Below are 57055 nucleotides of genomic sequence, written 5' to 3'. Positions count from 1 at the left end.
ACGGTCAGCGGCATCCCACTTGAGGTTGGTCACGAGAATAGCGCGCTCCAGCGAACGGTTCCGGAGGCTCGGATCCGGATTGAGGGTGTCTTTCTTGAAGGTCTTGCCGTCAGCCTCGACCAGAAGCTTTCCGTAGAGGACGCGGGCCGCATAGGTTTCTCCGGCGTCGAACATCTCAAGTTTGAGGTTGCCGTCCTCGGACTGCCATACGCCGACAATCTGATCCGGCGAAGAGGCCTGTGCGAAAGCCTCTCCAACTGGGAGACCTGTCATTCCTGCCGAGAGCACTGCGGCCAGCAACAGGCCCATTAGTGATTTCACCATTCCATGCTTCCTTTTTACGGTTTGAGGCGGACATCGACAAGAGAGTCGTGGCGCGCCAGACGCTGTGGATGCCAATGATCCAGCGGCTCTCCTCAAAAAAGCGCGGTCGTGGAGCAGGCCGGACAACTGCGGGACATTGCGCCCTCGAAATACACGCTCGCGGCGCGGCGCCGAATGCCCAGAAGCTCAAATTTCCTGCCTGATCCTACAGTTGATTAGAGCGAGGATGGTTCATCCCAGCTCGCTCAGCAGTTCGTGAAGAGGCGAGGAAACCGGCCCTCGTTCGATCTGCCAATGCTGCCTCCTCGCCCTCCCGCCAGCGATCTGAGCAAAGCGGATCCCCCTTGACATTTGTTTAGTACCTCACATATTTGCTAGGTAGCTAGCAAAACTGGAGCACGCGTTGGTGGATCGGGAGCGGAAAGATACAGATCGCGACCTTATCGGAGCCTGGACAAAGCGATGCTACTTTGCCGGACGGGCGGTCATGGACTCTGCACTGCGTCCTTACGATCTCGGATCTGTGCAGTGGTACGTGCTCTACCAGCTCGCAACTGCCGGACCGACCATGCAACGTGATCTCGTACGGTTGCTTACGATCGAACGCGCCACAATGACCGGCATCGTCGCGACCCTCGTGCGCAAGGGTCTCGTCGAGCAAGAGCCCGACCGGGTTGATCAGCGCCAGAAGCTTCTACGCATTACCGCCACCGGCGCCAAGTTGTGGGGCGAGCTGCCCGATCTCTCTTTCATCCGCTCGGTCGCGTTCGACGGCATAGACGAGGCCGACATCGCGGTCGCGGTCCGCGTTCTTCAGACCGCAACGGAGCGTCTCGAAAACCTGCTACAGAAAGGAACCGCGTCATGACAGTCTTGGTAACCGGCGCAACAGGGCTCGTCGGAGCTCGCCTTCTTCCGCACCTTGTCGAAGCAGCGGTGAATTGCCGTGTCCTGATGCGCGGCGGGAAGCAGGCGCCCCCCTGCGTCAGCGCGGCAGAAGCGGACCTCCTCGATCCCGCGTCCCTCATGCGGGCGGTGGAGGGGGTTTCGGCGATCATCCATCTTGCTGCGGTTTTCCGCACCCCCGACACCGATCTTATCTGGAAGAGCAACCTCGAAGGCACGCGCAACCTCATCGCCGCGGCAAAGGCGCGTGCGCCCGAGGCACGTTTCATCATGGCAAGCACGTCCAATGTCTATGACCCGGACAGCCCGCGCCCTGGCCGTGAGGACGATGCGGTCAACCCGCAACAAGCCTATCCGGCCAGCAAGCTCGCCGCCGAGAACGCGCTACGTGAAAGCGGGCTAAACTGGGCGATCCAGCGGTTCGGCTTCGTTTATGGCGATAAGGACGGACATCTCGAAGAGTTGCCGCGATTGGTCACAAACTTCAAAATGCATCCTGCTCAGAGGATGAGCATCATACATCATCTCGACATCGCCACCGCCATCAACCTCGCCCTGACCGGCACGATGGATGGGCGCATCGTCAATATCGCTGATGAGGCGCCGACCTCGATCTACGAGCTCGTCGCCCTGGTCGGCGGAACAATGGAACCGTCCTCAGCGCCGCTCGCCAATCCCTGGCGCCTGCACATGGATGTCTCGCTCGCTCGCAGTCTAGGTTTTCGGCCAATCGTGAGGACCGTTTATCAGGCAATGCAGGAAAACCTGATGTGACGCCGCCGTTCGGCATCTGACGGCCCGAGGCATATCCGCGCCACTCACAGTGGCATTTCTTCGCAGCATATCAGGAAGGCCGCTCCGAACCGGGCCGGCAAGGAGCGACCTGCTGCAAACGGTGTCTAGGCTGTTCGCGCCTTGCGGCTGGCGTACTGGCTATACATGCGCTGGTGGTTCAGCGCGTCCTGCTTTGGGGCAACGCCGAACATCCGAGAATATTCGCGGCTGAACTGCGAAGCGCTTTCGTAGCCAACTTTGTAGGCGGCTTCCTCGACGCTTGCAGCGTCCGCGACCATCAGGCGTCGCGACTCAAGGAGGCGCAACTGCTTCTGGAACTGAAGCGGTGTCACCGAGGTGAGCTGCTTGAAATGCTGGTGAAACGATGACGGGCTCATGCGCGCGACCTCTGCCATTTGCTCGACACGCAGCGTCTGGGTGAAATTGGCGCGCAGAAAATAGATCGCCTTGGCCACTCGCATGAAATTCGATTCGGGCAGGGCCAGGCTGCAGAGTTCGGCGCCATGAGGGCCAGTCAGAAGCCAGTAGCAGATCTCCCGCATGACAGATGGGTAGAGGATCGGAATTGCCTTGGGCGTCTCGGACATCCGGATCAGGCGCAGCACGCATTCGGCCAAAGGTTCGTCCACCTTTCCAACGAACACGGATGGACCGGGCGTGGCAGACGAAATGGGCGGCGTCTCCAACTGTTCCAGCACCTCGCGCAGCATCGTCACGTCGAGATCGATGGTGACGCCCATGTAGGGCATATGTTCACTTGCCTCGACAACCCGCCCGTTGGCTGGCATTTCCATGCTGACGACCAGGCATTCCATGGCGCCATAACGAAGTGTCTCTTCGCCGAAGAGAATTTCTTTTGCGCCCTGAGCCACGACGCAGAGCGACGGGCGATAGATCTGCCGCATCGGCATCCGCTGCTGATAGGAACGGATGATGTTGACGCTCTCGATCTGCGTCGGAAACAGGCCTTCACCGCCGCCCTGGCTTTCGATGTATGCGGTGATCCCGCCCAGCAGCGATGACGACACCCGAACCTCTGATTGGTTTCGAGGCCAGCGCAGCACTCGCCCTTCAGCCGGCAACATATCGCCGCCTGCAGGAATAGGCAAGTTTATTGAGGTATTCGGCATTCTTGTCATGAGAGACTTCCTCTAGCTTGATGATGTCACTCACAGCTAGGGAAGCACCAAGCATGACAGAAACGGCCGCTTCGTCAATAGATAAGCAAGCTGGTCTACCCATCATATCTAATGCGAGCGGCGATGAATACGTCGAGGGTCGGCGCCTCACAATGCTGCTGATTACCCTATTTCTTGTCAGCGCCACTTCGCAGATCGACCGGATGCTTCCCTTCGTCCTGGCCGAGTCAATCAAGGAAGAGCTCCATCTGAGCGACACCGAGATAGGCTTGCTTACTGGCCTCGCCTTTGCGGTTTGCTACACGCTTTTGTCGATGCCCCTCGCCCGCGCCGCCGATCGAGGATCGCCCCGCTCCGTCCTCCTTTTATGTATCTTGCTCTGGAGCGCGATGACATTGCTCGGAGGCCTCGCCATGAGCTTCCTGTTCCTCGCCTTTACCCGCTTCGGAGTCGCTTTCGGCGAAGCCGGCGGAACGCCCTCCAGCCACGCGATCATCGCCCGGAAGATCCCGCCCTCGCGACGCGGGTTGGCGCTCGGCATTTTCTCGATGGGCATTCCACTCGGCACCATGGTGGGCTTCTCCGTTGGCGGTGCGATCGGGGATACGCTCGGCTGGCGTACAGCGCTGGTCGGGGCCGGCGCCATGGGCGGTCTTATCGGCCTGCTGTCGTTCGTTGTCGTCGGCCCGACCCCGGCGCTCAAGCGCACGGCGGCCAATAGCGAACCGTTCTTGAAGGCAAGTCTGCGGTTGCTTTCCTCCTCGGCATTTCATTGGCTGTTTATCGGCTCGATCGCACTCGGTTTCGCCGCAGCACCGTTTTACGCTTTCGCGGTTCCTTTCCTGATCCGCACTCACGACTTCAGCGCCAGCGAGGCTGGTTTGGCGTTCGGACTGCTGCAAGGCCTGATGGGGATTTGCGGAACACTGATAGGTGGGCGCCTGTTTGACCGCGCCGTGCGCTCCCGCACAGGTAGGGTCCTCGGGCCGCCCGCAATCCTGTTCATGATCGCGAGTCTGACGACGACCGCTGCGTTGCTCGCGCCGGTCGGGTGGCTTTCTATCCTCCTTTTCGTCCCCGGTATGTTGTCCTTCGCGTTTTTACTCCCCTGGTGCTTCGGCGCTGCCCACTTGGTGGCAGGCAAGGGCAAGGAGGCGATGGCGACGAGCCTTGCGATGATCGGCTCCGGTCTTCTGGGGCCTGCACTCGGCCCCCTTGTCGTCGGCATGATCAGCGATGCGGCGACAGCGGCGCAGGTTCCCAACGGTCTTGGGCTCGGTCTGCTCACCGTCCCAGTCGCAAGCATCCTGACCGGCATCGCCATGCTGATCGCAAACCAGCGTATTGCTGCCTCGCTCCGGCGGCCGTGACCGCCGAAGGGCCACGGTCGTAATCCCCAAGCTTTCACAATTTCTGCGAAAGAGAGGTTCTTTCAATGTCCGAACCGGTAACGCCCGTCGCACCGTCTTGGCGCTCGCCGCCCCAGCGTCACCAGGTCCGCGGCCATGTCCCCTTGTGGCCGCATCGGCGAACTGGAGGATGTAGTCATGGCCATCGCCGTCTTGTGCACGGGCGACGGCGAGTGGATCAACAGCCACCTCTTCGCCAACGGAGGCTTCTTCTGATCGGCCGGGGCTGGTTTCGCGCCGCCGTGTGGCGCCGCAACGAGACGGACGATCAGCAACGCAACGCGGGCAATAACCAGGAGAAACTGCATGGTTGAGTTGGTCGTCAATGGAAAGCCATTGAGCGTCGACGCAGAGGTCGACAAGCCCCTCCTCTGGGTGCTCCGTGAAGATCTCGGGCTGCTCGGCCCGAAATACGGATGCGGCATTGCCCAATGCGGGGCTTGCCGGGTCCTCATCGACGGAAAGTCCACTCCCTCCTGCATGACGCCAGTCGGTTCCATCGCGGGCGCTTCGGTGGTGACTGTTGAGGGGCTAACGCAACCGGGCGGCATGCTCTCCGTCGTGCAGCAGGCTTGGATCGACGAGCAGGTGCCACAATGCGGATTTTGCCAACCCGGCTTCATCGTCGCCACCACGGCGCTGTTGGAAGCGACCCCGCGACCGACCGACGCCGAGATCGATGAGGCGATCACCAATATCTGCCGCTGTGGGACCTACCCGCGCATCCGCCGCGCGATCCATCGCGCCGCCGACATGTTGGCCGAGCGCTAAGGAGACAGTCATGGCCCGTTTTCTCTCCCGTCGCGGCTTCCTGATCACCGGCGCGGCCCTTGGCGGCACCGCCCTTGTCGCCGCCGTCGGCGGCGTCGGCTATCTCGCCACCGTCGATGTCGACGGCCTTCATGGCCATCTCGACGGCGAGCGGGCCGCTCTCAATGCATTCCTCGTCATCCAGAGCGACGGCCGGGTGGTCGTCAATGTTCCGCGCACCGAGATGGGCCAGGGCATCCATACCGGCCTTGCCATGGTGGTGGCCGAAGAACTGGATATCCCTTTCGACGACCGCATTATTGTCGAATTCCCGACGGAGGCGCATCCAGCCTATTCCGTGTGGTTCAACATGCTGCAGATCCGCCCGGAAGAGGCGTCCGGACCGGTTGTTTGGGTAGGTCGGCGCGTGCTGGGGCAACTGGGCTTCATCGCCACCGGAGCGTCAGGCTCGACGATGGGTATGTGGCACCCGATGCGCGTGGCCGGCGCTTCGGCCCGCCACATGCTGCTGGCGGCGGCGGCGGCGCGGCTGGATGTGCCGGCCGCGGAGCTTGCCACCGCCGACGGATTTGTTCGCCATGTGTCGTCCGGCCAGAGGCTGTCCTACGGCGAGCTTGCCCGCGAGGCCGCCCTCCTGCCACCACCCGATCGCCCAGCGCTGAAACCCGCCTCTGAATGGCGGATCATCGGCCGCTCGCAGCCGCGGGTCGATCTGCCTGCCAAAGTGCGGGGTGAGCCGGTCTTCGGCATGGACATCGCTCTGCCTGACATGGTCCATGCCGCCATTCGGCATGCGCCGGTCTTCGGAGCCAAGGTGGGCCGCGTCGTTAATGAGGCCGAGGTTCGTGCTGCGCCCGGCGTGCGTGACGTCGCCGTCATCGAGGGGCAGAAGGTGGCTGTGGTCGCGGCTTCATGGTGGCACGCCGAGCAGGCCGCCTGGCTTCTCGATATCGAGTGGACCAAGACCGATGCGGACGGTGTCAGCAGCACCGAGATGTCAGCGCGACTTGGATCCGCGCTCGCAAGCACGACCCCGTACGAGCATGTCAACGAAGGCGACACCGGTTCCGTAATCACAAATGCTTCGACGGTGGTCGAGGCGGATTACACGGTGCCATTCCTTCCCCATGCCTGCATGGAGCCGATGAATGCGACTGTTTTCGTCCGCGACGACTTGACCGCAGAGGCCTGGGTCTCCTCGCAATCGCCGATGGCCGTCCGGCAGGGCGTTGCCCGTGGCGCGGGGTTGGCAGGAGTCGAGCCAACCTCGGTGACCTGCAACATCACCATGAACGGCGGCGCCTTCGGCCGGCGCAGCGATCAGGACGTAGTGGCCGAGGCAGCTTTCCTCGCGGCGCGGCACCGTGGGCGGCCGGTCAAACTGATCTGGTCGCGCGAGGAGGACATCGCACGCGGACTATTCCGCAGCCATGCAGCCGCCCGACTGCGCGCTGCCCTCGGGCCGGACGGCCTGCTGGTTGCCTATGACGCGCTAGTCGCGACGCAATCAGTCATCGAATCGGTCGCCAGCCGCAACCTCCCCGTCAACCCCGGCCCCGATGGGGATCGCATTTCGGTCGAGGGGTTGGACAAGCTGCACTACGCCGTCCCCAACCGGCGGATCCGCAGCCAGCATGTGCCGAGCCACATGCCGATCCACTTCTGGCGGTCGAACGGCTTCTCGTTCAACACCTTCTTCACAGAAAGCTTCATCGATGAGTGCGCCCTGGCTGCTAAGGCGGATCCTTTGGCCTATCGCAGGGCACTTCTTCGAGACAGCCCGCGCCACCTCGCCGTGCTCAACCGCGTGGCCGAGTTGGCCAAATGGGGCACCCCTATGGCGCGAGGTCGCGGGCGCGGCATCGCCATCGAGGAGTGCTATCGCAGCGTCGTGGCGCAGGTTGCCGAGGTGACGGTGGCCGCAGACGGTGAAGTCACAGTGGACCGCGTCTTCTGTGCAATCGATGCGGGGCTCGCAATCAACCCCGACGCTGTGATCTCCCAGATGGAGGGCGGCATCAGCTTCGGCGTGACGACCGCGCTGATGAGTGCCATTTCGCTCGATGCCGGCGCCGTCGCGGAATCGAACTTTCACGATTTCCCTATGCAGCGTCTGGCCAACGCGCCGGCGATTGAGGTCGCGATCGTCGATAGCGGCCTGCCGCCGGGCGGGGCGGGCGAGCCGGGGATCGTGCCGGTCGCCGGCGCGATCGCCAACGCCATCCACGCAGCCACGGGCCGGCGGATACGATCGTTACCGCTGGCCGTCACCGAGACCGTGGACGAACGCCGAACCCGGACGGTTTTGCCCCCCGTCCCGACGTGAGGCGTGTGTGCTCGCCTCGGATCAGGAAAGCTCATGCTCGACGAGCCGACCAGAATTGCCACTGATCCTGTCTATCTGCGGGCGGCTCCAGAGTCACCGGAGGCGGCTCACCTCCCTTCAGGTCGCGCGGTCCACATCCGGCGAAAGCTGCCCCAGTCATCGATCGAAGAGGAATGGAATTATGGATTTTGATCCGGTAGCAGCCATCATGGCGTGGATCGGCGCGTATGGGCTTCTTGGTCTTTTCGCCATCGCACTGGCCGAGCGCTTCGTGCCGGTCATCCCATCCTACGGGCTGCTGCTTGCAATCGGAATCGGCGCAGCGGACGATGCCTGGTCGCTGCCCGCTGCATTCCTTTCAACGGTCGCTGGCGGTATGTTCGGCTGCGCAGCCTTGTTCTACACCCTGCGTAGGTTGGGCACCACGCGGTCCGTGCGCCTCCTGAACAGAGCTGGGCGGATCTTCGGAATGTCAGTCGATCGCATTGAGCGCGGGACTTCGTCATTCCGCCGGAACCAGGCAACGCTTGCGTTCGCTCTCCAACTCGTCCCCACCGTCCGCCTGTTCGCTCCGGCCTTCGCCGCCATTCTGCGCGGAAGGTCACGAAGCGTGCTCGTGGCATCGGCCGCCGGCATTGCCGTCTGGAACGGGCTGTTCATCGGCATCGGCTTCTACGCCTCCCACACGATCGAGACGGGGAACATGACGGTCCTCGCTTTGGCAGCCCTGGGCTGCCTGCTCGTTGCGGAAGTAGCCCTATTCTGGCTCGCACGATGGGTTCGCGCCCGTAGCAGACGGGTGCGCGCGCTATGCCAAACCTGATGACATCTGGCGGGGGCGCGCAATCGACAATGCCACAAGCCCAAGAACATTCGGGGTGATATCCAATGAAACAGCAGCGTATGGCCGAGACGTTCGGCTTCTTACGAGCCTGGCTTAAGAATCCTCTACGCGTCGCCGCCGTCGCGCCGTCGGGACGGGCGCTGGCCAACCTCATCACCTGCGAAATCTCGCGCGACACCGGGCCGGTGATCGAGCTTGGCCCCGGCACGGGCGCATTCACACGCGCCTTGATCGCCCGTGGCGTCAGAGAGGAAGACCTAACGCTGATCGAGTTCGGGTCCGAGTTCGCCGCTGCGCTCCATTTCCATTATCCAAGAGCACGCACGCTTTGGATGGATGCCGCCCGCCTGCGTACGATCGACCTCTTCGACGGGATGCTAGCCGGCGCCGTGGTCAGCGGCCTGCCTGTGCTGTCGATGCCGCCCCGTAAGGTGATCGCGATCCTGACCGGCGCATTCCGCAAGATGAGGCCGGACGGCGCCTTCTATCAGTTTACCTACGGACCGCGTTGTCCGGTTCCGCTTCGATTAATGGACCACCTCGGGCTCCAGGCGGAACGGATCGGTGGCACGCTCGTCAACCTTCCTCCGGCGGCTGTTTACCGGATCAGACGCACGCCTTCCGATCATTTCCACCGTGATCGCGTCTCATTGAGGCAGCACGAGCCATTTGGACAACACTGGAAAGGCGCGAACGGAGCTCTGATTTGTCCGAGCTGGCGTCTTGGAGCGGGCAACTGCGCAACAACCTTCATGTCGCCGCGAGTGGCGTGTCCTGCCAACCTGTGAAGCACGCGGTTTTAGCCATTGAGCGGATCGGCCGCTTTCGCGACCGATTTACCGATAGGGACGGCACGGGCGGCGATGTCGAAATTCGCTAGGGTATTTCCGTCTCGATGAAGGAGGCAAGAGCTGCACCTTGCCTCCTCCTAAAATCTTACAGGTCCAGCTGTGATTTATGTCTTAGGCCGAATCCCCGCAGGCTCTGGGAAATTGAAGGTTCCCCCTCGAGCCGCTTTTCTGAACAGCAACATGCGACGCTCTCCATAAGGGACGCTCTTCGCCCTTGATCCGCGAGAGCGTCTACTAACCGAAGTTGAAATCTCATTGGCCCGTCCGAGCACGAGCTGTTGCTTGTGCCGCCCGGATCAACCCCTGGTACTGGGTATCCTTGCCGGGATACCAAGGCATTCGTGCAATATCGGCGAAACCTGGGAGCGTCTCCATATGCTGCACCATGCGCCCGCGCATCGCCTCGTCGGGTAGGGGACCGTACATGGCCTGGACATTGTCCTCGGCATGCTCCGGATTGGAAGTACCACATAGCACTGTCGTGACCGCTGGATGGCCCATGACCCATTTCAGGAAGAACTGCGCCCAGGTGGCGGCTTCGAATTCCCGCGCGAAGTCCGGTAGCGGGCGACCTTCGACCACCTTCATCAGACGCGCCTTTTCGAGCGGAAGGTTGATGAGGACCCCGACCCCGCGATCGGCGGCGGCCGGTAGCAGGCGGCGCTCGGCGCTGCGGTTGAAGATCGAATAGTTGGTCTGAACGAAATCAACACCGCCACGCTCCACGAGTTCGGTGAGCTGATCCTGGGGTCCGGATTCATGGTGAGTCACGCCGACGTAGCGAATGCGACCTTCCTTCTTCCAGGCGTGCATGAGGGGCAGGACCACCGGTGCGTTGACGATGCTATGGCATTGCATGAGGTCGATCGTGTCGCGCCAGATGCGCAGCCTCGACTGCTCGAAACTAGCCACAGCATGGCTCTCGTCGCCGAGATATTCGCCGGTCGACCAGATTTTATTGGCGACGAAGATCTCGAATGCCTCCGGAGTACCCGCAAGGAACGCGCCAACAGAAACTTCCGCCGATCCGTAGAGGGGCGACGTGTCGATGACCCGACCGCCGCCCGCGACGTAGCGCCGAAAGACCTCGCCGAGGCCGCTGCGGTCGTCACCCGGGCGGGCGTCAAAGGTCAGGAAGGTGCCAAGACCGAGTGTGGTGAGGGTCTGCTGCGTTTTCGGAATCGTTCGTGTTCGTGCGGATTTCGGGGCAGCCGTCGCCGGCACGCCCGTCTGGCTCTGGGCGTTGACACCACCGGGAATGAACGGTGTTGCAGCCAGTATGGTGGCCCCTGTGCCTAGAGTACCGATGAAGCCGCGCCGGCTTACACCGGAATTCTGCTGTTCGCTCATGCAATAGTCTCCTTCATTGAAAGCTTGCCTTAGGCACGGACCTCTGCGCATCGCGGGCTGGGTGGCCGAACCACCTAGAACAGACCTTCGATGCGGATCGGCGGCTCTCGAAGACGCCGCCCAGTGGCATGAGAGATCGCGTTTGCGCGCACGACGGCTAGGTCACTGCTGCTAAGCGACGTGCGATGACCGCTCCGACCCGCGAGGAGCCGATGGCGCGGCGCGTTTGGATGGCTGGCATACCCGTTGTTCAGACCACAAAGTCGAATCGTGCGAACTGACCGTCGCCTGCGGGGCTAATGGTCATGAGCAGCGTTTCGTCGAAGATCCGGTCGCGCGCATTGCCCGGCTCGCCTGGGAAAAACAGCTGCGTTGTCAGGACAACTCCGCCCGGACGCTGAACCCGGAAATGAAAGTGGCGCGTGCGTCCCGGATACAACGCCGGCACCACGGTATTGAACCACCAGCGTCCCTGCTCGTCGGCGAACTGATGCCCGCGCAGGCGGAAGCCCAAACGATCGTACTCGCCGTTTTCGTCCGCCTGCCAGATTTCGACGAGGCTACGCGACGTGGGGCGACAGCGATCATCGAGGACGTAGCCGGCCACGGTAATGCGGTCGCCGCGGGGCGCCTCCAGATATAGATCCTGTTTCAGAGGTGAGTTCGGCTTGAAGAACGGGCCGGCCTCGCGGGCAGGCGTCGGTTCATCTCCATCGGTGCAAGCGCGCGTCAGCGGCAGCGACGGCGCCTCCTGTCCGAAAGCGACCGCTTCGGAAAGCGGCACGAGCGGCATGGCGAGAAAACCCGAAAGAAGTGCACGCCTTGATGTCGTCATTGCGGGGCCTCCGTTGCTCACCGAATTAGAACTGCCAACTGACCGGGACCCAGGCATAGGCCGTGTCGGTCTTGAGTATGCGACCAAGACCCGGGAATGGATAGTGGAAGCCGAGAACGAGAAGCCGGTCTGCCGCCGCCATGTCGAAGATGCGGCGGCGGGATGCGAGTGCGGCGTCCTTGTCGCGATCTGGCCCAGGCGTCCATGGCCGGTCGACATTGACGATCGGGTGGTAGGCGAGATCGGCGGTCAGCAGGAGCTGATCGCCCCCCGATTGAACAAGGAAGTTTGCCATGCCGGGGGTGTGGCCGAATGCTGGAAGCGTCGTCAGACCGGGTACGATCTCCGCGCCGGCTTCATACAACTCGATCCCGTTGGTGACCGGTTCCACGCTCCGCTTGATGGCCGCTGCGAAATTGCGACGGAAATCCTCGGGCACCGGCATATAGGAAAGGTCGGGATCGTTGCGGACGAAGAAGTCCCAGTCTGCCCGTGGCGCAAAGATTGTCGCGCGTGGGAAAGCCTTGCCGCCGTCCGGGGTTCGAAGGTTGCCCACATGATCCGGATGCGTGTGGGAGACCACTACGACGTCGATGTCCTCGGGCCGCAAGCCCATAGCCGCCAGGTTCTCGAATATGCGGCCACCTTGTGGTCCCATGGTCTGCCCGGCTCCGGCTTCGAGAAGGATCCGCCTGCCGTCCGCCTCGATAAGAAGCGTGTTGAGATTGAGCGTCAGGCGGTCCGCCGGCAGGAAGGCGCGTCTCAGAACCTCCTGCAATTCCGCTTCCGGCGCATCGCTGGCGTAGACTCGCGGAGGGCCGCCGATCAACCCGTCGCTCAACACGGTTGCCGAGATGTCGCCGACGCGAAAGCGGTAATGGCCGGCATTGCGTTGTTTTGCCTGCTGCGTGTCAGGTGCTGTTTGCGAGAGGACCGCAGCGGTCGGCAAAAAGAAAGCCGAGGCGCCGGTCGCGGCTGTCAGCATGATCTTGCGGCGATTGAGTGTGAGTTCGCTCATAGTTTTGATCCCGTTGATATATCTGCTGGCAGGTGCGCTTGATTTGAGCGTCGCCAGCAAGCGCCGCGATATCGCCGCCTCGCTTCTGTTTCCCAAGGATGACAGAGCTGGGGCGTGCGGATAAGCTAACGAAAATGGATCAGCCTATTAAGCAGGACTTTGCAATGCGACCGCTACGCCTAGACAGCTTAGAGATTTTTGAGGACGTCGTGCGCTGCGGCGGCTTTAGAGCCGCCGCGCTCGGCAGGGGCGTTTCGTCATCCGCCATCAGTCAATCGATCAGCGTCCTCGAGGAAGCGCTGGGCATTCGGCTGCTGAATCGAACGACACGCAGCGTCGCGCCGACGGAAGCAGGCGAGCAGCTTCTCGAACGGCTAAGGCCGGCGCTTCACGACATCAGAGCAGCGATCGACGATCTAAATCAGCTTCGCGAGCGCCCATCCGGCACCGTACGGATCAATGCACCAGGTCCGGCCGCCGACCATATCCTCTGCCCCCTGGCCTTCGAGTTCATGGAAATTTATCCGGACATCCATGTCGAAATCGTCAGCGATGCTGCGATCATTGATATCGTCGAGCAGGGTTTCGACGCCGGTGTGCGCTTCGGGAACCAACTCGCCCAGGACATGATTGCAATGCCCCTCGGTCCCGCCCTTCAATATGCCATCGTGGCCTCGCCCGATTATCTTCGCAGGCGCGGTCGCCCTGACTCGCCGCTCGATCTCCTGCAGCACGACTGCATTCGTCGCCGTTTCCCCGGCGGAACCATGGCGATGTGGAATTTTGAAAGAGACGGCGAAGAGATGGAAATCACGCCGAACGGCCGGTTGACGCTGAGTTCAGCGCAACAAGAACGGCAAGCCGCGCTAGCGGGATCGGGAATTGCTCACCTGTTCGAAGATTACGTCCGTGACGATATCGAACAAGGCAGAACTATCGAGCTGCTCAGCGACTGGAAAAAGAAATTGCCGAGTTGGTATCTGTATTATCCGAGCCGGCGGCATACGAGCGCAGCCGTGCGGGCCTTTCTCGAATACGTCCGTAACCAGAGATGGTAGTCAGAGAAGCCGGGCGGGCGGAAGAAGCCGATAAATCCGTAGATGCGGGCGAGTTCGCATCCGCCTGCATCTACCACCTTCGCCACTGTCGGCAAAACAGCTGAAGTAGCGAGTTTTGGCACCGTGACGTTTCAGCAGATCAAGTAGCTTAGGATTGACATCTGGGGCCATCATCGCACTGGCCGGCAACCGCTCGCCTCGCCGCTTCGGACACTTAGAGGCTTCATTAAGTCATAGCGACGGGACGTTATCTTTACAGGGATCTCTGCACGTCGTCACAACACTATTTCTTTTCGAGAGGGCCGCTCTTATCAAAGACTATAAGAGCGCCTCCTCCGACGCGCGCCTTACGCGCAACGTACTGTGCGGCTGGCATATTCGCTATACAGGCGCTGTTGGTTTATCGCGTCACGCTTCGGCGCAGCGCCAAACATCCGGCCATATTCGCGGCTGAATTGCGAAGCGCTATCGTAGCCGACCTGATAGGCAGCCTCTGCTACGCTTGCAGCTTCAGCCACCATCAGTCGCCTTGCCTCGAGAAGGCGAAGCTGCTTTTGGAACTGGAGTGGCGTCATCGAGGTGAGCGCCTTGAAGTGCTGATGGAACGACGACGGGCTCATTCGCGCGACCTCGGCCAGATGCTCCACATGCAGCGTCTCGGCGAAGTTCGTGTGCAGCATGGAGATGGCTTTCACGACCCGCTCAATATTCGACTCGGGTAACGCCAACCTATAGAGTTCGCCTCCATGCGGGCTGCTCAGAAGCCAGAAGAAGATTTCGCGTATGATGGAGGGGTAGAGGATCGGAACCGCTTTCGGCGTCTCCGACATCCTGACAAGACGCTGGATGCAATCCGCCAGATGTACATCGACCTGGCTCACGAACATGCAGGGACCGGGGCTGTCAGGTGGAACAGGCGGCTCATCCAATTGTTCAACCACCTCGCGCATCACCGTCACGTCCAGATCTATTGTGACGCCGATATAAGGCGAGCTGGGGCTGGCTTTGATGATCCGCCCGCTGGCCGGCAGTTCCACGCTTACGACAAGGCACTCCATACCGCCGTAGGACAGCATGTCATCGCCAAAAAGGATCTCTTTTCCTCCCTGGATCACGACACACAGCGATGGCCTGTAGATCGCCCGCATCGGCATCATCATTGCCTGACAGGAACGGACGATGTTGAAGCCGTCGATCGGCGTCGGAAACAGACCCTCACCGCCACCCTGACCCTCGATGTAGGCGGCAACCGCCGCAAGAAGCGATGACGACACGCAAGCCTCCGGTTGGCTGCGATGCCAACGAAACAGACAATCGATTTCCGGCAAGGGATCACCTTTTGCGGCAATAGGCAAGTTTCTTGAGAGTTCTGGCATTCTGTTCACGGTGCACTCCATCTAGCCTGAAGGTGCCAAACAAGCGAGGAGTTCGCCGAGCATGACAGAAACTGTTTTCAGGTCAATAGATGTTCAACCGGGTAAACTACCGGGCGTCTAGGAAAGGGGGCCAGTCTCGACTGGCCCGCTGACCGCAGACCGATGCGCCGCTGCTTTCCTCCGCCAACACAAACGGCATTGCCGCACACGCCGAACATATCGGGCGCGGCACGCCCCCGTGCTGCCTGCGCAACCTTACCGAACAAGTCTTGAAACAGCCTCAAGAAAGGAGACTTTTGAAATGTCCGATACTGATAGCTCCCGCCGCACTTTCATGGCCCTTGCGGCCGCTGCGCCTGCTGCTCTCGCGCTGACGAGCGTGGCTTCGGCCCAGACGTCCGCAGTCGGCACAGGCCCCCTGCCCGGCCCCGGTCGGGCCGCGGTCGTTACCGGCTCATCGAGAGGCATCGGCGCCGCCACCGCGAAGCGTCTGGGCCGCGACGGCTATGCCGTGACCGTGAACTACCTCACCAACCGCGACCTGGCCGCTCAGGTCGTGGCCGATATTCAGGCGGCTGGTGGTCGCGCTATCGTTCGCCAAGCGGACGTGGCAGATCCCGCAGCGGTCAAGGCGCTTTTCGACGCCAATGACGAGGCTTTCGGTGGCGTCGATGTGGTGGTCAACAATGCCGGGATCATGAATGTCGGCCCCTTTGCTCAAATGACCGACGCGGCGTTCGATCGAATGATGGCCACCAACGTGAAGGGAAGCTTCAATGTGTTGCGCGAAGCGGCTCGACGGACGCGTGACGGGGGCCGGATCATCAGCCTCAGTTCTAGCATCATAAAGACGCCTCCCCCGGCAACTGGCGCATATGCGGCCACAAAAAGCATCCAGGTGCTCTTTTCCAGCGTCCTCGCGAAGGAACTGGCCGGCCGCAACATCTCAGTCAATTCTGTAGCGCCCGGCGCAGTTGACACGCAACTCCTCCGTCAGCACGGTGAACAAGCACTCCAAGGAATCCCCGAGCAGACTCCGCTCGGTCGCCTGGGACTGCCGGAAGACATCGCCGGCGTTATCGCTCTTCTTTGCTCTCAGGACGGTGCCTGGATCGATGGTCAAAATCTATTCGCGAACGGCGGCCTAGGCTAAGGTGGAGCAACCCGCTTGCCCGTGCCGACGAAGCCGCTAAGCGCCGTCCCCGATGGCACAAGCTGAATGCAATCAAAATCGGATCAGAGGGCCACTGCACCCGGTCTCGAAGGTCCGCAAAGGAGATCGCTGGATACCCCCATCAGCTGGCGGTCTCCAAAGCCACCGAAGACCGTTTCCCGATACGAGGCTTCGGTGGCTCCATCCCATCGCAACGAGTAGAGACGAAGCTTGTGGGATTCGACTGGCGACTGCATTCGGGCCTTGATCAACGCCTATGGCACCATAAGTCGACCTTGCCGTTTTACCCTGGAGTGCTTCATGCTGATGCTACCGTAAAGGTCAATGTCTTGACCTTCCGTACGGGCTCGCCGAGCGCATAGAGGCGTATGACTCAATCTATATCCTTAGACATGGTATACGGCTAAGCGCGCAGCCCTGGAAACTTGTCAATCTTGATAGGACTGAAACAAACCCCTTTGTTTCGCCAAGTACCTGATAATTCATCTATCGTTGATGTCCGAAACGGAACGAATTCCCATGGTCAGATCGCCGCGGCAAGGCGGCGGGGATCACTCCCAATGGGTGGCTCTCGGTGGCAGCCCGTTACTACCGTGAGGTCGCAATTATCCGCTCGTTGGAACAATCCGACTCCCATCACTTCCAGAACCGCCGATCTGGTTGTTGGCTTGGTTAGCGGCCCTTGCCTCTTCGGCGACAAGCCCTGTGAACACGCCGAGATCGAGAGGAGCTCTGCGTGCCGGCGTTCTTCAGAGTGAACTGTCCGAAATGCGGCCCGTTTGATATCGCCCCGATTTCAGTCGTCCCTGTCCAGCATAAGGATGACGGCGTCGCTGCTCGAATTTCCCTGGAAGTGGCCGACCTAGCTTGGCGAGACACGCGAGCTTGATCGCCGGTCTACACGGTTGACACGATCTACGACATTATGGCCCTGCCAGAAAGAAACCCGTTCGCGTGATTTGATCTCTACTCCGCAGGCACGTCCGCGGTCGAGTGAGAGCGAGGTGATCTCGAGGTTCTGATGCTAGCCAGAGTTCGCATTGCAACGTACAACATCGGGATGAAGAATATGCCTAGAAAAGTCGCGGAGATCATGCCACCCATCACCCCGATACCGATCGAATTCTGACTACCAGCGCCGGCGCCTGAGGCGGTTGCCAGTGGCAAGACCCCCAAGATGAACGCGAAGGAGGTCATAAGGATGGGTCGGAGGCGTTGACGCGAAGCCTCGATTGTCGCTTCCAGAAGACTCCTCCCCTTCGACTCCTCTGATGTCGCAAATTCAACGATCAGGATCGCGTTTTTTGCTGTAAGGCCGATCGTCGTAAGTAGCCCGACTTTGAAGTAAACGTCGTTCAGCTGGCCGAATTGCGTCGCTGCTATCAGGGCCCCTAAAATGCCCACCGGAACTGAGAGCATGACGGAGAATGGAATTGTCCAGCTTTCGTAAAGCGCAGCGAGTGCCAGAAAAACGACAACCACCGAGATGATGTAAAGCTGAAGAGCTTGATTGCCTGCAAGCCGCTCCTCCGCTGAAAGGCCAGTCCATTGATGGGAAAAACCCTCCGGCAGATCGTCAACCATGCGATCGATTTCCTCCATCGCTTGACCAGAGCTCACTTCGGGAGAGGGAGAACCCTGCAGCTGCACCGCTGAGACACCATTATATCGCTCCAGCCTCGGCGAACCAAAGCTCCATTGTCCGGTCGAGAAGGACGACAGGGGAACCATTTCACCTAGGTTATTGCGGATATGCCACCTCTCGAAATCCGCCGGCTGCATGCGAAATTCCGCGTCGGACTGCACATAGACGCGCTTCACGCGGCCACGGTCCAGGAAATCGTTGATGTAAGTGCCTCCCCACGCCGTAGTCAGCGTCGTGTCGATATCTGAGAGCTGGATGCCCAACGCGCTCGCCCGGTCACGATCTATGGACACGGAGTATTGGGGAGTATCCTCCTGCCCGTTTGGACGAGTCCCCGTCAGTCCTGGATTTTGCGAGGCGGCACCCAACAGTTGGTTACGAGCAGCCATGAGCGCTTCGTGGCCGGCATTGCCAGTGTCGCGGAGAAAGAAATCAAAACCGCTATTGTTACCGAAACCTTGGATCGCAGGGGGAGCAAGCGCGACCACACGTCCATCGGGTATCTTCGCAAAAGCGACCATGGCCCGTTGCGCAATCGCCGCCGCCCTGGATTCCGGGGTCTGCCGTTGCTCAAAATCCTTAAGGGCCACGAATACGGTTGCGACGTTCTGGCCTTGCCCGCCAAAACTGAAACCCACCGAGCCAAATATCCCGTCAACGTAATCACGTTCCTTCGTTAAGTAGTGCTCGATCACCTGATCAAGAACCCGCCGGGTTCGATCAGCCGTTGCGCCAGGTGGCAGCTGAACCGCGGTCACGAGGCGTCCTTGATCCTCTTCCGGAAGAAACGCAGACGGCAGCCTCGCGACCAGAACGCCAACGGCAGCCGCGACGGCGATGAACATGACGAGGCCAATAACAATGCGGCGAAGCAGGGCGGCGGTGGCACGTTGATAGACACTGGTGAAGCCAGCAAATCCTGCATTGAACAATCGAAAAGGTAAAGCCTTCGCCACTCCGTGCTTTGGTTTGCTGAGCAGCGAGGAGCAAAGAGCTGGTGTCAGCACCAGCGCGACAAGAACAGAAAGGACCATTGCCGTGACAATTGTCACTGAAAACTGCCGGTAGATGATGCCGACGGAGCCCGAGAAGAACGCCATCGGAATAAACACCGCGGCAAGAACGGTTGTGATCCCTATGAGAGCGCTGCTGATCTCGCCCATCGACTTGATTGTTGCCTCGCGTGGGCCGAGATCCTCTTCCTCCATCACGCGCTCAACATTCTCGACAACGACGATGGCGTCATCCACCAGCAGGCCGATCGCAAGCACCATTCCAAACATCGTCAGGGTGTTGATGGAATAGCCGAATAGCCCCAAGACGGCGAATGTCCCCAGCAGCACGACTGGAATGGCAAGCGTGGGAATGATGGTGGCTCGGATATTCTGCAGGAACATGTACATGACAACGAAGACGAGCACGACGGCTTCGATAAGGGTTACCACCACACCTTCGATTGACAATCGCACGAATGGCGATGTGTCGAATGGGTAATGTACATCGACATTGACCGGGAAAATCACACGTTGCCGCTCGATCTCGGCACGTATTCCTTCGGCCGTCTCCAGCGCGTTCGCCCCGGACGTGAGTCTGAAACCGATCCCTGCAGCAGGCATGCCGCTGTACGTGCTTGAATTGGTGTAGCTCTCGGCTCCCAGCTCAACCGTCGCAACATCGTTCAGGCGGATCACGGAACCGTCAGCAGCGCTATCTAGGATGATCGCCTCGAACTGCTCTACGGTTTGCAGACGGCTACCGGCCGTCACCGTCGCGTTGAGTTGCTGGCCACGTCTTTGCGGTAGGGCTCCGAGTTGCCCTGCGGAGACCTGAGTATTTTGTGCGCGCACCGCCTGCGTCACGTCGCTCACCATCAACCTGTGCTGAGCCAACTTGTCGGGGTCAAGCCAGATGCGCATTGCGTAACGATCCGAGCCTAGAAGCCGTGCCTCACCAACGCCTGGTACACGTCGCAACGTGTCCATAAGGGAAGTATCAATGAAGTCGGCGATATCGTTCCCGTTTAAACTTCCGTCCGAAGACGCGAAAGCTGCAATCAGGAAAAAGCTTGCGCTCGATTTCGAGACAGTCAATCCGCTATCCAGGACCGCCTGCGGCAACCGCGCCTCAACGAGCTGAAGATTGTTTTGCACCTGCATTTGCGCAACGTCGGGATCGGCCTCGCTGGTAAATGTCAGCGTGATCGAAACCTCTCCGGTCGCCGCGGAGCTCGACGAGATGTAGTCGACGCTGTCGATCCCGGTCATGCCTTGTTCGATTACCTTTGTAACCGAATCCTCAACCGTCTTAGCGTCAGCTCCGGGATAGTTTGCGGTAATTCGAACGGCCGTCGGCGCGATCTGCGGATATTGGGATATCGATAACGTCGGGATCGACAGAGCCCCCGCCATCATGATTGCCATGGCAAGGACGAATGCAAAGATAGGCCGTTCGATGAAGAAGCGGGACATAGAGGTATCTCCTACTGAACAGCCGAGGACGGCGAGCTTGCTGGAGCGCGGGCGTCACGCATTGGCTCGCGCGGCGATGCGGGTGCTTCCGAAACGTTTCGCACCTCGCCCGTGTCATCTTCGACGACTACAGCCTTTATCCGAACCTGCTGTCCCACTGCCGCTCGTTGAAATCCCTCCACAACAACACGATCACCCTCGGCCACACCATCAGTGACAAGCCAGTTGTTCCCGACAGTGCGATCAACGCTAAGAATACGCTCCTCAATCTTCATCCCGTCGGTTACGAATCTGGCGGTTGCTTGTCCGCGGGGATTACGGGAGACAGCGCGTTGTGGCACGAGGAAACCGTTTTCGACAAAGCCCTCTTCAACCAGTGCACGCACATACATACCCGGCATCAGGATTCCTTCCGGATTGGGAAAGACGGCGCGCAGCGAAACCATGCCGGTTGATTGCGACACTGCTGATCCAGAAAACTGCAATTTGCCAGGATGCGGATATCGCGCGCCGTCCTCGAGCTTGAGCTCGACCGGTACAAATTCACCGTTTGATCCGATGTCATTTGATGATCGCGCTCTATTCAACGCGAGAAGGCTAGCACTCGACCTCACAAGATCGACATTGATGATATCGTGTCGGCGAATAACAGTTAAAGGGGTCGCTTGGTCCTGTGTGACAAGCGCGCCTTGAGTAACGGTCGAAGCGTCCACGCGCCCATCAATCGGCGCTACGATCGTGGTATAGCCAAGCTCGATGCGGGCCGTTTCCAGCGCTGCTGTTGCCGCTGCAACGTCCGCCTCCGATTGGAGCAATTGAGTGCGCGCCTCGTCAAGCTCCTGCTGGCTGACCGCATCATTTACGCTCAGCCTCTGGTAGCGATCAAACCTGGCCCGAGCGCTCGGCACGGCGCTCTCAGCCCGTTGCAGGGCAGCCTGCGCGTTTCGATAGGCGGCCTCAAAGGGAGTTGGATCGAGTTGGTACAGGACATCTCCGGCCTTGACGAAACCGCCTTCCTCGAAAACTCGCTCGCGGATCGTGCCTGTCACTCGAGGTCTGACCTCAGAGATCAGATGGGCATTTGTTCTTCCCGGTAATTCACGCTTGAGCGTGACCGCCCTCTGCTGCAGTTTCTGAACGCTTACTTCCGGAGCTTGACCCTTGGCCTGCTGCTGGGCCGCGACTTCGGCGTTGCAACCTTGAAGGCCGAAGGCCCCCCATAGAACAAGTATCAAAAGTGGGATTGTTCGGTAACGTCGGATCATTCGAGACACCATGTAATTAGGGGCGGGAAGCCCGACGCGAGCGTTGCTCTCATGGGCAGTCAGGGAAGGGTAACGGGGAGATGTCGCGCTGATGTGCCGGAAATCCCCGTAAATGTATCAATGTGTGATCGAGCCATCACGAAGGAAGCCCGAACCGCATCGATAATGTTGCGATGCGGCAGTTTGCGACAATTTCCCTGTTTTGCGGCACACGCGTGCGACAAACGCCTTCTATGTTTGGATGCGTCCAGGAGACGCTATCGAAACTGAAGGAGAAACTCATGACCAGGATCGTCCTATCCACCGCTATCGCTGCACTGCTGGCTTCGGCCACGTTCGCCGTCCCGGCACTTGCCGAGGGTGATTATTATGAAGGCGCATCCAAGAGCGGCGGCGCTTCGCCGCGCTCTGCCAATCCTCTGCGGGCCGACAGCACCAGGACCTTCGGTTATCCGAACCAGTCCGGCCAGTCGGTGTTTGGCAAGACCACCCGCGATGATCGTCGCGCGGTCGACAGCGGCGACTATTATGAGGGCGCCAACCGTCCGAACTAACAGCTCGCAGTTCATTCAAGGCACCGTCCGCGGCAAGGTCGCAATATTGCCGCGGCGGCCCCTCTTCGGTCTGAACAGAATTCAGGCGGATGAGCGGGAACCCAAGTTATCAGTTCCGCTGAATTACCGTCTCGGAAGTTCATGGGTAGGGCCGATCCCCGTCGCAGCCTGGGGCGGTTGAACAACTTCCTCGGCGCGATATGCCGGCCCTCGCCTAAATATGCGCTCGAAGGCCCGTCAAAGGGCATTGGCGTTGCACGACAGACACCGGAACAGCGATCATGCCCTGAGACTGAAGGCATCGAAGCCAGCAGATTACATTGCTTCTGGAGGGAGGCGATTGCTGAAGTTGGATGGCGGCTTTCCGCATAGGTGGCTGGCCCGGCCCCTTTCGACACGACCTAAAAGAAATATGACAGCTCCTGCCCGCTTCACGTTTGGTGCCGAGGCCACACTTCATCACGACCGCTATCGAATCGGAAACTGGGTCACAGAAGATGCTCGATCCGAACCGGCAATTCCCGCAGCCGCTTGCCGGTTGCATGAAAGACTGCATTCACGATAGCTGCCGATGCGCCGACCATTGCCACCTCGCCCAGTCCCTTAACACCTACGCTATTTGCTACGGGGTCGGGTTCATCGATGAAGTCGACGTCGATCTCCCCAATATCGGCGTTCACCGGCACCACGTAGTCGGCGAGATCATTGTTAAGGAAGCCGCCGAAGCGCGGATCGACCTCGGTTGCCTCACGAAGTGCTGCCCCGAAGGCCCACACGACGCCCCCACGCACCTGACTGACCGCCGTGCGCGGGCTGACCACACGTCCGCAATCGGCGACACTTACCACGCGCGGCATCCTGATGCGCCGGGTGGTTGGCTCGACCTGGACCTCAACAAAATGGGCAATGTAGCTCATTGCGGTAAAATCGGGAAAAGTCGGGCCGGCAATGGCATATTGCCCCCTGCGCAACCGTTCCAGTGCTGCGGCATCCTGACCGGGTCCGAGCAGCGAAACCTCGACAGTTAAAAACGGGCGGCGTATGGCGGCGAGCTGCTGATGAATGGTTCCAGAAACCTGCCTTCCTGCGAGCAGTTCGGATATCGCCGCGCGCATCCGCTCGACAGCGAGTGCTGCAGTCGGCACCACGCTGAATGTTCCCCAGGACCCGGCGGTGATCTGTTGGGGAGCCGCGGTTGTGTCGCCAAGGACAATCTCGAGCTTTGCCGCGTCAATCTCCAGAGCGTCGAGCAGTACGGCGCCAATCGCCGTTTTGATACCCTGGCCAAATTCGTGGTGCGTTGTCGTGAAACGCGTCGTGCCGTCCGCACCGATGCGGAGCGTCGCCACGGTCGCGGTGACCAGGGCGGGATAGATGCCGCTCGCAACACCCCAACCGACCAGCGAGCCATCCGCGGCCCGCATGGATCCGGGCTTGGGCGTGCGTTTCGACCAGCCAAAGCGCTGGGCGCCGCGGCTGAGGCATTCATTGAGATGACGGGACGACAATGGCCGGCCGTTCTGGGGATCGACGCGGGTATCGTTAGCGATGCGGAAATCGACCGGGTCCGCGCCAAGGCTACAGGCCAATTCATCAACCGCGCATTCAAAGGCGAAGCAAGCCGGATGCTCGTGTGGTGCGCGCATATGCCCAGGAGGTTGGGTGTCGATCCTGTAGTCCAAGCCGCCACCATAATAGTTTCGAATGCCGTACAAGCGTGTAGGGCCAGCATGATAATCGGGCGGAAAGGTGCCTCGGCGGGACTGCTGCTGATCGGCTACATAATGTACGCCCGTCATTTTTCCCGCAGCATCGGCTCCAAGCTTGATGTGGTGCGTGCTGTTCGGCCGGAACTTGGCAAGGTGAAATATCTGGCCCCGCGGGGTGACTAGCTTGACCGGCCGTCCGAGCAACATAGCTGCCCGGGCGATGATGGCCGTTTGCTGCTGTACCCAGCCCTTTTGACCGAATGCACCGCCGACCGAGGAGCTCTTGACGTCAACAATGCCCGGGTCGATCCGCAGGATCCGCGCAACAACCTCCTTGATCCCACTGGCGAACTGGGTCCCTTCATAGATGATCAGCCGGCCATCCGCCCAGACAGCGGTCGTGGAAATCAGCTCGATCGGGTTGTGATGCTGGGCTGGCGATTCATATTCGACATCCACCGTCATGGTAGCTTGCGCCAGAGCGGCTCCAGCATCGCCGAAAGCAGTTGGTCGCGCCTCCTCCCGGACTGCGAGCGCGCTGCGCTTGGTGGCCGCGAACGGCTGTGTCTCAAATGTCGCCGCGACGTGCTCAGCTCCCTCGGTCGCCGCCTCCAACGTCTCGGCGACGACCAGCGCGATCGGCTGGCCACGGAACGCGATGTCTCGATGAAGGGTCGGCGGGGCGTCGGCGTTGGGGAAGCGCACCGGCTCGGGTGGCGGCGGAAAATCGTCTGGCGTCAGTATACGCACCACGCCCGGCACGTTGATGGCATCTTCGACCTGGAGGGTCGCGATACGGCCTTTGGCCACCACCGATGGTACGAGCATTGCGTACAGCATTCCCGGCACGGGAATGTCGGCGGCATAGGCCGTTACGCCCCGAACCTTGTCAAAAGCGTCAATTCTCGGCCGGTCCTTGAATGGTGTGGTGGTCATGAGGTCCTCCTTAAAGCAGATGTTCGATGCGGATGGGCAACTCGCGTATCCGTCTGCCCGTCGCATGGAAGACGGCGTTGGCGACGGCCGCTGAAATGCCCACCATTGAGACCTGGCCCAGTCCCTTGACCCCGGCAGGATTTGCGAGGGGGTCCGGCTGGTCGATCAGGCCGATCTCGATCTCGCCGATGTCAGCATTCACGGGCACCACATAATCGGCCAGGTCTTCATTGAGGTAGCCGCCGTAGCGCGGGTCGATCTCAGTCGCTTCGCGCAGGGCATGGCTCAGGCCCCAGACTACCCCACCGTACACCTGGCTATGAGCAGTACGCGGGCTTATCACGCGGCCGCAGTCGGCGATGCTCACCACCCGCGGCACCCGAATGCGCCGGGTGCGCGGCTCGATGCGCACCTCCAGAAAATGGGCGCTGTAGCTGAAGGTCGAGAATTCCGGATACACGGCTTCGGCGACGGCGAAGCCGCCTTGACGCAGGGTCTCCAGCGCGGCCTGATCCTGTCCCGGCCCCACGGTCGTCACCTCAACCTGCAGAAAGGGACGGCGGATGCTTGCGAGCTTCCGGTGAAGGTTTCCCGAGACCTGCCGGCCGTCCAGCAGGTCCGCAACGGCAGCCCGCATACGCTGCGCCGCCTGCATGGCCGCCGGCACGACGCTATTGGTGCCCCAGGATCCGGCGGTCATGTGCTGCGGTGCTGCCCTCGTGTCACCGAGAGCGATTTCCAGCCGTTCGGGGTCAATATCTAGGTCTTGAACCAGCACCGACGCGATGGCCGTCCGCATGCCCTGGCCCATTTCGTGACCGGAGATGGCAAAGCGGGTATGGCCGCGCGCGTCGATCCTGAGCGTCGCGATCGCCGGTGTCGTCGCCGACTGGTAGATACCGCAGGCCATGCCCCATCCGACCAGGCTGCCGTCAGAGGCGGTCATCGACCCCGGCTCCGGCGAGCGCCGCGACCACCCGAAGCGCCGCGCGCCTTCCCTTAGGCATTCGTTCAAGAACCTCGAGGATAGGGGATGGCCATTCTGCGGATCAATGCTTGTGTCATTCGCCAACCGAAATTCGACCGGGTCGCGGTTCGTCTTATAGGCAAGTTCGTCGATTGCACTTTCGAACGCGAAGAATGCAGGCTGGGGATGAGTGCCGCGCATGTAGCCTGAATCCTGGCGATCAAGCCGGATATCGGCGCCGGTCCCAAGATAATTTCGAACGCCATACATCCGGATTACGTCCCGATGATATTCGGTGACAGCGAAATATCCGTTTGGTGACTGCTCCTGTTCGACGTGATGCTGCACACCGACGATCTTTCCGTCAACGTCCGCGCCTATGCGGATCTGATGCCGCGTACGAGCCCGGTAGGTGGCGGTATGAAAAATCTGGGCTCGCGGCTGCACGAGTTTGACCGGCCGGCCGGTCAGAATCGCGGCGCGGGCAACAAGCGCTGTCTGGCGCTGCACGGCCTTTTGCCCAAAACTGCCGCCCATCGTTGCCCCGCGTACATGGACGCGGGCTGGATCCAGCCGCAATGCCCCGGCGACGGCGCCTTTGACGAGTGAACTGGCCTGGGTCGATTCATGGATCAACAACGCGCCATCTTCCCAGACTGCGACCGTGGCGATGAGCTCAAGAGGGTTGTGATGCTGCGTTGGAGAATCGTAGGTCGACTCTACCGTCGCCGCCGCACCGAAAAGGGCTGCCGGAGCGTCCCCGAATGCGACTTCGTCCGCTGGCTGGCGCTGCGCCCCGGCACTTTCCATCACGCAGGCAAACGCCTCCGCGACGTAGGTCGGACGGATTACCTCGGCGCCTTCAATCGCAGCCTCCAGCGTTTCAGCGATAACCAATGCGATCGGCTGGCCGCGGTAGGCGATGATCGTTTCCAGAGTGGGCGGCGGCGGGGGGCCATCTTCGCTGAACGTCGGAGGTGCGGGAAAATCTTCAGGGGTTAGGACACGGACGACGCCCGGCACGCGGAGCGCCGCTTCAACGGGCAGCGAGGATAAGCTGCCTTTGGCGATGGTGGCCGGGACAGTCATCGCGTAAAGCGTTCGGGGAAGCACCAAATCGGCCGCAAATCTTGCCTCTCCCCGCACTTTGGCAAGAGCATCGACGCGGGCACGATTGGGAAAAGCGGTGGTACTCATGTGCGACCTCTTCCGGCGGCAATGATAAGGGCATCAGCGATGGTGCGGGCGCCGAGCTCGGTCTTGAAGCTGTTATGCCGCCCGGGTCGCGCATCGCGGAAGGCGGCTTGGCCGGCAGCGAGCGCGAGTTCCGGCGTGAGCCGATGGCCGATCAGAACCTCTTCGGCCTCGGATGCGCGCCACGGCCGCGTTGCCACGCCGCCAAGCGCGATCCGCGCCCCCTCCACCCGATCACCGCTCATCTCCAGCGCTACCGCAGCAGAAGTGAGCGCGAAGGCGTAGGATTCCCGATCCCTGATCTTATGGTAGGTCGACAGGCGGCCTGCCGGCGTCTTCGGCACCGTGATTGCAGTTATCATCTCGCCGGGTCCGAGGCTAAATTCAAGATGCGGCGTGTCGCCCGGCAATCGATAGAGATCGCCGACGGGCAGGGAACGTGAACCAGCCGGTCCCAAAACCTCGATGGAGGCATCCATCGCGACAAGCGCCACCGGCCAGTCCCCCGGCGATACGGCGGTGCAGGCCTCGCTGGTCCCGAGAACCGCCTGACCGCGATCGAGCCCGCCGATAGCTGCACAGCCACTCCCCGGTTCGCGCTTGTTGCAGGGATAAATCCCACCCCCCCCGTTTCGGAAGTACATGCAGCGCGTCCGCTGGAGGAGATTGCCGCCGATGGTCGCCATGTTGCGAAGCTGCTGGGAGGCCGCCTTCCACAGAGCCTCCGACAGCACCGGATAGTCGCGCCCGATTGTCGGGTCGCCTGCGACGGCACTCATCGCCGCGTTCGCCCCAAAGCGAAGCCTATCGCCGTCCGTTTCGATCCGGTCCAAGCCCCGGACAGCGGTCACGTCGATCAGATGGGCCGGCCGCTCGATCGTAAGCTTCATGAGATCATAAAGCGTGGTGCCGCCGGCAATGAAGCGTGCGCCTTCGCCGGCTTCCGCGAACGCACCGACTGCTTCTTGAGGTGTGGCCGGACGGATGTATGTGAATGGGCGCATTTTCAGCCCCTCCCCATCTTGGCAGCAGCATCTTCAATGGCCGCGACGATGCCGACATAGGCGCCGCAGCGACAGATGTTACCGCTCATGTATTCTCGGATTCGTTCGCGTGACGTAGCGTTGCCCTCAGCGACGCACGCCACTGCAGCCATGATCTGACCGGGCGTGCAGTAGCCGCATTGAAGCGCATCATGATCGATGAACGCCTGCTGCATCGGGTGTAGCGTGTCGCCTTCGGCAAGGCTCTCGATTGTGAGCACTTCCAGGCCATCGACTTTGGCTGCCAGCGTCAAGCAGGAGGCGACACGGCGGCCGTTTATGTGAACAGTGCACGCGCCGCACTGCCCGTGGTCGCAGCCCTTCTTTGCCCCCGTCAGGGCAAGCCGTTCGCGCAGCAAGTCGAGAAGGGAGGTCCTCGGATCAACCGTAAGCTCCACCGCTTGACCGTTGATCGACGTGCGAATTATCAGCGACTGATCCGCGGAGACCGGCAAAGCAGCTTGGTGAGGCCCGCTTTGAGCGCGGGCGGAGTCTGCGAAATGGCTGGCGGCGACAACCGCGACGCCTGCGATCATTGCATCCCGCCGTGATACGAGGAGTTGGTGGTCCGGGATTTCCGGGGCGACGTCAGGATCATTGCGCATTGTTGCTCCTCTCGATTGGTAGTGTTGCGGCAGAATCTGCATTGCTGGGAGGGTTCTTTCCTCCGAGCAGGTGGCGTGTTGGGATAGGAAGCCTGTAGGACAACCGCCTGAATCCACCCGATGGCGCTATCTGATTTGCCACCACCGATCGGAGCGGGTTAACTTCCGCCAAAATAAATTCCTCCAGCGAGATCTTCCAAAAGCGTAGAGCCGCTTGGCGACCAGCCCAGACTGCGGCTCGTCTCGGCACCGGATGCACGGATGTCCATCGCGGCGAAGTGATTGAACCAGCCGAAATGGTTAAGCGCGGCTTCTGCGTCGATCGGTTCGACCGGAAGGTCCAGACCGGTGCCGATTGAAGTCGCGATGTTCCGCAAGGGAATGCCTTCCTCGGCAACTGCGTGGTAGCGCGCATGGGTCGACGCCCTCTCGGCCGCCAATCGATAGAGCCGGGCCGCGTCGCGGCGATGGACGGCGGGCCACCGGTTATCGCCGTTGCCGACATAGGCCGAAAAACCCTTTGCCCGTGCGATACCGATCAGAGTTGGCACGAACGCGCGATCCCCTTCGCCATGAACACTCGGTGGCAGACGGACAATCGAGACGGGCACCCCCAAAGCCGCCACGGCATCGGCGGCAGTTTCCGAAGCAGCGCGCGGATTGGCGGCTGCGTCGGATAGAGGAACAGCGTCCGTGGCTTCGGTAACGAGCCCGTGCTTGGGCAAGACGCCGATTGCCGAAGTGACGACGAGTGGTCTATCCGAGCCGGTAAGTTCTCCGCCGAGAAATTCGATGACATCGCGATCGGCTTCGCAGTTTGCGCCAAACTGGGAAAAGTCGTGATTGAAGGCGGTATGTATCACGCCGTCAGCCCGAGCCAGCGCCGCCCGCAGGCTGTCTCGCTCGCGCAGATCGGCCGCATAGGCTTCCGCCCCGAGTGTCGCCAGCATTCCGGCCGCGGCGGCGGAACGGACCAGTCCGATCACCCGATGTCCGGCATCGACCAGATCCTTCACCACGGCCGAGCCGACAAAACCTGCTGCGCCGGTCACCAAGATACGCATAGCAATCTTCCTTTAACTGAAGGCAATCCAGCGGCCGGCGAAGACGGCGCTAACCCAGAGACATAGCGATACGGCACCTGAGAAGCGCGCGGCTCGCCTTCCAACCAGAACCGCGAGATCAACGCCCAGCCCCGCCTGCCGCAGAAGCAGCGCGTTGCCGCCGGCTGCCGCAATGATCATCATCTTGATGAGGAAAACCGGATTTTCCGCGTAGTTCGCAATCCGCACCGAGAGCAGCAACAGCCCGGTCGTCGCTGCCAAAGCGAAGCCCCGGAGCGCCATCCTCACCAGCGCCGGCAAGGCCTCATCGAATTGTGGCCCAAGGACGCGCAACAGCCGCAGGTCGACCGCGACGATCGAGCCGAGCAGGGTCCCTATACCGATGATGTGCAAGGCCGAAATTGCAGGATAAATCCACGGCACCGCGACGATCAGCCGAACAACGCCAAGGTCCTCGATCTCTTGAAACATCAAGGCTAGCATCCGTCCACCCCCGGCGCCCAGTCTCTGGAGTAGGATAGCGTCTCCCCGTCCCTCAGCCGTATCCAGGTGCTGCGCAACTGATGCGGGGGCAGACAGTTGCGAAGCGCAACCAGTGTGAGGCGATCACCGGGCTTTACCTTAGCTTCGAGGTCGTAGAACATGCGGACCGGCGAAAGTTCGACCTCACGGACCTGCCCGAGGTCCTCGGGACGAGCTGATACCGGTCCAAAATACTCGTCCGGACGGCCGAGCTGCCCGTCAGCGACGTTTGCTCGCTCGACACGGACGGAAAAGACGGGGTGCGGCGGCGAAAAGGTCGTTTCTGTGACAATGCCGGAAATGAGTATCGGCCTGGAGGCATCGTAGCGACCGGTAACACCGTGATGTGCAACCGCGCTGCCCGCCAGTCCACAGGCAAGGATGACCGCTGCAGTATGCCGCGAAAGAGTTATAGGAAACATATTATGCTCCATTGGCAACAGATGTTTCTGTCCCAGCCGATGCAAACGTAGAGGCTTGATGCAGCACGATCCATGCCATACAGTCCGCGATATCGTCGCGATCGTCCGGAAATCATATGGATCCACTTTCTGAAGTCTTGTCGCTACTCAGAACGCGCAGCTATGTGTCGTCCGGTTTCAGGGCCGGTGGCGAGTGGTCGCTTCATTTTGCGCTCAGGGACGACGTGATCAAATGCTACGCCGTCGAGACCGGCGGATGCTGGCTGGCGGTGGACGGGATCCATGAGCAGGTCAGGCTCGAAGCAGGAGATTGCTTCGTCCTTCCAAGTGGACGTCCGTTTCGCCTTGCCAGCGATTTAGCGCTCTCCCCGACGGATTCGAAGGCCGTATTCCCTCCGGCCCTGCCGGGTGGCACCGTCACGCTGAATGATGGCCGTGACCTGCTGCTCGTGGGAAGCCGCTTTACGGTGGCGGGACGGCACGCAGGCATGCTTCTGAAGATGATGCCACCGATTGTTCATATTCGGAAGGATGTGGATCAGGCAGCATTGCGCTGGTCAGTGGCGAGGATGCGTGAGGAACTCCGCGATGGACAGCCTGGTGGCGCGTTAATTGCGCAACAGCTGGCCCACATGATGCTGGTTCAAGCGCTGCGCCTGCATCTGCTGGAAGGTGTTCATGAGCCCGGCTGGTTTGCAGCACTGACCGATAGCCGTCTATGCGCCGCGATATCGGCCATGCATGCCGACCCTTCGAGGCGCTGGACCTTGCAGGAAGTTGCTGCAGAGGCCGGAATGTCACGATCCGTCTTCGCGCAGCGGTTCCGGGACGCGGCCAGTGAAACTCCCATGGAATACCTGACCCGCTGGAGGATGCTTTTGGCCGGCGAGGAACTGGAGGTTGGGCGGCCAATCTCGGCGATCGCCCCTTCGCTAGGCTATGAATCCGAAAGCGCCTTCACCAGCGCGTTCAAGCGCGTGATGGGCTGCACGCCAAGGGACTATCTGAACAAACGTAAGACTAGGCTTCCGCTTGAGGCCGCCCAGACAGGCCGCGATACCCACAGAAGGCTTCGCGGCTGAATAGGATTACACTCCCAGGCGGATCTCTCGTGCCATGGCTGTTATCCCTGCTGCCGTTAGAAGCCATTACGCCTTCCGGGAGCCGTCATCGTAGCTTTTCCTATTGCCGCGGGCTTCCCCGATCTGGCGGATACGGCTCCAATTCCGAGCTCTTCCGCCTCGTCGGCTGAGCGTTGGGGATGGGACTGGCGGGCTCGTGATTGGCGCCGGGATATCGGGTAGTTTCTTCCTGCCATTTAGCACTGTGCCCTCGTCCCAGATCCTCGCTGCCGAAACCGCGCTCGGCCTAGTCTCGTCGAGGAAGCCCTCCCTTGGTGGTTGGGGAGCGGCCCACGTCACTGAAAGGGAGGGGGCAGAGCTAAGGCTTCTCCCTGTAAAAGATCATCCCGCCGTGATGCAGCGTATCGCTGTCGACGAACTTGCCGTCGGCGGTGAAGCCGGTGTCATCCCAGTAGTCGATGTGATTGCCGGTCACGACGTAGCGGCCCAGGTAGGCGCTGCGGCGATTGCCGCGGGCCTCGTCGTAACGGCCGGTGTCGAGTAGGTCCTGGCGGATGCGGCCGTCGCCGGTGACCCACATGCCGATATAGGGATGGTTCTGTGGCTGTGCCTGGTTGTTGGGTTGAGTGGGCATGGTGTCCTCTGCCTTGGCGATATGGGCCACCACGCCGGGGGACGCGGCGATGGTGATGATGATGGCAAGGATGATCCGGAGGGGATTGCTCATGGTTTCGTTTCCTTGCTTTCCGTGTTGCGCCGCTCCTCGAAGAGCTGCGACAGAACCTGGGAGGCGGCGATTGCCTTGGGAAAGCCTGCCGGCACGGTCACCATGTAGATGACCTCCTTGAGCTCTTCCTCCGACACGCCGATGTTGAGCGCATAGCCGGCATGAACCCTCATAAAGGCCGTCTCCCCGATTGCGGCGAAGGCGGCGACTGCGGCGAGCTGGCGCGTCCGGTTGTCGAGACCGCCGCGCGACCACACGTCGCCCAGCGCATAGGCTTCGGTCGCCTCGGCAAGAAACGGAAATTCGCGCCGCATGCCTTCAAGTGTCGGCTGCGTCGTGCCATTGTTCAGGCTGCGGATTACGGCCGCCCCGCGCTCCCGCCGTTCGTCGACAGTCTGCGCGAAAGCTGCTTCCGGTGCGAAACTAAGGGCGGCTGCGGCGCCCGCCGCTGCGACATGGGATCGGATCTGCTGGAGCATGGTAACCTCCTCTTACTGGCTGTTTGCTGGCGTTGCGATCAGAACGCGGCCCTGGTCGGGCGCACGACGATCTCGTTGACGTCGACATCCTCCGGCTGCTCGATCGCGAAGCGGACGGCGCGACCGATGGCATCGGGCGTGAGCGCGATGGCGCGGTATGTCTTCATGCCTTCGATCGCGGCTGGATCGGTAATCGTGCTGGCAAGCTCGCTTTCGACAACGCCCGGATGGATGCAGGTGACGCGCAACTTGTCGTTTTCCTGGCGCAGGCCATCGGAAATCGCCCGGACGGCGTATTTGGTGGCGCAATAGACGGCTGCTGTCGGGGAGACGGTGAGCGCGCCGACGGAGGCGATGTTGATAATCTGGCCCGAACCTCGTTCGTTCATCTCGGGCAGGACGGCCGCGATGCCGTAGAGCACGCCCTTGATGTTGACGTCGACCATCGTGTCCCATTCGTCGACCTTCAGCGAGGCCATCGGCGAGAGCGGCATGACCCCGGCATTGTTGACGATGACGTCGACGCGGCCGAATTCTTTTCGCGCAGCCCCGGCAAAGGCGGCGACATCGGCGCGATCGGTGACGTCAAGCTTGCGGGTCATTACCTTGCCGCCGGCAGCGCGGATTTCCTGGGCGACGGCTTCCAACCGGTAGGTGCGACGGGCACCCAGCACGACGGTCGCGCCGGCCTTTGCCAATTCGTGGGCGATGCCGACACCGATGCCGCTGGAAGCACCCGTGATGAGAACAACCTTGTCCATGACTTACTCCTTCATTGCGGTTGCCAGGAAGATAAGCCTGAGGCATTGTCGCGATAAGACTTCGATTCATTCATACGGCGGTAAGAGAAACTAACCAATGTGGACGGACGTCAACGCACTTGCCGTCTTCGCTCTCGTTGCCGAGGAAAAGAGTTTTCGCGCCGCCGCTGACCGGATGGGCGTCACCCGCTCGGCGGTGAGCCAGACGATCCGCAGGCTGGAAGAAACCCTCGGCATCGCACTCGTCAGCCGCACGACCCGCAGCGTGGCGCTGACGGAAGCCGGCGAGCGCCTTTATGCCGACGCGGCGCCAGCGCTTGTCGAGATCCAGGGCGCGATCGAAGCGGCCGCGAACCTTCGCGGGCCTCCGCGCGGGAGGCTGATGCTCGCGGTCTCGTCGATTGCCGATAGCTTCCTGTCGGGGCCGCTTCTGGCGTCCTTTCTGGAAGAAAACCCGGACGTGAAACTGCATGTCACCGTGACCGACGACGAATTCGATATTGTCGCGGAAGGTTATGATGCGGGCGTCAGGCTGGGCGAAGTAATCGCCCAGGACATGATCGCCGTGGCGGTCTCCGGCGAGCAACGCCAGCTGGCCGTGGCCTCGCCGGACTATCTCGAACGCTTCGGCAGGCCGCGTCATCCGAGCGAACTTGCAGGTCGCCGCTGCATCGGCTGGCGTCGGGCGGCGAGCGTTGCACCCTATCGCTGGGAATTCGCGGAGGATGGCCGAGAGTTCTCGGTGGCGGTGGCGGACACGATTACGACCACCGATATGGCGCTGATGATCAACCTTGCAATCGCGGGCGCCGGGATTAGCTTTGGCATGGAGGACAGTTTTCGGCCGGCATTTGCGCGCGGGGAGCTGGTGCCGATCCTGGAAGAATTTTGCCCGCGTTTTCCAGGCTTCTATCTTTACTATCCGAGCCGCCGCAACATGGCGCCGAAACTGAGGGCGCTGGTGGAGCATGTCCGGGGTTTTCGCACAGCGGTCGGATGAACGTCGTTAACGGCCATTGCGGGGCGTCACGAGACAGATGCAGCGAATTTTTCCGGACGCGCGCCAAGTGCAGCCTCGGCATCACTCACCCATCATCAGCGGAACCCCGATGCTTTTGTTAAGAGCGTTGACCTGAGCACTCTTGAACGCTCCTCGCCATTCGGTCACGTAATCCGAAGGAGGGCTCAGATTCATCCGCTGATGATAGCTCCATGGGCGCAACTTGGCGACATCATTCGCGCCGAGCCCGCGTAATGATGAAATGGAACGAAGATGCTGACGCCGTATCTGGAACAGATGGCCGCTTTCGGGACGACCTTTTTGCCCGACAAGGCGCGGATGGGGGCGCGAAGAGGCCGATGAGCGAACCCCGATCGGTAAAGCACTGGTCCGGACGGGCTTCTTCGCCTTGATGGGAGTAGAACCTGCGACCCCGTCATTCTACATCTTGCTTGCAGTCGACGGACATCGAACCGGAGGTCCATTTTTTTACGAAACGGTCGAAGTTTCAAGAATGCTCGAGTCTGGAGACTGAAGCTAAATTCCTACGCGCTAACGCCACAATGCCGAAATTGGCACGGCGGACAGGCGCTCCCCGAACGGGACCACCTTGTCATGGTCGTACAGGACCATGCCTGAAACAAACCGCTCTCCACATGCTTCGGCCAACATTCGCAATCCGGAAAAATCGGAAGTCGAGACGGATGCTGCCGCTTTTATCTCGATACCGACAACCCTCCCTCTTCTGTCTTCGATGACGATATCGACTTCGTTCTGCTGCTTGTCGCGAAAGTGTGAAAACTCAAAGCGGGTATGTCCGCTGCTGGCGAGTTTAAGGACCTCGCCAAAGACGAAAGTCTCCAGCAACGCTCCGAACGGCCCTCTGTCATCCCGGAGTCTCTCGAGAGAGAGGTCGCGAAGGGAGGCAAGAAGACCAGAATCCAGGAAATGTATTTTGGGGGTCTTGGTCAGGCGTTTCAGTTTGTTGGAAAACCAGGGTTGGATCGTTCTGGCGAGGAATAGGCTTTCAAATATGGCAACGTATTTTTGCGTGGTGACGTGGTTCATCCCGATGGCGGCGCCAATTCCGGAATAGTTCACGAGTTGTCCCGAATGTTCCGCCAGAATGCGTAGCAGGCGCGGCATCTGCGCGATCTGCTCGATTTGCGCTACATCGCGAACGTCGCGTTGGACGATCGCTTGGATATAATCCCCATACCAGTCCTGTCTGCGGTTCAAGGTTTTGCGACCCAATGCCTCCGGATATCCACCTGCCAGAACTGCAGCCACCAGGTCGTCACCGACGATTGGTTGTCCGGCTTTAGCTTCGTTTCGGAAGGCGTCGACCAAAAAGCTTCCACCGGCCGTTCTGATCTCGCTTTGAGCGAGCGGCAGCAGTCGGACGACCTCCATACGCCCTGCGAGCGAGTCTGCGACGCGTGGCAGCGTCATGAGATTGGCTGAACCGGTCAGGAGGAAACGCCCTGGACGCTCGTCGGTATCCACGCTTTCCTTGATCGCCAACAACAGCTCGGGAGCGCGCTGAATTTCATCGAGAATGGCGCGATCCATTCCTCTTACAAAGCCAACTGGATCCCGTCGCGCGGCACTGAGCGTCGTCGCATTGTCTAGCGTGTAATACTCCATCCCCTCGTTAGCCATCTTCTTCGCCAACGTTGTTTTTCCGGATTGTCGGGGACCCACGATCAGCACGACTCGCGTGTCTGACATGGCGTCGGCAACGCGTTGCTCAACGAGCCTTGGATACAGCGGCATAGCGTCGTTCCTTTGATAGCCGTTTGAAACTACGCGAATGACCGATTGAAAGTCAAGAGATGACTAACTGAAATCCGTATGGCGACTGATTGAAACCAAAATTAGTTGACAGATTGCGGCATGGAGGAGCGGCGAGGTCACGCAGGCACTGCTGAACCTTCGCTCACTGGCACCGGAACTGGCTTAGCTGATGCTCAGCGAAGGTGTATCCGGAGCGAAGCGAAAACAAAACTGTGCATCTTTCCATCACACCGCCAAGCCGACCAGCTTTGACAAATGGAAGGAATCCAAGCTCTTGAAGGGAGCCGAACCGCCGACCGGTTACCTTCTCAAGGCGCTGAATTTCCAGCCTGCACTATCTGAATTTGCATACCGCCATCCAGCCAACGTGGTTGCGCAGGATGCTGGCGACGCAGGTCGAGCCGGGGAAGTGGGTACGGGATCCACTGTCGTTGCACAGAACGTTCGCGAGCTTGCGCAGCGATCAGCAAAGGACATCCAGGTCATAGTCAAGTTCGCGCTGCAGGTTCTGGCGTCACTGAAGGCGGCGACGGCCTGCGGACGCTCAGCGAAGAATGCCCGCGTCGCTCGCGGCCACTCTGAAAGCTGATGCAGCCGTGGACGGATCGCCTCGACCTTCGGCAGCTTCCATGCAGGCTCGCTTGGCTAAGGCAAAGGAGTCTCCTCCCTTTTGTGGCCAGCAAGCCATCAAGTATGCCAAGGCATCCCGGCTGCCGCGAATGCTCTTGAAGTGATCGCCCGGGCCAATAACGACCTCAACTGGCTCATCCCAGAGATCATGGTCCATGAGGTGCTCCATGGGTTCCGACCTTTGAGGAACGCGAGTGGTCAGGGCTCGTTCCGGGGTTAGGGCTTTGGTCCCAAACGCGGCAGAGATCCACAGCGCTACCGGCCGTTCCTCGGTTGACCTCGAGCTGATGATGCGGATGCTGATGATCGGCCACTCCCTGTGCATATACTGGCCGGGACCCTTCTGACGATGTTCGGAGCAAAACATGCGCTTGGCGGCGTTTCCGGCTACGACGTCGCAGAGTCCCAGGACCAGGATCCCGAGAGGTTGGGCCTATCTCCGCTCCGCACTTTATCCCGGTGATCCAGCGTGGTCGGAGGCATCTGCGGCCCTCACGAGCAGACCCAATCCTCAGGGTAAGATCGATACCAAATAATGGAAGCACGTCGACTGATATCAGCGGCGTAAAGACCTTAAGCCCGCCGAGCGGCGCGCTTTAACATTCGCCCCCCTTCACTTTGAGTAGCCACCAAATGATCTCGAGCGTCAACCTCGAGTGTCACCAACCTCGCTCGGCCCTCTGCCTACCGAGCCTAGCACGCGGCAGATCAACAGCAAACGTCACCAATCCAATCAAAGGAACACGAACATGAACACGACCATCCGTACTCTTCTCGCCTCCGCCTTCCTCTTCACCGCCGGCTCAGCTCTTGCCGCCGATGGCGAGTACTACCAGGGCGTCTCCGCCCGGCAGTCGGTCATGACCGACAACCTACACACCGGCAGCGTCGAGGGCGAAGTCTCCGCCCAGCGCCTCCTCGTCGACCAGGCGTCCGCACCCGTCAACAGCGGCGACTACTGGGACAGCGCAAACCGCCAAAACTGAATATCAACCTCATCATCAACGGCAAAAGCCATCCATCCAACAAAGGAACACGAACATGAACACGACCATCCGCACCCTTCTCGCCTCCGCCTTCCTCGTCACCGCCGGCTCGGCTCTTGCTGCCGATGGCGAGTACTACCAGGGCGTCTCCGCCCGGCAGTCGGTCGTGACCGACAACCTCCACACCGGCAGCGTCCAGGGCGAAGTCTCTGCCAGCCGCCTGGTCGGCCAGGCGTCCGCCCCCGTCAACAGCGGCGACTACTGGGACGGCGCGAACCGCCAAAACTGAACATCAACCTCATCATCAACGGCAAAAGCCAATCCATTCAAAGGAACACCGCCGGCTCAGCTCTTGCCGCCGATGGCGAGTACTACCAGGGCGTCTCCGCCCGGTAGTCGGTCATGACCGACAACCTTCACACCGGCAGCGTCCAGGGCGAAGTCTCTGCCAGCCGCTTCGTCGGCCAGGCGTCCACCCCGTCAACAGCGGCGACTACTGGGACGGCGCAAACCGCCAAAACTTTCGGCAGTCTATACCGCGAGGTCGCTGAGGAAAGTTCGCCGTCCGCGTCGCCGCCAGAGAAGAAGCGACGCGGAATATTCGGCTGGCTAGCGCCGGTCACTTATGAGCATGTTTTAGCGAGCTGATCCAAGACGAACTGGCGCGAAGTATCGCGGGGGATGTCGGGCGACAGTCAGTAGAACAACATCCGCGCTCAGGATTCGGGATCCGTAGTCAATCCCCGGATCTATGTTGTCATTCCATAAGCACATGCGGTCGAGCCTGGGTAATCCGGCCCCCACGACGGTGGTATTCTCCTGCCATCACACGTCGCATACGCGATCCGGATGAATGGAAAAAGGGAGAATAGGAATGATGAGCACTGCAGCGAGCAAGACTAGGGTTGCTCCGGTCTTACGAAGGCTAGGCAAGTCGGGCCTAGCGGCCATGATCGCGCTCGGGGCGGCTCTGGCTCCAGTATCCCCTGCCTCAGCGCACCACGGCTGGCCCGGCTTCCAAACTGACCGCCTTGTCTATGTTTCGGGAACGGTCTCTTCCGATGGTGTCTGGGGTAACCCGCACTCGCAGTTTGAGATCTCGCTCGACAGCAATCTTCCCGCCGACACTCCGGATCTAAGAATTCCGGAGGAACTACAGGATCCGGAGGACAGCAGCCGGGTCAATGCCGCGCGCTCCTACGCCGGACCACACAAGACGCTGGAGATCATCATCGCGCCACCCGCGTGGTCGGGAAGATGGGGTCTCGGCCGTGCGCTGAAGGTTGGAGAGCGGTTCCAGGGTGTCGGATACATCAACCGGACTGACGATGGTCTGTTTCGCCCGGTGGTGTTCTGGTACGGCGATGACAGCGTGCCTGTGAACCAGGTGCTGGGCAACACTCTACCGGTGCGCGCGCCACTTCCAAAGTGACATCAGGCATACGCGCTGAGACCAGTCCAGCCGGACGTTCGGACTGATGAGGTAAGGATCGTGCTCGTTGCAGGTTTCCGTAGTGGCACGCTTCGGCCGATCGAGCGAATGGACCTGATCAAAATATGGCAGATCTTCTGAACTACGTTCTGGCGATGTTGCAGAACTCACCGCTTGGCGGGATCGTCCGGAATGCGAGCCTGGTCTATCCGGTCCTCGAGGCGGTCCACATCCTGGGTATCGCTCTCCTTGTAGGTCCCGCGTTCGCCTTCGACTTCAGCGTCTTGGGCTTCGGCCGAAGGTTGGTCTCGGTGACCACGGCAGGGCGCTGTCTGCTTCCTATCTCGCACGTCGGCCTGACCGTCACCGCCGCTACCGGGATCGCGTTGCTCAGTGCTCAGGCGACCGTGATTGCGAACACCGGCGCAGCACCGTGGAAGTTCGGTCTGCTGATCCTTGCGGGGATCAATGTCGCTGTGTTCCATGGTGGGACCTACCGCAGCGTCGACCTCTGGAAGGATCTCGCCGTGACCCCTGTGGCTGCCCGCGTTGGGGCCGCCGTGTCTCTCGTAACGTGGACGGGCATCATCTTCGCCGGACGTCTGCTGGCGTATACCTGACCGCCAGTTTGAGAACTGCGGAAAGCCGCATCTTTCCCGGTGACGGAAGGTTCGAAAAAGGATCTGACGCAGTCAGTTCCGATGCCTGAGGGCGTCGACCACCAACGCCATTGCAGGCGACATCTGGCGTCGGCTCGGATAGTAGAGGTGGTATCCCGTAAAAGGCTCGCACCAATCCTCAAGCACGGCCTGCAGTGCCCCCGACCTAAGTTGTGCCTCAACGATATCCTCCGGAACGTACGCGATTCCGTATCCCTTGACCGCGGCGTCGACCTGGGACAGCGAGGAGTTGAAACTGAGCTGTCCATCGACCCTGACCCGCAGCTCCCGTCCATCCTTCTCGAATTCCCATGCGTAGAAGCCGCCCCACGTAGCCTGCCGCGTGTTGATGCAGACATGGCTGACAAGGTCCTGGGGCGTGGCTGGAACGCCATGCCTTGAAAGATAGTCTGGAGAAGCGACGGCAAGGAGGCGCCAGTCCGGTCCTATCCGAACAGCGATCATGTCCTTGTCGACGCTCTCGCCGAGCCGGACGCCCGCGTCGAAACGCTCCTCTACGATGTTGCGCATGCCGTTGTCGCTGTAGAGTTCCACCTTGAGATCGGGATATTCGGACAGGATGCGGCTGAGCTTCGGCCAGACCGTCATCTGAAGCGCGTGGTCCGAGAGTGTCAGGCGCACGGTGCCCGAGGGTTTTTCCCGGAAGGCAACAAGGTCGGCGAGATCCGCCTCGATCCCCTCGAACCTCGGAGCGAGCGACTGCAACAGGCGCTCTCCAGCCTCCGTAGTCGCGACGCTACGGGTCGTCCGGGTGAGCAGGCGAACTCCCAGACGCGTCTCCAACTGCTTAATCGTGTGGCTGAGCGTTGACTGCGAGGTGCCGAGTGTGGCCGCGGCCTTTGTGAAGCTCTGCTCCTTCGCCACTTCTATGAACCACAGCAGATCCTTCATGTCGTTCCGTAGCATGGCCGTCCCGGTCTCTATTAATGTCGAGCATCGATAACTTCATGCGGATTAGCACGGATTGTCCGCAAAGTCCTCAGTCAATATATTTCCCCCTGAAGATGTGAAACGCCAGCTCAAGGATTCACGAAATGAGCATAACCTTCGATCAGGACATTAGCGGCAAAAAGGCCGCATGGGGAGCGGTGCTTTCCATGACCCTGTGCGTCTTCGTTCTGATCGCCTCCGAGTTCATGCCCGTCAGCCTTCTCACGCCGATCGCGGCCGATCTTGGAGTGACGGAAGGACAGACGGGGCAGGCGATCTCGATCTCCGGCGTGTTCGCTGTCATCACAAGCCTGTTCATCGCCAGCACCACTCGTCGGCTTGACCGAAAGTTCGTGGTCCTAAGCCTGACAGCTCTTCTCGCCGTCTCCGGGATCATCGTGACCTTTGCGCCCACATACATCGTCCTGATGATCGGACGTGCTATGCTTGGGATCTCGATCGGAGGGTTCTGGTCGATGTCTACGGCGATCGTCATGCGCCTTGTGACACCGGGCGAGGTCCCAGCCGCCCTCGCGATGCTTAACGCAGGTAATGCGATCGCCGCGACCATCTCAGCTCCGCTCGGCAGCCTTCTGGGAGCCTACATCGGCTGGAGAGGCGCATTCTTCCTCATTGTACCAATCGCGATCCTGGCAATCGTCTGGCAGTTCATCAGCCTTCCCGCTCTGCCTCCGCGCGATGCCCAGTCGTCGCCGAACGTGTTCAGGTTGCTCCGACGTCCCCTGGTCGTCGCCGGGATGAGCGCCATTCTGTTCCTGTTCATGGGCCAGTTCGCGCTCTTCACCTATCTGCGTCCTTTCCTGGAGCAGGTTACCCACCTCGACATCGAGATGCTCTCCCTCATTCTCCTGGTGATGGGGCTGGCCGGAGCGGTAGGCACCTGGGTGATCGGCCGACTGCTGAGGCATCGTCTGTTCAGCATCCTGGTGGCCATTCCCCTAGTGATGGCGGGACTCGCTCTGTTCCTGATCGTCTTCGGAGCCAGTGAGCTACCGGTGCTTGCCGCGCTCGTCGGCTGGGGCTTCTTCGGCACGGCGGCACCGGTCGGGTGGGGAACCTGGCTCAGCCGTTATCTTGCCGATGACGCAGAGGCCGGAGGAGGACTTCAGGTCGCGGTCATACAGCTCGCCATCACCGCGGGAGCATCCATTGGCGGAGTGCTTTTCGACACCGTCGGTTGGTGGTCGACATTCGCCTTCGCCGTTGCCTTGCTAATTGCCTCGTCCCTCGCTTCGATCGCCGCCTGGCAGACGACCCGGAGAGCATCATGAGCATTCAACCGCATCTGATCACGCGCCGCACCCTGCTTGCACTAGGGGCTGCCGCCCTCGCTCTGCCGGGGCAGAGCCTGAGCCAGACTGATCCCAACAACCAGGAGCCGACCGACGTGAAGATCAAGCTAACCTTCAGCGACCAAAAGATGACGGCGACGCTCTACGACAATCCGTCGGCCCGCGACTTCGCCTCAATGCTTCCGCTTAACCTCACGATCAAGGACTACGGATCGAACGAGAAGATCGCCTACCTGCCGCGGAAGCTGACAACCGATGGGAGCGGGCCCTTCTCAAACGAGCGGCCATACGACCTCTGCTACTACATGCCCTGGGGAAATCTCGCGATGTTCTACGCCGACTACAAGCATACGGACCTCGTCCGCCTCGGTCGATTCGACGACGGCCATGAAGCGCTTCACGTGCGCGGGGAGTTTCCGCTGCGCATCGAACGCATCCAGTGAAACCATCACAGTAACAAAGGAGACTGAAATGAGCAGTCGCAACGCAGACATCAATTCGAGCAGGCGTGGCCTCATGAAGGCGACCGGACTCGCCGTCGCGGCAATGAGCCTCATCCCGGCGGGTGCGGCGAGTCCCGCGCTTGCACAGACCACGGAGTGGGACAAGACGTTCCCCAAGAGCGGCAAGGTCGATCACCAGAAGGTTTCTTTCAAGAACCGCTACGGCATCACCTTGTCGGCCGACCTCTACATGCCGAAGAACCGTGCCAGCAGCGGCAACCCGGCGATCGTGTTGAGCGGCCCCTTCGGAGCGGTCAAGGAACAGTCTTCCGGGCTCTATGCACAGACCATGGCCGAGCGCGGCTTCATCACACTCGCCTTCGATCCCTCCTACACGGGTGAGAGCGGCGGCGAACCCCGCAACATCGCGTCGCCGGACATCAATACGGAAGACTTCAGTGCCGCGGTGGACTTCATCGGCCTGCGTCCGGAAGTCGATCGCGAACGGATCGGTGTGATCGGGATCTGCGGCTGGGGCGGCATGGCGCTGAACGCCGTTGCTTCGGACAAGCGTGTGAAGGCGGTTGTCGCCAGCACCATGTACGACATGACCCGCGTCATGTCGAAGGGCTACAATGACGCGGTCACGCTGGAGCAGCGCACCAAGACCTTAGAGCAGTTGAGCCGTCAGCGTTGGGTCGACGCCGAAAAGGGCGCCCCCGCCTACCAGCCGGCGTACAACGCCGAAGTCAATGCAGACTCCCCGCAGTTCATGATTGACTACCACGACTACTATGCGAAGGCGCGCGGCTACCACAGGGGGGCGGTCAATTCTAAGAATGCCTGGTCGCAGACCACGCCGATCTCCTTTATGAACATGCCAATCCTGACATACATTGCAGAAATCTCGCCGCGCCCCGTCCTGCTCATCCACGGCGAGAAGGCCCACTCACGCTACTTCGCGGAGACTGCCTTCGCAGCCGCGGCGGAGCCAAAGGAGCTGATGATCATCCCGAACGCAAGCCATGTCGATCTCTACGACCGCGTTGAAAAGATCCCGTTCGACAAGATGGCCGAGTTCTTCGGCCAGCATCTCGCTTAAACCGACAACTTCCCCAACCCAATCAAAGGCGGCGAGGTGACCCTCGGGTCACGTCGCCGCCTCGCTTGTTATCAGGAGACATGAAATGACAGACAACATCTCTGGCAAGACCATCGTCATCACAGGCGCCTCAAGCGGCATGGGTGCCGCAGCCGCTAGGTATCTCGCGGCAAAGGGTGCCAACGTCGTTCTGGGGGCACGCCGCTCGGATCGCATCGAGGCTCTCGCCGCAGAACTCAACGCTGCAGGCCACAAGGCCACGGCCGTGGTGACCGATGTGACGAGGCAGGAGGATCTGCGGAGGCTGGTCAACGCCGCGATCGAGTCCTACGGGCGGATCGACGTGCTCATCAACAACGCGGGGGTCATGCCGCTATCGCCGATGGAGAGGCTGAAGGTCGACGAGTGGGACCAGATGATCGACGTGAACGTCAAAGGCGTGCTCTATGGCATCGCCGCTGCGCTCCCTTATATGAAGGAGCAGAGGTCGGGCCACATCATCAACCTGTCATCCGTGGCTGGCCACAAGCTCTTCGGCGGCTCAGCCGTTTACTCCGCCACTAAGTTTGCAGTCAGGGCGCTGTCGGAAGGACTCCGCCAGGAGATGGCTCCCTACAACATCCGCACCACGATCATCTCCCCCGGAGCCGTCAAGACGGAACTGCTGGACCACATCAGCGAGAGGGACGTGCAGCAGGCGAACCAGGACTACGTAGGGGAGGTCGGCGTACCTGCCGACACCTTCGCCAGGATGGTCGCCTTCGCGATCAGCGAACCAGAGGATGTTGCCGTGAACGAGATCCTGTTCCGTCCGACGGCGCAGGAACTGTAGCCAGCACCGGGACCGCTCGCGGCGGTTTCCGGACGTAATCGCAGACGGCCGATGGGAAAGCCCCTCGGCCGTCTTTCTGTTCGAGGTCCTGCGCGGGCTTTGATGTCCAGATCAGATAGCCCCTATCAGAACCGACATTCTAATCCTGCGTTGGCGCGTTCCTATCTCAGGATGGCAAGCACACCAAAGAAGGATGACGACCGTGAAACGTCTGGCAGCCGCCACCCTCGCTCTTGCGACCATCGCAACATCTCCCGCGTTCTCCCAGCAGAGTTCGACAATGATCAATTCATCAAGCGTGTCCTCGGACGACATCCGGAGCGTCTCCCCCGCTCTCGGACGCTACGAGAAGGAGGACATCGTTGAGGGCCTTTGGGCCCGTCAGCAGCTTTCGATCCGTGACCGCAGCGTCGTCACCGTCGCCATCCTCGTCGCCCGCAGCCAGACCGCCGATCTTCCGCACTACATGAACCTCGCGCTCGACAACGGCGTCACGCCGAAGGAGCTTTCCGAGATCATCACTCATCTCGCCTTCTATGCGGGCTGGACGAACGCGATGTCGGCGGTGGCTGTCACCGAAAACATCTTCGCCGAGCGGAACATAGGCGCGGATCAGTTGCCTGACGCTTCTCCGGCTCTCATGCCGCTAAACCAGGAGGGCGAGGCTGCACGTCAAAAAGGCGGTCCAAGGCCTGCTGGGCGATGCCTCGCCTGGGCTGGCGAATTTCACGACTGATCCGCTGTTCAAGGATGTCTGGCTGCGACCGGATCTCTCGCCCCGTGATCGTAGTCTCGTGACCATCACGTCACTGATGGCGAACGGGCAGGTGGCCCAGCTCGCAGGGCATCTCAACAGAGCGCTCGACAACGGACTCACTCCGGAACAGGCGGGCGAGGTCGTCACCCAGATCGCCTTCTACGCCGGATGGCCAAATGCCTTCTCGGCAGGGCCTGTCGTCGCCGAAGTGCTCAAGAAGCGCCAGCAGTAGAACCATCGCTGAATAGAAGGAACCATAACATGAAGAACGCTCTCATCGCCGCCACCTTGTCCACCATGGCCCTGGCGGGCGCACCTGCGGCAAGATCCGAAAGCATTACCGTCAGTGTGGCCGGAAGCGCAGCGTCCGTTCTCGCGGACCCGAAGAACTTCACAGGCAGTGTCGTAGTCGACATGCTTCTGCCCACATCCTTGTCGACACCCGCGTCATCTGCGCTCGTCAGCTTCGCACCCGGCGCCCGGACGGCCTGGCACAGCCACCCGCTTGGCCAGATGCTGATCGTCACGGCAGGCAAGGGCTGGGTGCATCAGGAAGGGCAGGAGCGTCAGGAAATACGGCAGGGAGAGACCGTCTGGATCCCGGCAGGTATGAAGCACTGGCATGGGGCGACTGCGCAGAACGCCATGAGCCACTACGCCATCACCTACATCAAGGACGGGAAGAACGCTGAATGGATGGAGCTTGTTTCAGACGAACAGTACCAGAACTAGCTGGATGAAGTCGTAGCGTTGCTCACTGGGGTGGCATTAACCGAGGCCGCCCCAGTCAAGCGCATGGAGTCCCTCCGCATAGTTCCAATTCCGGCAACCGATGTCTGGCGCTCGGGGGCTCCGTGACGCGCAGAAGGCTTTTCCAACATTAGGGCTGCACAGTCCAAGAATGGGTGATGCGAATCTAAATTATCTGGCGACGCTCAAGAACGAAAACTCGAATGCATAGCCAGCTATGTAAAGTCAGGTAAGAGATATTATGGAACTTCTGCGACTTGTCCGCAGGCGTTTACTTAGCGGAGTGAACCGTGACCGGTGTTCACATCGGCACCTTGACCGCCGCGTCCGATTGCGACGAGGAGCGTTCCGAGCGACAAATATTTGCAAAAGCTGACAGTGTGAGCTAGTTAGCTTCATCCACAAGGACCCGGTGAGACTCCGGGTGGCTCTTCTGGCCGCCGATCCGCCAGACAACACAGCAACGCAACCTATTTCATTTTTCGAGGACCGAGATTTGCTCGGGCCGTTGCCTCAACTGTGAAAAAATCTCCCATGCGAACTCTTTCAAACTACCGTCAGGAGTGGTTCTCCAACATCCGTGGCGACGTGCTCTCGGGCATCGTCGTCGCCCTCGCGCTCATCCCGGAAGCCATCGGATTCTCCGTGATCGCGGGCGTCGATCCCAAGGTCGGCCTTTACGCTTCCTTCGCCATCGCCTGCGTGGCTGCCTTTGTGGGCGGTCGGCCGGGTATGATCTCTGCCGCCACGGCGGCGACCGCCGTTGTCATGATCTCGTTGGTCAAGGAGCACGGTCTTCAGTATCTGTTCGCCGCCACCATCCTGATGGGTATCATCCAGATCGTCGCGGGATGGCTGAGGCTCGGCCGGGTGATGCGCTTCGTCTCCCGCTCGGTCATTACGGGCTTCGTCAACGCACTTGCGATCCTGATCTTCATGGCCCAGTTGCCCGAGCTTGTCGGGGTCCCGACGCTCACCTACGTGATGATCGCGGGCGGCCTCGCCATCATCTACCTCTTTCCACACGTGACCAAGGCTATCCCATCGCCGCTCGTGGCCATCGCGATCCTCACGGCCATGGCGTGGTGGTTCGGCATGGACCTGCGCACCGTCGGCGACCTGGGCGAACTTCCGTCTTCGATCCCATTCCTGATGCTTCCGCAGGTTCCGTTGACCTGGGAGACGCTACAGATCATCTTCCCATACTCGGTGACGCTCGCTGCCGTCGGCCTGCTGGAATCGCTGCTTACCGCGCAGATCGTCGACGACATGACTGATACGCCCAGCAACAAGAGCCAGGAATGCGTTGGTCAGGGCGCGGGGAACATCGCCTCGGCGCTGATCGGCGGCATGGGCGGATGCGCCATGATCGGACAGTCGGTCATCAACGTGACATCGGGTGGTCGAGGACGGCTCTCGACGTTCGTCGCGGGTGCTTTCCTGCTATTCCTGATCGTCGTCCTCAACGACCTCGTCCGGATCATCCCGATGGCCGCGCTTGTTGCGGTCATGATCATGGTTTCCATTGGCACTTTCTCCTGGCGGTCGATCCTCGACCTGAGACACCATCCGCTTCCATCCTCCGTCGTCATGCTGGCGACGGTCATCACCGTCGTCGCAACGCATGATCTGGCAAAAGGCGTGATCGTTGGCGTCCTGCTGTCGGGCATCTTTTTTGCTGGCAAGGTGGCCCGTCTGTTCAGGGTCGCGCGCCTGGAGGATGCTGAACAAAACCGTGTCACCTATGCAGTCGAGGGTCAGGTCTTTTTTGCGTCAGCGGAAGCGTTCATCCATGCGTTCGACTTCACTGATAAGGGAAGGCGGATCATCATCGATCTGACGAAGGCCCATCTCTGGGACATCACCGCAATTGGCGCGTTGGACAAGATCGTATTGAAGTTCCGTCAGGCGGGCGACGAGGTCGAGGTCCTCGGCTTCAACGAGGCGAGTGCTGACATGATTGACCGCTTCGCACTGCACGACAAGGATGAGCGGCTTGCGGCAAGTGCCTCACTGCACTGACAACGTGGCTGCGTCCTCTCGTGCGCAGCCATCTGCCCCGCTACTGTTGCCTCTTGGTCTGGAAGATCGAATGATCCCAAGGCAAAAGCTCGGCGATACGGCTCTACAGGTGGCCGTTCACGATGTCGGTGAGTGTAGCGGTCAGGTAGGCTAGCTGATTTAGTCCCGGGAATTGATGGATCGGATCGAGCCTGAATCTTTCGGGCTCTTGCCTCGGTGGCGATCTCCGAGATCAGTATCATCAGGTCGATCTCTTCATCGCTGGGTACGATGAACTCAGCTGGCTCCCAATCTACTCCAATTTGTGGATTTTGGCTTCGACGGAGCGAGTTTGATTCATTCTTTGCCCAAAGACGGTTATCGTTACATCACTGCGGGTTTGGCCGGCGGAGGAGCGACCGGAGCCACATTCCAAACGATGCACCGACACGGTCACCTCCGTCCGAATCTCAAGAAATCGCGCCACTGCTGCACAGCGGAGGCCGCTCTGAGCATCACTGCCAATGGACAACCACGTTGCCGTCAGACGTTGCGAACCCTCTGCTATCCCGAACCGGCTTCTTTGTCATCATCCCCTGGTGCATTATCTCAGAGGGCTTCAAAACCTCGGGGCCTATTGGAAATGAAGGACGAGCGTGATGCGGATCGCAATCCATACGTATGGCACGAGAGGAGACGTTCAGCCCTTTGTGGCGCTCTCGGTTGCGCTCCTGGCCGCGGGCCACGAGGTCCAGCTCGCGGGGCCAGCACCATATGCTCCACTTGCTGTCGCCAGATCCGTTCCCTTTCACTGCCTCCCGCCGGAGATGTTGAACCTGATCGAGACGCGCGAGGGCAAGAAGGCCATCGCCGAGGGCGGCGGCTTTCTTGCCGGGTTCAAATTACTCAAGCACGTAAGGCCTCTTATGGAGGATTTGTTAAGACATGAATGGGAAGCCGCGCGCGATTTTGCGCCCGACCTGATCGTCTATCACCCCAAGTCACTTGCGTCGCTTCACATCGCAGAACGATTGGGATGTAGTGCCATTCTCGGCTCACCTTTGCCGATCTCGACACCGACCTCTGCTTTTCCCAGTCCGGTCTTTCCTGTGAGAACCCTGGGACCGCTCAACCGGCTGAGCCATAGCCTCGTGGTAAATGGCGCTGATCTTCTCTTCGCCGGAACTATCGCCCGTTGGAGAGAGAGCTGCCTGAAGCTACCTGGCCGGCCAGCACGGCGACCGCTCCCGTCGATGACGCTCTACGCGTTCAGCAGACATATCGTTCCCGCGCCATCCGATTGGCCGCCTGACGTCCACCTTACCGGGGCCTGGTTCCTGGATAACCCCGAGTGGGAAATGCCAAGTACATTGGAAGCTTTTATTGCGGGTGGTGAGGCCCCTGTATATGTGGGCTTCGGCAGCATGCCCGGGCTGGACCCAGAACAACTCACGGAGATGGTTGTTAACGGACTGGCTCTGGCCGGTCGCCGAGGATTGCTTGCAACCGGCGGGGGCGCCCTCTCGGCGTCTCTTCCAACATCGACTATTATGCATTTGGATGAATTTCCTCATGATCGGGTACTGCCTCTCACCGCGATGGCGCTCCATCATGGCGGCGCTGGGACGACCATGGCATGCGCACGGGCGGGTATCCCGGCAGCTATTTGCCCATTCATGGGTGACCAGCCCTTTTGGGCTCTGCGAATGCGGAACATGGGGGTGGCTCCGGCAAAACTCTCAAGAAAGCATTTGAGCGCCGATCGGATCGCTGGGGCGATCGGCGCCATGGATGATCCGAAGATGCGGGAACGAGCGACAACGCTGGCGAGCTTGGTTGCGCAAGAGACCGGAACCGCGACGGCCGTTCGTTTGCTCGAGCGTCTAGGCCGGGACCTGAGCAGATCCTTGCCCTGATAGCCTGGCGCGTGGAAAACTGCAGAAGGGAACTTGGTCTCAATGTCGCCAGAATGCCGGAGCGACGAGAACTAGAACCGTCATAACTTCCAGGCGCCCCATGATCATCAGCAGCGAGAGCAGCGCAAGCGCCGGGTCGGACACAGTGGCAAAATTACCGGCCGGACCGATGAGAGAATTCGGCGCGGCCAACTTGAGAGTTGGCCATCGAGCATCTCGCGCTTGATTTCCAGCCCCACCATCAGGAAAAATACCGCCATTAGGGCGTCGTTGACCCAGTGCTGGACGCTGAACGGACCGATGTAGCTCTTAATCACCGAAAAGTAGAGCGGTGCCAACGGGGAGTTCGCCGCGGCGAGGCCCACGGCCGCAACCGCCATCAAATGCAATCCCCCTGAGGCTTCACTGTGGAGGAATTTGCGAAGGGTGGAGTTTATTCGTCCTGTTGTGATGATCGTCTGATTTTTATTTGAAGACATAGCTACGCCATCTGCTCAAGTTGTCCAAGTCTCCACAATTTGGGATGAACCTGGCGCACGCAGCCCACGCCAAAGCGGTCGGTTCTATATGATCATAAGTCTGCTGCCAACGCTGCGTAACGCAATTCGCGTCATTCAAGACGACCTCATTGATCCGGAAAGGCCGCGTCTAATCGACACGGCCCCAGGTTGGACTGGCGGCCCCGGTATTGCGAGAGCCCGGCCGCATGTAAACGCAAGCGCTTGTCGCGGCGTTACCGAACTCGGCTAGGTTGGCGCCCTTCAGTCATTTGCCTGCTGCCTGAGCTGCGTACATGTAGCTGTCATAGCTATATTCGGCGACGCGGAACCACTCGAAGCTCTCGTCACGGAATTTCTTCCAGCCAGGGTAGATCTTTGCCCATGCCGGGTGTTTCTGCGCATATTCGGCATAGAGTTCAAAGGAGGCCTTATAAGCTGCATCCATGACGTCGCGTGGCAGCGGCCGCAGCTGGACGCCCTTGCCCACAAGAGAGCGGATCGCGGCGGTATTTTTGACGTCGTAGAGCGCCTGCATATTGACATTGGCGGCCTTGCACGCCGTGTCGAGCGCTGCCTTGTAAGAGTCCGGAAGGGCGGAATACTGACCTTGGTTGATGAAGAAGTGGATCGTCAAGCCGCCTTCCCAGTACGCAGGATAGTAGTAGTTCTTGGCAATTTGGTGGAATCCGAGCTTCTCGTCGTCATAGGGGCCAATCCATTCGGCCGCGTCGATGGTGCCGCGCTCGAGAGCTGGATAAATGTCCCCGCCTGGAAGCTGCTGCGGGACGACGCCGAGGCGAGACATGACTTCGCCGGCGACACCGGCGATCCGCATCTTGATGCCCTTGAGGTCACCGACGCTCTTGATCTCCTTGCGGAACCAACCGCCCATCTGAGCGCCCGTTGCGCCGCCCGGAATACCGACTACGCCGTAATTCGAAAGAAATTCGTTGTAAGATTGGTTGCCGCCGCCGTGGTAAAGCCAGGCATTCTGCTGTCGGCCGTTCAGTCCGAAGGGAATGGTCGAGCCGATCGCAAACGTCGGGTCTTTCCCCGTGAAGTAGTAGCCGCAGGTGTGGGCGAGTTCGACGGTGTTTTCTTTGACGGCATCGATCGCTTGTGCCCCGGGCACGATTTCGCCGGCCTGGAATACCTGAATCTGAAACTTCCCATTGGTGATCTTCGAAAGCGCCTCGGACATGACGACGGCGCCGCCATAAATGGTGTCGAGGTTGTTTGGGAAACCGGACGTCAGGCGCCAACGGATCGATGGCATTTCCTGTGCAATGGCAGGCGCTGCGAGCGTCGCGCCGGCTGCCGTGGCAGCTCCGGCGATCGCACCCTTGGTCAAGAAGCCACGGCGGCTTACGTCATTTGGCATGTCAGTCCTCCTCGGTTGTTGGTTCCCTGGCCAAACCTAAGGCCAGGGGCATAGATGCCGACGTTAATTGGGTCGTCGTCAGGGATTGGTTCCGCTCGCGGGTGGAGCGCCAAAGCTGGGCGTAGGTGATCCGAAGCTTGGCGGTGCAGGCTCTGCACCCGGTGCCGGAACTCCAAAGGTTGGTGGCGGCGAGCCAAAGCTTGGCGGGGCTGCACCTCCGCTTGATGGGTCCGGCGCCCCGAATGGCTGGGTCGGCGCTCCAAAGGGGCTGAGCCCGCCCTCGCCAGGCATCGGTACGTTAATCTGGATGCTATTCGGATCGACTGCCACCGCGCCGGATTGGTAGTGCGTCACCAGGCCTGGGAAGACGATCACGACAATGACCATCACCAGCTGGATTGCGAGATAGGGCAGCGCTCCCATGTAGATCTGGCCGGACGTTACGGGCTGGATCGTAGCTCCCGTTACCCGGTCTTTGTAGGCGCGGCTGGGCGCAACCGAGCGAAGGTAGAAGAGGGAAAACCCGAATGGCGGATGCATGAACGAAGTCTGCATATTGATGGCCAGCATGACCCCGAACCAGATCAGATCGATGCCGAGGCTGTCGGCCACTGGCGCCAACAAAGGTATGATAATGAAGGCCAGCTCGAAGTAGTCGAGGAAAAACGCCAGGAAGAAGACCAGGAGATTGGCGACGATCAGAAAGCCGATCTCACCACCTGGCACCGATGTCATCAAGTGCTCGACCCAGATGTGGCCGTCAACACCATAGAAGGTCAGCGAGAAGACGCGAGCCCCGAGCAGAATGAAGATTACAAACGACGATAGCTTCACCGTCGCATAAAGTGCGGATTTGACCATCGCCAAATTGAGACGGCGATTGATAACCGCAAGCGCCAGGGAGCCCACTGCGCCCATGGCGCCGCCTTCGGTTGGGGTCGCGAGACCGATGAAGATCGTGCCGAGCACCAGGAAGATCAGCACAAGCGGCGGAACCAGGGAGACGATCACCTTCTGCAGCAACTTCCAACCACGCAGCGAGCGCGCTTCGATCGGCAAAGCCGGGACACTCAGCGGCCGGATGAACGACATCAGGATGATGTAGCCGGCATAGGCCGCCACCAATAGCAGGCCCGGAACAAGCGCACCCTTGTACATATCGCCGACTGACCGGCCAAGCTGATCCGCCAGGATGATCAGGACCAGGCTTGGCGGGATGATCTGGGCCAGGGTTCCGGAAGCCGCGATGGTACCGGCCGCGACTCGCCGGTCGTAGCCGTAGCGCATCATGATCGGCAGTGAGATCAGGCCCATGGAAATGACCGAGGCGGCCACGACCCCTGTCGTCGCGGCAAGGATCGCGCCGACGAAGATCACCGCAAAAGCGAGCCCACCCCTCACGGGTCCGAACAGCTGACCGATGGTGTCCAGCAACTCCTCGGCCATGCCGCTTCGCTCCAGGATCAGACCCATGAAGGTGAAGAACGGAATCGCTAGCAGCGTCTCGTTCGACATCTGGCCGAAGATGCGGTCGGGGATGGCACCGAACAGATTGACGGGCAGAAGTCCCATCTCGATGCCGATGAAGCCGAAAACGAAGCCGACAAAGGCCAATGCGAAGGCGACGGGGTAGCCCATCAGCAGCACGACGATCAGTGAAAGAAACATGATCGGCGCGAGGTTTTCTGCAAAAAATGCAAACATTTGAGGGCCTCGGCCTTAGAGGGTATGTGCTTCAGCGTCAGCCAGCGCGATTGCGTCCGGTATGTCGCCGCGAAGAATAGCGATCCGCTTGATGAGTTCGGAGAGCCCCTGCAGAGCCAGCAGGCCGAATCCGAGCGGGATCATCGCCCATACAGGCCAGAGGAGCAGCCCTCCGGTATTGTTGGAAATCTCGCCGCTGATGAACTTTGACGTCACCCGCGGCCATGACAGGTAGATCGTGATGAGGCAGAACGGGAACAGGAAGAACAGCGTGCCGATGATCTCGATCCACAATTGTGATTTGCGCGACAGACGCCCGTAGACGAGGTCGACTTTGACATGCTCGTTGTTGAGAAGCGTGTAGCCGGCCGCGACCAGGAACCCTGCCGAGAACAGGTACCACTGAGCCTCAAGCCATGCGTTGGAGCTGAGATTGAACAGTTTTCGCGTTGTGGCGTTCGCCGCACTGATCACGATGGCGACTAGTATGAGCCACGAAACCGCCTTACCGATGATCGTGTTGGCCGCATCTATGAAACGCGACAGCGACAGCAAGCTGGACATGAAATTTCCTCCCAAGCCCCGGTTTCGCGGGAACTACGAGGAGTGCTACGTCGCCGGCGAGGAGCGAACAAGAGCGTGGGTGAGGTGAAATGAACGGGGCTACCCAGAAGTGGGTAGAGCCGAGGAACCATCAGGCGATGACACGCCATTCTCCATCACATATCGGATCAGTCCGGCCGTCGTAGCGATCCCGAGCTTTTTCTTTATGTTCTTGCGGTGGGTTTCAACAGTCGCGGCTGAAATGGCCAGCACATCCGCAATGTCCCGATTGCTGCTTCCGGCGGCGATCTTGATGAGCACGTCTCGCTCTCGCGCTGTCAATCCGTCGGAACCCTCGGGACCCTTGCGTGAAAGAAGCGCTTCGGAAACCCCTGACGAGAAATATCTGCCACCGGCAGCAACGGCTTCGATCGCGGCGACAATCTCCTCCGTCGGAACATCCTTCAGGATATATCCCGCGGCTCCCCTCAGGACCGATGCGGAGATATATTCACGGTTTTCATGCATGGAGAGCATCAGGATACGGGTCTCGGGAACCGCCGTCTTGAATAGGTCGATGGCCTCGATGCCGTTCAATTGCGGCATGTTGATATCCATCAGGACGACGTGCGGCAAGGTCCGCCTCGCCTCGTCCAAGCCCGTGCTGGCCTGAATGGCCGTTCCCACCACTTCGATGTGGCCGTAAGTTTCGAGCAGCGCCTTTAGCCCCTCGAGTACGAGCGGGTGGTTATCCACGAGAAGGACCTTGATCCGATCCGGGACCATCACGCCGCCACCTGCCTATCTTCCGGCCGATTGGCCGATTTCGGAAGCATAGCGGTCAAAGTTGTCCCATCCGCCGAGGATTTGACCAGGAGTATGCCTCCAAAGTGGGACATGCGTTCCTGCATATTCCTCAAGCCCAAGCCGCCACTCTTCAGCTGAGCGCCAGCGGAACTCCCGTCGAAACCGCCGCCATTGTCGGAAATGGTCATCCGCACCCGTTGGCGTTCCCGCCAAAGCCGAACACTCACCCTCGTGGCGCCTGCGTGTCTTTCTATATTGGTCAAAGCTTCTTGTGCAATTCTGTACAGAGCCGTATTTGCTTCAGCCTTCAACCTGTCAGGCCCGTCCGCCTGTACATCAATTTCGATACCGGTTCTCTCGGCGAAATTCTGCGCCAGAGATTTCAGCGCCGGCGTTAGCCCCAAATCGTCCAGCACCCTTGGTCGCAACTCATGCGAAAGACGTCTTACCTCCTTGATCGCCTGGGTCAAAGCCTCGGCTCCGCGATCAATCGCGGCAGACGCATCGTCTGCGTTACCTTTCGCTTTTCGGCTGGCGAGGTCGATTGCATATCGAACGCCGACAAGGCTCTGCGAAATGCCGTCATGCAGCTCCCGCGCAAGCCTTGCCCGCTCTTCTTCCTGAGCATCGATGACACGCTGGGTCAGGGCGGTGAGCTTGTGATCGGCGAGCCGGCGCTCATGAAGGGTGATCCATAGGCAGGTGGCAAAAACCAGGAGAACGGCCGGTACGGCAATCAGAGCGACAATCGTGAATGTCTCCCGGATGTTCCGCCTGGTATCGGTGTTCGCGGCAGCGGTCTGCGCGTAAACATCATCAAGGTATACACCGGTTCCGACCATCCATTTCCACTTCTCGAGACCGACAGCGAAAGAGAGCTTATCGGCCATCTCGCCGCTGGACGGTTTTTCCCACTTGTACTGATGCAATCCACCGCCTTCCTTTGCCTTGGCAATGAGATTGGCGATCACCTTGTCTCCGTCAGGATCGGTAAGATCGAGCCAATTGTGCCCTGGACGGAAGGTCTGGCGCGGATGGACAACATTGTTGCCGTCATAATCATAGACGAAGAAATAGCCGTCAGTACCATAATCCAGCGCGGTCAGGATTGACCTCACTCTCTCCTTTGCAGCCTCGTCTTGCTCTCCCGCATCTGCATAAATCTGCTGAATTGCAGAAATCGCCAGATTCGTGAGGTTAAGGAGCTCGGTCTCCTTCGCCTTCAGCATGTTGCGCTGGAACGTGTCGATACTGCTCTGGGCGAGCCTTGTGGATTGCCAGGTGATAAACGTAGTGACGGTCAGGATCGCGACGATGAGTGGTATGATTGCCAAAGCCACGATTTGATGACGCAGGTGCAAGGTGGGCTCCCCAGCGAAGCATTGATGTCGAATGCATGCAGCCGGGCTGCGATTCTTCGAGCCAGCGACGCCTGCCCTCAAGCATTAACAGGATCGTCGGCTTGCACCAATGCAAAACAGCGACCTCGGCCTCGCATCCTCTCTATCACGAACAGACCAGCCTGCGGGGTTGCGAAACCGCCGGGCGCGCAAGGGAAATCCTCGCCATTGCCATCGATACAGCCGTCAGTCTTTCCCTGCCCCATTGTTCAGAGCGACTACAACTGCCGATTACGATTGCGTCACGTTCGGCCTTAAGGCCCTATTGACTGATAACGCCGCGTTCGTAGGTTCGACCCGCTCGTGTGCACGTGGTGAGATACTTGTGGCGAGCAAAGCGGCCGGGGACGTGTGGATGCTCCGGCCGCCGTCAAGCGTCTAAACCTGGACTGACGGTACTGCCAACGGCGACGTGTGCGGCTGTGGTCACCCAATCTGGTCCTCGACCAGACCCGAGTCGAGGCGAGACTGGCACTCGAGATCTAGCCCCAGGTTGATCGACCCTGGCCCATCCTGCCCGCGTCACTTTTGG

The 57055-nt window shown here is 60.3% G+C and carries 51 protein-coding genes, 2 pseudogenes and 1 other annotated feature (1 of these 54 cut by a window edge); of the genes and pseudogenes, 26 read left to right on the top strand and 27 right to left on the bottom strand.

Features of this window, described 5'->3' with window-relative positions:
* A protein-coding gene (locus tag C5L10_RS23310) for a DUF2147 domain-containing protein (RefSeq protein WP_105431612.1) crosses the window boundary here: on the bottom strand, positions 1–324 show its 5' portion. 147 nt of this gene lie to the left of the window's left edge; 324 of the gene's 471 nt are visible here — the first part of the coding sequence; it begins with the start codon at positions 322–324; its stop codon lies off the left edge, out of view.
* A 487-nt stretch (positions 325–811) separates the two neighbouring features.
* Between C5L10_RS23310 and C5L10_RS23305 the strand changes: the two genes are divergently transcribed.
* Positions 812–1192 carry a MarR family winged helix-turn-helix transcriptional regulator gene (locus C5L10_RS23305; RefSeq protein WP_371411975.1) on the top strand — a complete coding sequence of 127 codons (381 nt, stop codon included), beginning with the start codon at positions 812–814 and terminating at the stop codon, positions 1190–1192.
* A complete protein-coding gene (locus C5L10_RS23300; protein ID WP_105431611.1) occupies positions 1189–2004 on the top strand; it encodes an NAD(P)-dependent oxidoreductase in 816 nt (271 codons plus the stop codon). The genes C5L10_RS23305 and C5L10_RS23300 overlap by 4 nt, the downstream gene beginning before the upstream one ends.
* Before the next feature lie 125 nt (positions 2005–2129).
* On the opposite strand, the gene C5L10_RS23295 is transcribed toward C5L10_RS23300, so the two are convergent.
* Positions 2130–3053, bottom strand: coding sequence for an AraC family transcriptional regulator (locus C5L10_RS23295; protein ID WP_205837089.1), 924 nt, complete (start codon positions 3051–3053; stop codon positions 2130–2132).
* A gap of 164 nt (positions 3054–3217) precedes the next feature.
* On the opposite strand from C5L10_RS23295, the gene C5L10_RS23290 reads away from it, so the two are divergent.
* The 5 genes from C5L10_RS23290 to C5L10_RS23265 all read left to right on the top strand — a co-directional run bounded on the left by C5L10_RS23290 (position 3218) and on the right by C5L10_RS23265 (position 9302).
* Positions 3218–4534, top strand: a complete 1317-nt coding sequence (locus C5L10_RS23290) for an MFS transporter (RefSeq protein ID WP_105431610.1) — start codon at positions 3218–3220, stop codon at positions 4532–4534.
* Between the two features lie 345 nt (positions 4535–4879).
* Complete coding sequence (locus C5L10_RS23280) at positions 4880–5344, top strand: (2Fe-2S)-binding protein (protein ID WP_105431608.1); 465 nt, start codon at positions 4880–4882, stop codon at positions 5342–5344.
* A 10-nt stretch (positions 5345–5354) separates the two neighbouring features.
* Positions 5355–7670 (top strand): molybdopterin cofactor-binding domain-containing protein, encoded by a 2316-nt coding sequence (locus C5L10_RS23275; protein ID WP_105431607.1) that lies wholly within the window; start codon positions 5355–5357, stop codon positions 7668–7670.
* 181 nt (positions 7671–7851) lie between these two features.
* Complete coding sequence (locus C5L10_RS23270; protein ID WP_105431606.1) at positions 7852–8493, top strand: DedA family protein; 642 nt, start codon at positions 7852–7854, stop codon at positions 8491–8493.
* A gap of 65 nt (positions 8494–8558) precedes the next feature.
* Positions 8559–9302: a class I SAM-dependent methyltransferase gene (locus tag C5L10_RS23265; RefSeq protein ID WP_245448134.1), complete on the top strand. Its 744-nt coding sequence runs from the start codon at positions 8559–8561 to the stop codon at positions 9300–9302.
* 315 nt (positions 9303–9617) lie between these two features.
* Here C5L10_RS23265 and C5L10_RS23260 read toward each other — a convergent pair whose 3' ends face one another.
* The 3 genes from C5L10_RS23260 to C5L10_RS23250 form a co-directional block, all read right to left on the bottom strand.
* Positions 9618–10715, bottom strand: a complete 1098-nt coding sequence (locus tag C5L10_RS23260; protein WP_105431605.1) for an aldo/keto reductase — start codon at positions 10713–10715, stop codon at positions 9618–9620.
* A 250-nt stretch (positions 10716–10965) separates the two neighbouring features.
* Positions 10966–11550 carry an intradiol ring-cleavage dioxygenase gene (locus tag C5L10_RS23255; protein WP_105431604.1) on the bottom strand — a complete coding sequence of 195 codons (585 nt, stop codon included), beginning with the start codon at positions 11548–11550 and terminating at the stop codon, positions 10966–10968.
* A 25-nt stretch (positions 11551–11575) separates the two neighbouring features.
* Positions 11576–12535, bottom strand: coding sequence for an MBL fold metallo-hydrolase (locus C5L10_RS23250; RefSeq protein ID WP_105431634.1), 960 nt, complete (start codon positions 12533–12535; stop codon positions 11576–11578).
* Positions 12536–12666: 131 nt separating this feature from the next.
* On the opposite strand from C5L10_RS23250, the gene C5L10_RS23245 reads away from it, so the two are divergent.
* A complete protein-coding gene (locus tag C5L10_RS23245; RefSeq protein ID WP_172717134.1) occupies positions 12667–13626 on the top strand; it encodes a LysR family transcriptional regulator in 960 nt (319 codons plus the stop codon).
* Between the two features lie 347 nt (positions 13627–13973).
* Here C5L10_RS23245 and C5L10_RS23240 read toward each other — a convergent pair whose 3' ends face one another.
* Positions 13974–14900, bottom strand: coding sequence for an AraC family transcriptional regulator (locus tag C5L10_RS23240; protein ID WP_205837088.1), 927 nt, complete (start codon positions 14898–14900; stop codon positions 13974–13976).
* Between the two features lie 403 nt (positions 14901–15303).
* On the opposite strand from C5L10_RS23240, the gene C5L10_RS23235 reads away from it, so the two are divergent.
* Entirely contained in the window at positions 15304–16155 is an 852-nt protein-coding gene (locus C5L10_RS23235) for an SDR family oxidoreductase (protein ID WP_105431603.1), read from the top strand.
* 987 nt (positions 16156–17142) lie between these two features.
* Here the strand turns inward: C5L10_RS23235 and C5L10_RS23230 are convergent.
* Positions 17143–20289 (bottom strand): efflux RND transporter permease subunit, encoded by a 3147-nt coding sequence (locus tag C5L10_RS23230; RefSeq protein WP_105431602.1) that lies wholly within the window; start codon positions 20287–20289, stop codon positions 17143–17145.
* 11 nt (positions 20290–20300) lie between these two features.
* Complete coding sequence (locus C5L10_RS23225) at positions 20301–21554, bottom strand: efflux RND transporter periplasmic adaptor subunit (RefSeq protein WP_105431631.1); 1254 nt, start codon at positions 21552–21554, stop codon at positions 20301–20303.
* Between the two features lie 281 nt (positions 21555–21835).
* Here C5L10_RS23225 and C5L10_RS23220 point away from each other — a divergent pair, with 281 nt between their 5' ends.
* Positions 21836–22108, top strand: a complete 273-nt coding sequence (locus C5L10_RS23220; RefSeq protein WP_105431601.1) for a hypothetical protein — start codon at positions 21836–21838, stop codon at positions 22106–22108.
* Positions 22109–22596: 488 nt separating this feature from the next.
* Here C5L10_RS23220 and C5L10_RS23215 read toward each other — a convergent pair whose 3' ends face one another.
* The 7 genes from C5L10_RS23215 to C5L10_RS23185 all read right to left on the bottom strand — a co-directional run bounded on the left by C5L10_RS23215 (position 22597) and on the right by C5L10_RS23185 (position 30570).
* Positions 22597–24753 carry a xanthine dehydrogenase family protein molybdopterin-binding subunit gene (locus tag C5L10_RS23215; RefSeq protein WP_105431600.1) on the bottom strand — a complete coding sequence of 719 codons (2157 nt, stop codon included), beginning with the start codon at positions 24751–24753 and terminating at the stop codon, positions 22597–22599.
* 10 nt (positions 24754–24763) lie between these two features.
* A complete protein-coding gene (locus C5L10_RS23210) occupies positions 24764–26917 on the bottom strand; it encodes a xanthine dehydrogenase family protein molybdopterin-binding subunit (RefSeq protein ID WP_105431599.1) in 2154 nt (717 codons plus the stop codon).
* A complete protein-coding gene (locus tag C5L10_RS23205; protein ID WP_105431598.1) occupies positions 26914–27918 on the bottom strand; it encodes a xanthine dehydrogenase family protein subunit M in 1005 nt (334 codons plus the stop codon). Before C5L10_RS23205 ends, C5L10_RS23210 begins: the two co-directional genes overlap by 4 nt.
* 2 nt (positions 27919–27920) lie before the next feature.
* Positions 27921–28562: a (2Fe-2S)-binding protein gene (locus C5L10_RS23200; protein ID WP_105431630.1), complete on the bottom strand. Its 642-nt coding sequence runs from the start codon at positions 28560–28562 to the stop codon at positions 27921–27923.
* 158 nt (positions 28563–28720) lie between these two features.
* Positions 28721–29626: an SDR family oxidoreductase gene (locus C5L10_RS23195; protein WP_105431597.1), complete on the bottom strand. Its 906-nt coding sequence runs from the start codon at positions 29624–29626 to the stop codon at positions 28721–28723.
* A gap of 12 nt (positions 29627–29638) precedes the next feature.
* On the bottom strand, positions 29639–30097 hold the full coding sequence (locus C5L10_RS23190; RefSeq protein ID WP_245448132.1) for a hypothetical protein: 459 nt from the start codon (positions 30095–30097) through the stop codon (positions 29639–29641).
* 5 nt (positions 30098–30102) lie between these two features.
* On the bottom strand, positions 30103–30570 hold the full coding sequence (locus tag C5L10_RS23185) for a DUF6152 family protein (protein ID WP_105431595.1): 468 nt from the start codon (positions 30568–30570) through the stop codon (positions 30103–30105).
* Between the two features lie 116 nt (positions 30571–30686).
* On the opposite strand from C5L10_RS23185, the gene C5L10_RS23180 reads away from it, so the two are divergent.
* Positions 30687–31652, top strand: a complete 966-nt coding sequence (locus tag C5L10_RS23180; protein WP_105431594.1) for an AraC family transcriptional regulator — start codon at positions 30687–30689, stop codon at positions 31650–31652.
* Positions 31653–32010: 358 nt separating this feature from the next.
* Here C5L10_RS23180 and C5L10_RS23175 read toward each other — a convergent pair whose 3' ends face one another.
* From C5L10_RS23175 to C5L10_RS23165, 3 genes are read right to left on the bottom strand one after another with little or no spacing between them, the layout of a single operon-like run.
* Positions 32011–32379: an Atu4866 domain-containing protein gene (locus C5L10_RS23175; protein ID WP_105431593.1), complete on the bottom strand. Its 369-nt coding sequence runs from the start codon at positions 32377–32379 to the stop codon at positions 32011–32013.
* Positions 32376–32858, bottom strand: coding sequence for a carboxymuconolactone decarboxylase family protein (locus C5L10_RS23170; RefSeq protein WP_105431592.1), 483 nt, complete (start codon positions 32856–32858; stop codon positions 32376–32378). The genes C5L10_RS23175 and C5L10_RS23170 overlap by 4 nt, the downstream gene beginning before the upstream one ends.
* Positions 32859–32896: 38 nt before the next feature.
* Complete coding sequence (locus C5L10_RS23165) at positions 32897–33619, bottom strand: SDR family oxidoreductase (RefSeq protein WP_105431591.1); 723 nt, start codon at positions 33617–33619, stop codon at positions 32897–32899.
* Between the two features lie 97 nt (positions 33620–33716).
* Here C5L10_RS23165 and C5L10_RS23160 point away from each other — a divergent pair, with 97 nt between their 5' ends.
* Positions 33717–34619: a LysR family transcriptional regulator gene (locus C5L10_RS23160; protein ID WP_105431590.1), complete on the top strand. Its 903-nt coding sequence runs from the start codon at positions 33717–33719 to the stop codon at positions 34617–34619.
* Positions 34620–35171: 552 nt separating this feature from the next.
* Here C5L10_RS23160 and C5L10_RS23155 read toward each other — a convergent pair.
* Positions 35172–36395 carry an ATP-binding protein gene (locus C5L10_RS23155; RefSeq protein WP_105431589.1) on the bottom strand — a complete coding sequence of 408 codons (1224 nt, stop codon included), beginning with the start codon at positions 36393–36395 and terminating at the stop codon, positions 35172–35174.
* A gap of 190 nt (positions 36396–36585) precedes the next feature.
* Between C5L10_RS23155 and C5L10_RS33775 the strand changes: the two genes are divergently transcribed.
* Positions 36586–37005, top strand: a complete 420-nt coding sequence (locus tag C5L10_RS33775) for a hypothetical protein (RefSeq protein WP_172717133.1) — start codon at positions 36586–36588, stop codon at positions 37003–37005.
* Here the strand turns inward: C5L10_RS33775 and C5L10_RS23145 are convergent.
* Complete coding sequence (locus C5L10_RS23145) at positions 36961–37203, bottom strand: DUF982 domain-containing protein (protein WP_105431629.1); 243 nt, start codon at positions 37201–37203, stop codon at positions 36961–36963. The two genes, C5L10_RS33775 and C5L10_RS23145, sit on opposite strands and share 45 nt — an antisense overlap.
* Before the next feature lie 592 nt (positions 37204–37795).
* On the opposite strand from C5L10_RS23145, the gene C5L10_RS23135 reads away from it, so the two are divergent.
* The 5 genes from C5L10_RS23135 (at position 37796) to C5L10_RS23120 (ending at position 40084) form a co-directional block, all read left to right on the top strand.
* A complete protein-coding gene (locus C5L10_RS23135) occupies positions 37796–38032 on the top strand; it encodes a hypothetical protein (RefSeq protein WP_105431587.1) in 237 nt (78 codons plus the stop codon).
* A 55-nt stretch (positions 38033–38087) separates the two neighbouring features.
* Positions 38088–38321, top strand: a complete 234-nt coding sequence (locus C5L10_RS23130; RefSeq protein ID WP_105431586.1) for a hypothetical protein — start codon at positions 38088–38090, stop codon at positions 38319–38321.
* A 113-nt stretch (positions 38322–38434) separates the two neighbouring features.
* Positions 38435–38680: a hypothetical protein gene (locus tag C5L10_RS33770; protein WP_172717132.1), complete on the top strand. Its 246-nt coding sequence runs from the start codon at positions 38435–38437 to the stop codon at positions 38678–38680.
* A 226-nt stretch (positions 38681–38906) separates the two neighbouring features.
* The gene (locus C5L10_RS23125) at positions 38907–39464 is read left to right on the top strand and encodes a hypothetical protein (RefSeq protein ID WP_105431585.1); all 558 of its coding nucleotides are present in this window, start codon (positions 38907–38909) and stop codon (positions 39462–39464) included.
* A 125-nt stretch (positions 39465–39589) separates the two neighbouring features.
* Positions 39590–40084, top strand: a complete 495-nt coding sequence (locus tag C5L10_RS23120) for a hypothetical protein (RefSeq protein ID WP_105431584.1) — start codon at positions 39590–39592, stop codon at positions 40082–40084.
* A gap of 72 nt (positions 40085–40156) precedes the next feature.
* On the opposite strand, the gene C5L10_RS23115 is transcribed toward C5L10_RS23120, so the two are convergent.
* Positions 40157–41050, bottom strand: a complete 894-nt coding sequence (locus C5L10_RS23115; protein ID WP_105431583.1) for a LysR family transcriptional regulator — start codon at positions 41048–41050, stop codon at positions 40157–40159.
* Positions 41051–41178: 128 nt separating this feature from the next.
* Here C5L10_RS23115 and C5L10_RS23110 point away from each other — a divergent pair, with 128 nt between their 5' ends.
* From C5L10_RS23110 to C5L10_RS23075, 8 genes and pseudogenes are all read left to right on the top strand, one after another.
* A complete protein-coding gene (locus tag C5L10_RS23110) occupies positions 41179–42366 on the top strand; it encodes an MFS transporter (RefSeq protein ID WP_105431582.1) in 1188 nt (395 codons plus the stop codon).
* Positions 42363–42830, top strand: coding sequence for a cyclophilin-like fold protein (locus C5L10_RS23105; protein WP_105431581.1), 468 nt, complete (start codon positions 42363–42365; stop codon positions 42828–42830). The genes C5L10_RS23110 and C5L10_RS23105 overlap by 4 nt, the downstream gene beginning before the upstream one ends.
* Before the next feature lie 28 nt (positions 42831–42858).
* Positions 42859–43932 carry an alpha/beta hydrolase gene (locus C5L10_RS23100; protein WP_105431580.1) on the top strand — a complete coding sequence of 358 codons (1074 nt, stop codon included), beginning with the start codon at positions 42859–42861 and terminating at the stop codon, positions 43930–43932.
* A gap of 85 nt (positions 43933–44017) precedes the next feature.
* Positions 44018–44764: an SDR family oxidoreductase gene (locus tag C5L10_RS23095; protein WP_105431579.1), complete on the top strand. Its 747-nt coding sequence runs from the start codon at positions 44018–44020 to the stop codon at positions 44762–44764.
* Positions 44765–44957: 193 nt separating this feature from the next.
* Positions 44958–45753 (top strand): annotated as a pseudogene (locus tag C5L10_RS23090) (carboxymuconolactone decarboxylase family protein).
* 29 nt (positions 45754–45782) lie between these two features.
* Positions 45783–46253, top strand: a complete 471-nt coding sequence (locus C5L10_RS23085) for a cupin domain-containing protein (protein ID WP_105431578.1) — start codon at positions 45783–45785, stop codon at positions 46251–46253.
* Between the two features lie 420 nt (positions 46254–46673).
* Positions 46674–46729, top strand: a sequence feature (sul1 is cis-regulatory element that is thought to sense ions involved in sulfur or methionine metabolism; They are found in Alphaproteobacteria).
* A 76-nt stretch (positions 46730–46805) separates the two neighbouring features.
* Positions 46806–48293 carry a SulP family inorganic anion transporter gene (locus tag C5L10_RS23080; protein ID WP_105431577.1) on the top strand — a complete coding sequence of 496 codons (1488 nt, stop codon included), beginning with the start codon at positions 46806–46808 and terminating at the stop codon, positions 48291–48293.
* Between the two features lie 638 nt (positions 48294–48931).
* Positions 48932–50188: a glycosyltransferase gene (locus C5L10_RS23075; RefSeq protein ID WP_105431576.1), complete on the top strand. Its 1257-nt coding sequence runs from the start codon at positions 48932–48934 to the stop codon at positions 50186–50188.
* A 173-nt stretch (positions 50189–50361) separates the two neighbouring features.
* On the opposite strand, the pseudogene C5L10_RS23070 reads toward C5L10_RS23075, so the two are convergent.
* The 6 genes and pseudogenes from C5L10_RS23070 to C5L10_RS23045 all read right to left on the bottom strand — a co-directional run.
* Positions 50362–50667 (bottom strand): annotated as a pseudogene (locus C5L10_RS23070) (Na+/H+ antiporter NhaA); the annotation flags it as partial.
* 286 nt (positions 50668–50953) lie between these two features.
* Complete coding sequence (locus C5L10_RS23065) at positions 50954–52069, bottom strand: TRAP transporter substrate-binding protein (protein WP_105431574.1); 1116 nt, start codon at positions 52067–52069, stop codon at positions 50954–50956.
* Between the two features lie 78 nt (positions 52070–52147).
* Positions 52148–53773 carry a TRAP transporter large permease subunit gene (locus C5L10_RS23060; protein WP_105431573.1) on the bottom strand — a complete coding sequence of 542 codons (1626 nt, stop codon included), beginning with the start codon at positions 53771–53773 and terminating at the stop codon, positions 52148–52150.
* Positions 53774–53788: 15 nt separating this feature from the next.
* Positions 53789–54337: a TRAP transporter small permease subunit gene (locus tag C5L10_RS23055; RefSeq protein ID WP_105431572.1), complete on the bottom strand. Its 549-nt coding sequence runs from the start codon at positions 54335–54337 to the stop codon at positions 53789–53791.
* A 99-nt stretch (positions 54338–54436) separates the two neighbouring features.
* Entirely contained in the window at positions 54437–55102 is a 666-nt protein-coding gene (locus C5L10_RS23050) for a response regulator transcription factor (RefSeq protein WP_105431571.1), read from the bottom strand.
* Positions 55102–56484 (bottom strand): cache domain-containing protein, encoded by a 1383-nt coding sequence (locus C5L10_RS23045; protein ID WP_105431570.1) that lies wholly within the window; start codon positions 56482–56484, stop codon positions 55102–55104. Before C5L10_RS23045 ends, C5L10_RS23050 begins: the two co-directional genes overlap by 1 nt.
* Between the last annotated feature and the right edge of the window lie 571 nt (positions 56485–57055).

Source organism: Neorhizobium sp. T6_25, assembly GCF_002968555.1.
Taxonomy (GTDB): domain Bacteria; phylum Pseudomonadota; class Alphaproteobacteria; order Rhizobiales; family Rhizobiaceae; genus Neorhizobium.
Note: the sequence above shows the minus strand (reverse complement) of the source record. Positions and strands in the feature narration are given on the sequence as shown.

Excerpts from the sequence above, each read along its gene's own strand:
- C5L10_RS23305 (WP_371411975.1), top strand. The coding sequence starts at position 812 with ATGGACTCTGCACTGCGTCCTTACGATCTCGGATCTGTGCAGTGGTAC.
- C5L10_RS23300 (WP_105431611.1), top strand. The coding sequence starts at position 1,189 with ATGACAGTCTTGGTAACCGGCGCAACAGGGCTCGTCGGAGCTCGCCTT.
- C5L10_RS23290 (WP_105431610.1), top strand. The coding sequence starts at position 3,218 with ATGACAGAAACGGCCGCTTCGTCAATAGATAAGCAAGCTGGTCTACCC.
- C5L10_RS23280 (WP_105431608.1), top strand. The coding sequence starts at position 4,880 with ATGGTTGAGTTGGTCGTCAATGGAAAGCCATTGAGCGTCGACGCAGAG.
- C5L10_RS23275 (WP_105431607.1), top strand. The coding sequence starts at position 5,355 with ATGGCCCGTTTTCTCTCCCGTCGCGGCTTCCTGATCACCGGCGCGGCC.
- C5L10_RS23270 (WP_105431606.1), top strand. The coding sequence starts at position 7,852 with ATGGATTTTGATCCGGTAGCAGCCATCATGGCGTGGATCGGCGCGTAT.
- C5L10_RS23265 (WP_245448134.1), top strand. The coding sequence starts at position 8,559 with ATGAAACAGCAGCGTATGGCCGAGACGTTCGGCTTCTTACGAGCCTGG.
- C5L10_RS23260 (WP_105431605.1), bottom strand. The coding sequence starts at position 10,715 with ATGAGCGAACAGCAGAATTCCGGTGTAAGCCGGCGCGGCTTCATCGGT.
- C5L10_RS23255 (WP_105431604.1), bottom strand. The coding sequence starts at position 11,550 with ATGACGACATCAAGGCGTGCACTTCTTTCGGGTTTTCTCGCCATGCCG.
- C5L10_RS23250 (WP_105431634.1), bottom strand. The coding sequence starts at position 12,535 with ATGCTGACAGCCGCGACCGGCGCCTCGGCTTTCTTTTTGCCGACCGCT.
- C5L10_RS23245 (WP_172717134.1), top strand. The coding sequence starts at position 12,667 with ATGACAGAGCTGGGGCGTGCGGATAAGCTAACGAAAATGGATCAGCCT.
- C5L10_RS23235 (WP_105431603.1), top strand. The coding sequence starts at position 15,304 with ATGTCCGATACTGATAGCTCCCGCCGCACTTTCATGGCCCTTGCGGCC.
- C5L10_RS23230 (WP_105431602.1), bottom strand. The coding sequence starts at position 20,289 with ATGTCCCGCTTCTTCATCGAACGGCCTATCTTTGCATTCGTCCTTGCC.
- C5L10_RS23225 (WP_105431631.1), bottom strand. The coding sequence starts at position 21,554 with ATGATCCGACGTTACCGAACAATCCCACTTTTGATACTTGTTCTATGG.
- C5L10_RS23220 (WP_105431601.1), top strand. The coding sequence starts at position 21,836 with ATGACCAGGATCGTCCTATCCACCGCTATCGCTGCACTGCTGGCTTCG.
- C5L10_RS23215 (WP_105431600.1), bottom strand. The coding sequence starts at position 24,753 with ATGACCACCACACCATTCAAGGACCGGCCGAGAATTGACGCTTTTGAC.
- C5L10_RS23210 (WP_105431599.1), bottom strand. The coding sequence starts at position 26,917 with ATGAGTACCACCGCTTTTCCCAATCGTGCCCGCGTCGATGCTCTTGCC.
- C5L10_RS23205 (WP_105431598.1), bottom strand. The coding sequence starts at position 27,918 with ATGCGCCCATTCACATACATCCGTCCGGCCACACCTCAAGAAGCAGTC.
- C5L10_RS23200 (WP_105431630.1), bottom strand. The coding sequence starts at position 28,562 with ATGCGCAATGATCCTGACGTCGCCCCGGAAATCCCGGACCACCAACTC.
- C5L10_RS23195 (WP_105431597.1), bottom strand. The coding sequence starts at position 29,626 with ATGCGTATCTTGGTGACCGGCGCAGCAGGTTTTGTCGGCTCGGCCGTG.
- C5L10_RS23190 (WP_245448132.1), bottom strand. The coding sequence starts at position 30,097 with ATGTTTCAAGAGATCGAGGACCTTGGCGTTGTTCGGCTGATCGTCGCG.
- C5L10_RS23185 (WP_105431595.1), bottom strand. The coding sequence starts at position 30,570 with ATGTTTCCTATAACTCTTTCGCGGCATACTGCAGCGGTCATCCTTGCC.
- C5L10_RS23180 (WP_105431594.1), top strand. The coding sequence starts at position 30,687 with ATGGATCCACTTTCTGAAGTCTTGTCGCTACTCAGAACGCGCAGCTAT.
- C5L10_RS23175 (WP_105431593.1), bottom strand. The coding sequence starts at position 32,379 with ATGAGCAATCCCCTCCGGATCATCCTTGCCATCATCATCACCATCGCC.
- C5L10_RS23170 (WP_105431592.1), bottom strand. The coding sequence starts at position 32,858 with ATGCTCCAGCAGATCCGATCCCATGTCGCAGCGGCGGGCGCCGCAGCC.
- C5L10_RS23165 (WP_105431591.1), bottom strand. The coding sequence starts at position 33,619 with ATGGACAAGGTTGTTCTCATCACGGGTGCTTCCAGCGGCATCGGTGTC.
- C5L10_RS23160 (WP_105431590.1), top strand. The coding sequence starts at position 33,717 with ATGTGGACGGACGTCAACGCACTTGCCGTCTTCGCTCTCGTTGCCGAG.
- C5L10_RS23155 (WP_105431589.1), bottom strand. The coding sequence starts at position 36,395 with ATGCCGCTGTATCCAAGGCTCGTTGAGCAACGCGTTGCCGACGCCATG.
- C5L10_RS33775 (WP_172717133.1), top strand. The coding sequence starts at position 36,586 with ATGCTCAGCGAAGGTGTATCCGGAGCGAAGCGAAAACAAAACTGTGCA.
- C5L10_RS23145 (WP_105431629.1), bottom strand. The coding sequence starts at position 37,203 with ATGGACCATGATCTCTGGGATGAGCCAGTTGAGGTCGTTATTGGCCCG.
- C5L10_RS23135 (WP_105431587.1), top strand. The coding sequence starts at position 37,796 with ATGAACACGACCATCCGTACTCTTCTCGCCTCCGCCTTCCTCTTCACC.
- C5L10_RS23130 (WP_105431586.1), top strand. The coding sequence starts at position 38,088 with ATGAACACGACCATCCGCACCCTTCTCGCCTCCGCCTTCCTCGTCACC.
- C5L10_RS33770 (WP_172717132.1), top strand. The coding sequence starts at position 38,435 with ATGACCGACAACCTTCACACCGGCAGCGTCCAGGGCGAAGTCTCTGCC.
- C5L10_RS23125 (WP_105431585.1), top strand. The coding sequence starts at position 38,907 with ATGATGAGCACTGCAGCGAGCAAGACTAGGGTTGCTCCGGTCTTACGA.
- C5L10_RS23120 (WP_105431584.1), top strand. The coding sequence starts at position 39,590 with ATGGCAGATCTTCTGAACTACGTTCTGGCGATGTTGCAGAACTCACCG.
- C5L10_RS23115 (WP_105431583.1), bottom strand. The coding sequence starts at position 41,050 with ATGCTACGGAACGACATGAAGGATCTGCTGTGGTTCATAGAAGTGGCG.
- C5L10_RS23110 (WP_105431582.1), top strand. The coding sequence starts at position 41,179 with ATGAGCATAACCTTCGATCAGGACATTAGCGGCAAAAAGGCCGCATGG.
- C5L10_RS23105 (WP_105431581.1), top strand. The coding sequence starts at position 42,363 with ATGAGCATTCAACCGCATCTGATCACGCGCCGCACCCTGCTTGCACTA.
- C5L10_RS23100 (WP_105431580.1), top strand. The coding sequence starts at position 42,859 with ATGAGCAGTCGCAACGCAGACATCAATTCGAGCAGGCGTGGCCTCATG.
- C5L10_RS23095 (WP_105431579.1), top strand. The coding sequence starts at position 44,018 with ATGACAGACAACATCTCTGGCAAGACCATCGTCATCACAGGCGCCTCA.
- C5L10_RS23085 (WP_105431578.1), top strand. The coding sequence starts at position 45,783 with ATGAAGAACGCTCTCATCGCCGCCACCTTGTCCACCATGGCCCTGGCG.
- C5L10_RS23080 (WP_105431577.1), top strand. The coding sequence starts at position 46,806 with ATGCGAACTCTTTCAAACTACCGTCAGGAGTGGTTCTCCAACATCCGT.
- C5L10_RS23075 (WP_105431576.1), top strand. The coding sequence starts at position 48,932 with ATGCGGATCGCAATCCATACGTATGGCACGAGAGGAGACGTTCAGCCC.
- C5L10_RS23065 (WP_105431574.1), bottom strand. The coding sequence starts at position 52,069 with ATGCCAAATGACGTAAGCCGCCGTGGCTTCTTGACCAAGGGTGCGATC.
- C5L10_RS23060 (WP_105431573.1), bottom strand. The coding sequence starts at position 53,773 with ATGTTTGCATTTTTTGCAGAAAACCTCGCGCCGATCATGTTTCTTTCA.
- C5L10_RS23055 (WP_105431572.1), bottom strand. The coding sequence starts at position 54,337 with ATGTCCAGCTTGCTGTCGCTGTCGCGTTTCATAGATGCGGCCAACACG.
- C5L10_RS23050 (WP_105431571.1), bottom strand. The coding sequence starts at position 55,102 with ATGGTCCCGGATCGGATCAAGGTCCTTCTCGTGGATAACCACCCGCTC.